This window comes from Aeromonas sp. DNRA1, assembly GCF_963888745.1.
GTDB lineage: Bacteria > Pseudomonadota > Gammaproteobacteria > Enterobacterales > Aeromonadaceae > Aeromonas > Aeromonas hydrophila.
Window position 1 is genome coordinate 57,672 of the sequence record NZ_CAWPKQ010000001.1, and the last position, 57,671, is coordinate 115,342.

Annotated in this window: 46 protein-coding genes and 1 tRNA gene (2 of these 47 cut by a window edge); 31 read left to right on the forward strand and 16 right to left on the reverse strand. The window is 64.0% G+C overall.

What is annotated here, in order from left to right:
• Window positions 1–848, forward strand: partial view of a Na(+)/H(+) antiporter NhaB gene (gene nhaB / locus AACQ43_RS00270; RefSeq protein WP_168965312.1) — the 3' portion only. It extends 733 nt beyond the left edge of the window; 848 of the gene's 1,581 nt are visible here — the last part of the coding sequence; its start codon lies beyond the left edge, outside the window; the stop codon is at window positions 846–848.
• Window positions 849–933: 85 nt separating this feature from the next.
• Window positions 934–1,455, forward strand: a complete 522-nt coding sequence (dsbB, locus tag AACQ43_RS00275; RefSeq protein ID WP_016350563.1) for a disulfide bond formation protein DsbB — start codon at window positions 934–936, stop codon at window positions 1,453–1,455.
• 88 nt (window positions 1,456–1,543) lie between these two features.
• Here dsbB and AACQ43_RS00280 read toward each other — a convergent pair whose 3' ends face one another.
• The 3 genes from AACQ43_RS00280 to uvrB all read right to left on the reverse strand — a co-directional run bounded on the left by AACQ43_RS00280 (window position 1,544) and on the right by uvrB (window position 4,655).
• Window positions 1,544–2,197 (reverse strand): DedA family protein, encoded by a 654-nt coding sequence (locus AACQ43_RS00280; protein WP_011706279.1) that lies wholly within the window; start codon window positions 2,195–2,197, stop codon window positions 1,544–1,546.
• A 179-nt stretch (window positions 2,198–2,376) separates the two neighbouring features.
• Window positions 2,377–2,646: a YkvA family protein gene (locus AACQ43_RS00285; RefSeq protein ID WP_168965314.1), complete on the reverse strand. Its 270-nt coding sequence runs from the start codon at window positions 2,644–2,646 to the stop codon at window positions 2,377–2,379.
• Window positions 2,643–4,655: an excinuclease ABC subunit UvrB gene (uvrB, locus tag AACQ43_RS00290; RefSeq protein WP_029303152.1), complete on the reverse strand. Its 2,013-nt coding sequence runs from the start codon at window positions 4,653–4,655 to the stop codon at window positions 2,643–2,645. Before uvrB ends, AACQ43_RS00285 begins: the two co-directional genes overlap by 4 nt.
• A gap of 135 nt (window positions 4,656–4,790) precedes the next feature.
• Here uvrB and AACQ43_RS00295 point away from each other — a divergent pair.
• From AACQ43_RS00295 to AACQ43_RS00320, 6 genes are all read left to right on the forward strand, one after another.
• Window positions 4,791–4,866: transfer RNA gene (locus tag AACQ43_RS00295), tRNA-Asn, on the forward strand.
• Between the two features lie 775 nt (window positions 4,867–5,641).
• Window positions 5,642–7,327, forward strand: a complete 1,686-nt coding sequence (locus AACQ43_RS00300; RefSeq protein WP_011706282.1) for an aspartate:alanine antiporter — start codon at window positions 5,642–5,644, stop codon at window positions 7,325–7,327.
• 213 nt (window positions 7,328–7,540) lie between these two features.
• Window positions 7,541–9,073, forward strand: coding sequence for a lytic transglycosylase F (locus AACQ43_RS00305; protein WP_168965316.1), 1,533 nt, complete (start codon window positions 7,541–7,543; stop codon window positions 9,071–9,073).
• Window positions 9,074–9,303: 230 nt separating this feature from the next.
• A complete protein-coding gene (locus AACQ43_RS00310; RefSeq protein ID WP_168965318.1) occupies window positions 9,304–10,269 on the forward strand; it encodes a tripartite tricarboxylate transporter substrate binding protein in 966 nt (321 codons plus the stop codon).
• Between the two features lie 42 nt (window positions 10,270–10,311).
• Window positions 10,312–10,773, forward strand: coding sequence for a tripartite tricarboxylate transporter TctB family protein (locus tag AACQ43_RS00315; RefSeq protein WP_168965320.1), 462 nt, complete (start codon window positions 10,312–10,314; stop codon window positions 10,771–10,773).
• 9 nt (window positions 10,774–10,782) lie between these two features.
• The gene (locus AACQ43_RS00320) at window positions 10,783–12,315 is read left to right on the forward strand and encodes a tripartite tricarboxylate transporter permease (protein ID WP_168965322.1); all 1,533 of its coding nucleotides are present in this window, start codon (window positions 10,783–10,785) and stop codon (window positions 12,313–12,315) included.
• A gap of 69 nt (window positions 12,316–12,384) precedes the next feature.
• Here the strand turns inward: AACQ43_RS00320 and AACQ43_RS00325 are convergent, their stop codons facing one another.
• The 4 genes from AACQ43_RS00325 to AACQ43_RS00340 form a co-directional block, all read right to left on the reverse strand.
• Window positions 12,385–13,059, reverse strand: a complete 675-nt coding sequence (locus AACQ43_RS00325) for a response regulator (RefSeq protein WP_168965324.1) — start codon at window positions 13,057–13,059, stop codon at window positions 12,385–12,387.
• Window positions 13,060–14,643 carry an ATP-binding protein gene (locus AACQ43_RS00330; RefSeq protein ID WP_168965326.1) on the reverse strand — a complete coding sequence of 528 codons (1,584 nt, stop codon included), beginning with the start codon at window positions 14,641–14,643 and terminating at the stop codon, window positions 13,060–13,062.
• Window positions 14,640–15,851, reverse strand: coding sequence for an ROK family transcriptional regulator (locus tag AACQ43_RS00335; RefSeq protein WP_024944477.1), 1,212 nt, complete (start codon window positions 15,849–15,851; stop codon window positions 14,640–14,642). The genes AACQ43_RS00330 and AACQ43_RS00335 overlap by 4 nt, the downstream gene beginning before the upstream one ends.
• 131 nt (window positions 15,852–15,982) lie before the next feature.
• The gene (locus AACQ43_RS00340) at window positions 15,983–17,650 is read right to left on the reverse strand and encodes a methyl-accepting chemotaxis protein (RefSeq protein ID WP_168965328.1); all 1,668 of its coding nucleotides are present in this window, start codon (window positions 17,648–17,650) and stop codon (window positions 15,983–15,985) included.
• A gap of 131 nt (window positions 17,651–17,781) precedes the next feature.
• Here AACQ43_RS00340 and AACQ43_RS00345 point away from each other — a divergent pair, with 131 nt between their 5' ends.
• The 13 genes from AACQ43_RS00345 (at window position 17,782) to pbpG (ending at window position 32,809) form a co-directional block, all read left to right on the forward strand.
• A complete protein-coding gene (locus AACQ43_RS00345; protein WP_168965330.1) occupies window positions 17,782–18,237 on the forward strand; it encodes a YchJ family protein in 456 nt (151 codons plus the stop codon).
• A 193-nt stretch (window positions 18,238–18,430) separates the two neighbouring features.
• Window positions 18,431–20,110, forward strand: coding sequence for an anaerobic glycerol-3-phosphate dehydrogenase subunit A (glpA, locus tag AACQ43_RS00350; RefSeq protein WP_168965332.1), 1,680 nt, complete (start codon window positions 18,431–18,433; stop codon window positions 20,108–20,110).
• Window positions 20,100–21,380, forward strand: coding sequence for a glycerol-3-phosphate dehydrogenase subunit GlpB (gene glpB / locus AACQ43_RS00355; RefSeq protein WP_011706292.1), 1,281 nt, complete (start codon window positions 20,100–20,102; stop codon window positions 21,378–21,380). Before glpA ends, glpB begins: the two co-directional genes overlap by 11 nt.
• Before the next feature lie 50 nt (window positions 21,381–21,430).
• Window positions 21,431–22,633, forward strand: coding sequence for an anaerobic glycerol-3-phosphate dehydrogenase subunit GlpC (gene glpC, locus AACQ43_RS00360; protein ID WP_146061780.1), 1,203 nt, complete (start codon window positions 21,431–21,433; stop codon window positions 22,631–22,633).
• Window positions 22,634–23,238: 605 nt separating this feature from the next.
• Entirely contained in the window at window positions 23,239–24,684 is a 1,446-nt protein-coding gene (gene nrfA / locus AACQ43_RS00365) for an ammonia-forming nitrite reductase cytochrome c552 subunit (protein ID WP_168965334.1), read from the forward strand.
• Between the two features lie 51 nt (window positions 24,685–24,735).
• Window positions 24,736–25,356 carry a cytochrome c nitrite reductase pentaheme subunit gene (gene nrfB / locus AACQ43_RS00370; protein WP_168965336.1) on the forward strand — a complete coding sequence of 207 codons (621 nt, stop codon included), beginning with the start codon at window positions 24,736–24,738 and terminating at the stop codon, window positions 25,354–25,356.
• On the forward strand, window positions 25,353–26,045 hold the full coding sequence (locus AACQ43_RS00375; protein ID WP_168965338.1) for a 4Fe-4S dicluster domain-containing protein: 693 nt from the start codon (window positions 25,353–25,355) through the stop codon (window positions 26,043–26,045). The genes nrfB and AACQ43_RS00375 overlap by 4 nt, the downstream gene beginning before the upstream one ends.
• The gene (gene nrfD, locus AACQ43_RS00380) at window positions 26,042–26,998 is read left to right on the forward strand and encodes a cytochrome c nitrite reductase subunit NrfD (protein WP_168965340.1); all 957 of its coding nucleotides are present in this window, start codon (window positions 26,042–26,044) and stop codon (window positions 26,996–26,998) included. The genes AACQ43_RS00375 and nrfD overlap by 4 nt, the downstream gene beginning before the upstream one ends.
• Before the next feature lie 162 nt (window positions 26,999–27,160).
• Window positions 27,161–29,122 (forward strand): heme lyase NrfEFG subunit NrfE, encoded by a 1,962-nt coding sequence (nrfE, locus tag AACQ43_RS00385; protein WP_168966452.1) that lies wholly within the window; start codon window positions 27,161–27,163, stop codon window positions 29,120–29,122.
• Window positions 29,119–29,706, forward strand: a complete 588-nt coding sequence (locus AACQ43_RS00390; RefSeq protein WP_168965342.1) for a DsbE family thiol:disulfide interchange protein — start codon at window positions 29,119–29,121, stop codon at window positions 29,704–29,706. Before nrfE ends, AACQ43_RS00390 begins: the two co-directional genes overlap by 4 nt.
• Entirely contained in the window at window positions 29,703–30,893 is a 1,191-nt protein-coding gene (nrfF, locus tag AACQ43_RS00395) for a heme lyase NrfEFG subunit NrfF (RefSeq protein WP_168965344.1), read from the forward strand. The genes AACQ43_RS00390 and nrfF overlap by 4 nt, the downstream gene beginning before the upstream one ends.
• Window positions 30,894–31,030: 137 nt before the next feature.
• Entirely contained in the window at window positions 31,031–31,486 is a 456-nt protein-coding gene (locus AACQ43_RS00400) for an NUDIX hydrolase (RefSeq protein ID WP_168965346.1), read from the forward strand.
• Window positions 31,487–31,888: 402 nt separating this feature from the next.
• Window positions 31,889–32,809, forward strand: a complete 921-nt coding sequence (gene pbpG, locus AACQ43_RS00405; RefSeq protein ID WP_168965348.1) for a D-alanyl-D-alanine endopeptidase — start codon at window positions 31,889–31,891, stop codon at window positions 32,807–32,809.
• Between the two features lie 108 nt (window positions 32,810–32,917).
• Here pbpG and AACQ43_RS00410 read toward each other — a convergent pair whose 3' ends face one another.
• Window positions 32,918–34,303 carry a tryptophanase gene (locus AACQ43_RS00410; protein WP_168965350.1) on the reverse strand — a complete coding sequence of 462 codons (1,386 nt, stop codon included), beginning with the start codon at window positions 34,301–34,303 and terminating at the stop codon, window positions 32,918–32,920.
• 460 nt (window positions 34,304–34,763) lie between these two features.
• Here AACQ43_RS00410 and AACQ43_RS00415 point away from each other — a divergent pair, with 460 nt between their 5' ends.
• The 3 genes from AACQ43_RS00415 to AACQ43_RS00425 all read left to right on the forward strand — a co-directional run bounded on the left by AACQ43_RS00415 (window position 34,764) and on the right by AACQ43_RS00425 (window position 37,853).
• Window positions 34,764–34,928: a DUF2256 domain-containing protein gene (locus AACQ43_RS00415; RefSeq protein WP_080741246.1), complete on the forward strand. Its 165-nt coding sequence runs from the start codon at window positions 34,764–34,766 to the stop codon at window positions 34,926–34,928.
• Window positions 34,928–36,448 carry a cryptochrome/photolyase family protein gene (locus AACQ43_RS00420; protein ID WP_168965352.1) on the forward strand — a complete coding sequence of 507 codons (1,521 nt, stop codon included), beginning with the start codon at window positions 34,928–34,930 and terminating at the stop codon, window positions 36,446–36,448. The genes AACQ43_RS00415 and AACQ43_RS00420 overlap by 1 nt, the downstream gene beginning before the upstream one ends.
• 151 nt (window positions 36,449–36,599) lie before the next feature.
• Window positions 36,600–37,853 (forward strand): D-amino acid dehydrogenase, encoded by a 1,254-nt coding sequence (locus tag AACQ43_RS00425; protein ID WP_168965354.1) that lies wholly within the window; start codon window positions 36,600–36,602, stop codon window positions 37,851–37,853.
• Between the two features lie 111 nt (window positions 37,854–37,964).
• On the opposite strand, the gene AACQ43_RS00430 is transcribed toward AACQ43_RS00425, so the two are convergent.
• Window positions 37,965–38,657 carry a TetR/AcrR family transcriptional regulator gene (locus AACQ43_RS00430; RefSeq protein ID WP_168965356.1) on the reverse strand — a complete coding sequence of 231 codons (693 nt, stop codon included), beginning with the start codon at window positions 38,655–38,657 and terminating at the stop codon, window positions 37,965–37,967.
• 166 nt (window positions 38,658–38,823) lie between these two features.
• On the opposite strand from AACQ43_RS00430, the gene AACQ43_RS00435 reads away from it, so the two are divergent.
• Window positions 38,824–40,758, forward strand: a complete 1,935-nt coding sequence (locus AACQ43_RS00435; RefSeq protein WP_168965358.1) for an amidohydrolase — start codon at window positions 38,824–38,826, stop codon at window positions 40,756–40,758.
• A gap of 41 nt (window positions 40,759–40,799) precedes the next feature.
• Here the strand turns inward: AACQ43_RS00435 and AACQ43_RS00440 are convergent, their stop codons facing one another.
• Window positions 40,800–41,927, reverse strand: a complete 1,128-nt coding sequence (locus AACQ43_RS00440; RefSeq protein ID WP_168965360.1) for an HPP family protein — start codon at window positions 41,925–41,927, stop codon at window positions 40,800–40,802.
• 285 nt (window positions 41,928–42,212) lie between these two features.
• Here AACQ43_RS00440 and AACQ43_RS00445 point away from each other — a divergent pair, with 285 nt between their 5' ends.
• A complete protein-coding gene (locus tag AACQ43_RS00445) occupies window positions 42,213–43,334 on the forward strand; it encodes a glycosyltransferase family 9 protein (RefSeq protein WP_168965362.1) in 1,122 nt (373 codons plus the stop codon).
• Window positions 43,335–43,420: 86 nt separating this feature from the next.
• Here AACQ43_RS00445 and metE read toward each other — a convergent pair whose 3' ends face one another.
• Entirely contained in the window at window positions 43,421–45,685 is a 2,265-nt protein-coding gene (gene metE / locus AACQ43_RS00450; RefSeq protein WP_168965364.1) for a 5-methyltetrahydropteroyltriglutamate--homocysteine S-methyltransferase, read from the reverse strand.
• Window positions 45,686–45,867: 182 nt separating this feature from the next.
• Here metE and AACQ43_RS00455 point away from each other — a divergent pair, with 182 nt between their 5' ends.
• Window positions 45,868–46,788 carry a LysR substrate-binding domain-containing protein gene (locus tag AACQ43_RS00455; RefSeq protein WP_024945393.1) on the forward strand — a complete coding sequence of 307 codons (921 nt, stop codon included), beginning with the start codon at window positions 45,868–45,870 and terminating at the stop codon, window positions 46,786–46,788.
• 44 nt (window positions 46,789–46,832) lie between these two features.
• Here AACQ43_RS00455 and AACQ43_RS00460 read toward each other — a convergent pair whose 3' ends face one another.
• The 3 genes from AACQ43_RS00460 to AACQ43_RS00470 all read right to left on the reverse strand — a co-directional run bounded on the left by AACQ43_RS00460 (window position 46,833) and on the right by AACQ43_RS00470 (window position 51,054).
• Window positions 46,833–47,639 carry a siderophore ferric iron reductase gene (locus AACQ43_RS00460; protein ID WP_168965366.1) on the reverse strand — a complete coding sequence of 269 codons (807 nt, stop codon included), beginning with the start codon at window positions 47,637–47,639 and terminating at the stop codon, window positions 46,833–46,835.
• A 38-nt stretch (window positions 47,640–47,677) separates the two neighbouring features.
• Window positions 47,678–49,822 (reverse strand): TonB-dependent siderophore receptor, encoded by a 2,145-nt coding sequence (locus tag AACQ43_RS00465; protein ID WP_168965368.1) that lies wholly within the window; start codon window positions 49,820–49,822, stop codon window positions 47,678–47,680.
• Window positions 49,823–50,076: 254 nt separating this feature from the next.
• Window positions 50,077–51,054: an AraC family transcriptional regulator gene (locus tag AACQ43_RS00470; RefSeq protein ID WP_211162433.1), complete on the reverse strand. Its 978-nt coding sequence runs from the start codon at window positions 51,052–51,054 to the stop codon at window positions 50,077–50,079.
• 196 nt (window positions 51,055–51,250) lie between these two features.
• Here AACQ43_RS00470 and AACQ43_RS00475 point away from each other — a divergent pair, with 196 nt between their 5' ends.
• Entirely contained in the window at window positions 51,251–51,991 is a 741-nt protein-coding gene (locus tag AACQ43_RS00475; protein ID WP_016350525.1) for an SDR family oxidoreductase, read from the forward strand.
• A 125-nt stretch (window positions 51,992–52,116) separates the two neighbouring features.
• Here the strand turns inward: AACQ43_RS00475 and AACQ43_RS00480 are convergent, their stop codons facing one another.
• Window positions 52,117–53,022, reverse strand: coding sequence for a LysR family transcriptional regulator (locus AACQ43_RS00480; protein ID WP_005300262.1), 906 nt, complete (start codon window positions 53,020–53,022; stop codon window positions 52,117–52,119).
• Window positions 53,023–53,123: 101 nt separating this feature from the next.
• Here AACQ43_RS00480 and AACQ43_RS00485 point away from each other — a divergent pair, with 101 nt between their 5' ends.
• The 3 genes from AACQ43_RS00485 (at window position 53,124) to AACQ43_RS00495 (ending at window position 56,531) form a co-directional block, all read left to right on the forward strand.
• On the forward strand, window positions 53,124–53,762 hold the full coding sequence (locus tag AACQ43_RS00485; RefSeq protein WP_168965372.1) for an NAD(P)-dependent oxidoreductase: 639 nt from the start codon (window positions 53,124–53,126) through the stop codon (window positions 53,760–53,762).
• A gap of 443 nt (window positions 53,763–54,205) precedes the next feature.
• Window positions 54,206–55,276: an isopenicillin N synthase family dioxygenase gene (locus AACQ43_RS00490; RefSeq protein WP_168965374.1), complete on the forward strand. Its 1,071-nt coding sequence runs from the start codon at window positions 54,206–54,208 to the stop codon at window positions 55,274–55,276.
• Window positions 55,277–55,367: 91 nt separating this feature from the next.
• Window positions 55,368–56,531 carry a trans-sulfuration enzyme family protein gene (locus AACQ43_RS00495; RefSeq protein ID WP_168965376.1) on the forward strand — a complete coding sequence of 388 codons (1,164 nt, stop codon included), beginning with the start codon at window positions 55,368–55,370 and terminating at the stop codon, window positions 56,529–56,531.
• Window positions 56,532–56,625: 94 nt separating this feature from the next.
• Here the strand turns inward: AACQ43_RS00495 and AACQ43_RS00500 are convergent, their stop codons facing one another.
• On the reverse strand, window positions 56,626–57,671 hold the final stretch of the coding sequence (locus AACQ43_RS00500) for a M16 family metallopeptidase (RefSeq protein WP_168965378.1). Its footprint extends 1,732 nt past the window's final position; only the last 1,046 of its 2,778 coding nucleotides appear in the window; its start codon lies off the right edge, out of view — the gene reads right to left on this strand; it ends in the stop codon at window positions 56,626–56,628.

Sequence of the window (57,671 nt, forward strand, 5' to 3'; positions counted from 1 at the left end):
CTCCGGTCACGGTGCCGGTATTTATCTGCGGCCTGCTCACCTGCATTCTGGTCGAGAAGTGCCGCTGGTTCGGCTACGGCGCCAAGCTGCCGGACGCAGTACGCCGCATCATGGAGGATTACAACCGCTATGAAGAGGCCGGACGTACCCCCCAGGACAAGGCCAAGCTCATCGTGCAAGCAGCAATCGCCCTCTGGCTGATCCTGGGGCTGGCCATGCACCTGGCCGCGGTGGGCCTCATCGGCCTGTCGGTCATCGTGCTGGCCACCTCGCTCACCGGCATCACCGAAGAGCACTCCCTCGGCAAGGCATTCCAGGAGGCGCTGCCCTTTACCGCCCTGCTGGCCGTCTTCTTCAGCGTGGTCGCTGTCATCATCGACCAGCAGCTGTTCAAGCCGGTGATCCAGTGGGTGCTGGCCGCCGAGCCGGACGCCCAGCTTGCGCTCTTCTATCTGGCCAACGGCCTGCTCTCCATGGTCAGTGACAACGTCTTCGTCGGTACCGTCTACATCAACGAGGTGAAGACGGCGCTGCTCAACAACGCCATCAGCCGCGAACAGTTTGAGCTGCTGGCCGTGGCCATCAACACCGGGACCAACCTGCCGTCGGTGGCTACTCCCAACGGCCAGGCCGCCTTCCTGTTCATGTTGACCTCGGCGCTGGCACCGCTGCTGCGCCTCTCCTACGGGCGCATGGTGTGGATGGCGCTGCCCTATACCCTGGTGCTGGGGCTGGTGGGTTTCTTCTCGGTGGAGATGCTGCTCGGGCCGCTCACCGACTGGTTCTATCAGGCTGGCTGGCTGGTACTCGACAACGCCGCGCCGGCGGTGCTGCCCGCCCTGCATTGATTCCATAAGGGCCCATGCGGGCCCTTTCCTTTTGGCCCCTGCTCTGCTCTAATTCAGCCACTGTTTTTTCTGTGAGATCAACCAGATGATCGAGTTTCTGCGCCGTATTGCCGCCCATCGCCTGGCCTGGAGTCTGCTTGCAGCCTCTGCCCTGTTCCTCGAGTTGAGCGCCCTCTTCTTCCAGCATGTGCTGGGCCTGCACCCCTGCGTCATGTGCGTCTATGAGCGGATCGCCACGCTGGGAGTCCTCACCGCAGGGCTGCTCGGCATGGTGGCGCCGCAGAAATGGTACGTGCGCTGGAGCGCTCTGCTGCTGTGGGGCTCCAGTGCCTTCTGGGGCCTGAAACTGGCGCTCAAGCATGTGGATTATCAGGTCAATCCCTCCCCCTTCAACGTCTGCGAAGGCTTTGTCGACTTCCCGAGCTGGGCGCCGCTGGATCAGTGGATCCCCTGGATGTTCTATCCGGATGGCGATTGCAGCGAGGTCACCTGGCAGTTCCTGAGCTTCTCCATGCCTCAGTGGCTGGTGGCCATCTTCGCCGCCTACCTGCTGGTGTTCGTCGTGGTGGCCATCGGCAATCTGGTCAAGGGACGCTGCTGCAGCTAAGCCCGATAGCAGTACATAAAAAGGAAGGGAGCCACTGGCTCCCTTCCTTTTTATGTCATTCGGCTTCATCAGCCAGGCGGCAGGGTGCTCAGGAAGCCGCCTTGCTGGCATTCATTCTGGCCTTCACCATGCCGATCACCATGGGCAGCAGCGAAATGCCGATGATGCCGAAGATGAGCAGGGTAAAATTCTGACGCACCACCGGCAGATTGCCGAAGAAGTGGCCCGCATAGACGAATGAAAGGACCCACAATAGACCGCCCACCAGATTGAACGCCAGGAAGCGCGGATAGGTCATGGCACCCATGCCCGCCACGAAGGGTGCGAAGGTGCGCACGATGGGCAGGAAGCGGGTGATGATGATGGTTTTGCCGCCATGCTTGGCGTAGAAGGCATGAGTCTTGTCCAGGTAATCCCGCCGGAAGATTTTGGAGTCAGGATTGCGGAACAGCTGCTCGCCGAAGAAGTGACCTATGGTGTAGTTCACCACGTTGCCGAGTACCGCGGCGATGATCAGCACGGCGGCCAGGGTATGCACATCCAGCACGCTACCCACGGTGAGCGCACCGGCGGCAAACAGCAGGGAGTCACCCGGCAGGAAGGGGGTCACCACCAGTCCGGTCTCGCAGAAGATGATCAGAAACAGGATGGCGTAAACCCAGATGCCGTAGTTTTCAAACAGCTCTTTCAAGTGCACGTCAACGTGCAGAATAAAGTCGATTGCAAAGAGGATCAGATCCATTTTTCCATACTCGTAAAGTGAACGGCGTGGAGTCTACGCCAATGCCAGTCGGCCCACAATCGCTGGGCCGGCCTCTTTTTAAGCCCGCAACCCCCTCAGCCAAATGAAACCGTTTTTCCTGCTGCATCGCCCGCCCAGGCTTATTCATCAAGCGGGAAAATGGTGCCAGAGACAGTAACTTACTGCTTTACCTCCAGCTCGTGGCGCACCTGCGGCGGCAGGCAACGCTCCCAACCCCACAGCAGAATAAGTAGCAGGGTCGCATCGTCGAGCCAGCCAACGAATGGCACCACATCGGGGATGAGATCCAGCGGGCTGATGCCGTAGAGCAGGACCAGGATCACCAGCCCCCTGGCCCACCAGGGGGTATCGGGGTGACGCAAACCCCGATAGAGGCGGCGCAGACGCCGCCAGATCAGCCAGCGTCGGGCACCCGGCAAGGCACTCAACTCTCGATCAACTCGTTGCGCAGCCGCTGGATCTGGTCTCGCAGCGCAGCCGCCTGCTCGAACTCCAGATCCCGTGCATGCTGGAACATCTGCTCTTCCATCCGCTTGATCTCCTTGCTGATCTCGCTGGCGGAACGAGCATGGTACTCCCCTTGTGGCTCGGCGGCCTTGCGGCTGCCCCGCCCGCTCTTGCCTGCACTGCGACTGCCTCCCATGTCCATCACATCTCCCACCGACTTGTTGAGCCCCGTCGGGGTGATGCCATGTTCCTGGTTGTGGGCGTGCTGCAGGGCGCGGCGCCGCTCAGTCTCTTCGATCGCCACCTGCATGGAGTTGGTGATGGTATCCCCGTAGAGAATGACCTTGCCGTTGAGGTTGCGCGCCGCCCGGCCAATGGTCTGGATAAGGGAGCGGGTGGAGCGCAGGAAACCCTCTTTATCTGCATCCAGGATCGCCACCAACGAGACCTCCGGCATATCGAGCCCCTCCCGCAACAGGTTGATCCCCACCAGCACGTCGAACTTGCCAAGGCGCAGATCGCGAATGATCTCCACCCGCTCGACGGTGTCGATGTCGGAGTGCAGATAACGCACCCGCACCTCGTGATCCGCCAGGTATTCGGTCAGATCCTCCGCCATCCGCTTGGTGAGGGTGGTGACCAGCACCCGCTCCTCCACCGCCACCCGCTTGCGGATCTCGGAGAGCAGGTCGTCCACCTGGGTGGTGACCGGACGCACCTCGATCTCGGGGTCGAGCAGACCGGTGGGGCGCACCACCTGCTGCACCACATCGCCGCCGGACTTCTCCAGCTCGTAGGGGCCAGGGGTGGCAGAGACAAACACCGTCTGCGGCATCAGCGCCTCGAACTCGTCGAACTTGAGCGGCCGGTTGTCGAGCGCCGAGGGGAGCCGGAAGCCGTACTCCACCAGGGTCTCCTTGCGGGATCTGTCCCCTTTGAACATGGCGCCGATCTGCGGCACCGTGACGTGGGATTCGTCGATGATGAGCAGGCCATCCCCAGGCAGATAGTCAAACAGGGTGGGCGGCGGCTCGCCGGGCGCACGGCCGGAGAGGTAGCGGCTGTAGTTTTCGATGCCGGAGCAGTAGCCCAGCTCCTGCATCATCTCGATGTCGAACTGGGTACGCTGGCTGATGCGCTGCTCCTCCACCAGCTTGCCCAGCGACAACAGCTGCTCACGGCGGCTCTTGAGCTCCTCCTTGATGTGCTCGATGGCCCCCAGAATGGTCTCGCGCGGGGTGGCATAGTGGGTCTTGGGATAGATGGTGTAGCGCACCACCGTCTGCTCGATGGCGCCGGTCAGCGGATCGAACAGGGAGAGGCGCTCCACCTCCTCGTCAAACAGCTCCACCCGCAGGGCCAGCTTGTCCGATTCAGCGGGGTAGATGTCGATCACCTCCCCCCGCACCCGGAAGGTGCCGCGCTGGAAGGCCATGTCGTTGCGGGTGTACTGCAGCTCCGCGAGGCGGCGCAGGATATCCCGCTGATTGATCAGGTCCCCGACTTTCAGGTGCAGCATCATGCTGAGGTAGGCTTGCGGGTCTCCCAGACCGTAGATGGCCGACACCGAGGCGACGATCACCACGTCGCGGCGCTCCAGCAGTGCCTTGGTGGCCGACAGCCGCATCTGCTCGATGTGATCGTTGATGGAGGCATCCTTCTCGATGAAGGTGTCGGTGGTCGGCACATAGGCTTCCGGCTGGTAGTAGTCGTAGTAGGAGACGAAATACTCCACCGAGTTGTCGGGGAAGAACTCCTTCATCTCGCCATAGAGCTGGGCCGCCAGGGTCTTGTTGGGAGCCAGGATCATGGTAGGGCGATTGAGGGTGGCGATGACGTTGGCCATGGTGAAGGTCTTGCCCGAGCCGGTCACCCCGAGCAGGGTCTGATGGGCAAGGCCGGATTCGATGCCATCGAGCAGCTGGGCGATGGCCCTTGGCTGATCCCCGGCGGGTTGAAACTGGCTGGCCAGCTGGAATAACTTGCTCATGACGACTCCCGGCAAAAAAACGCAAGAGCAGAAGTGTACTCCGAGATGGGGTGGGCTGGGTATCCACTCTGCCGGAAGAAGCGGCTATTGACCTCGAAATACGACCTCTGTATGATGCTCCTCCTTGCCTGATGTTCCCCCGTAGTTCAGTCGGTAGAACGGCGGACTGTTAATCCGTATGTCACTGGTTCAAGTCCAGTCGGGGGAGCCAATCTCCTCACCATCTCGGTGCAAGTTATCCACTTTAGTGCTTTCCTCTGCCAATTTTAATGCACAAGCCGCATCCCGCGGTGACGCCTCCCTTTTGATTCCGCATCCGCCCCGGCAGCGTTTTGTTCTGCTGCGCCTAACTATTTGATTTTTATAGAAACAATTTATCTCAGGTATTTTTTGAACAGTCCTTGCAACCCAGTATTGGCGCGGGATACAGCCTGATCACCAAGTTTCATGAACAGGGTTATCCACAGATTCTGTGGGTAAGTAGAGCAAAGCCAATGACGGCCTAGGCTGGCAGGCCATTGCCAGCGACGGGCGATGTTTTTCCCTGACGACCTGATTTTCTGCTGTTTTTGGTCACCCCCTTGAATGGGTTGCCATCGCCACCGACAGATGCCTTTTGCAGATATCTTTTCGCCATCCCGCACAACATGGGTCACTCCCTCTCGACACCCACCGATCAGCTCCCGGACTCATGCCACCCCCTTCAGTCAGATGTGCTGAAAAACCAGGAAACAGCCCTGCCAAACAGCAGAGAATAAATTTTCAAGCAGAGCGGAAAGACGAGGATCACAGATAGCAGGAATCACTAATTGACAGCGGGGCTGGCAGAGGGAAATAGAGGTCATCACCAGACCCGCCCCGCAGTTTCCCTCACACAGGCGGGCAGCGTGGCGGGTTAGTGCCGATTAATCCTCCTTTGACGCTTCTTTATTGGTGAGGGATCCGGCACAATATCGGCCCCACTTTTTTCCTCGGTTTTTCCGGGCATGACCATAGATTTTGTGACACTGCTACATCAAAGCGACTCCCTGCTGCTGTTCGTGGTACTGGCCTTTGGCCTGCTGCTCGGTAAAGTCAGGTTCGGCAACTTCCAGATCGGCAACACCATCGGCGTGCTGTTTACCGCCCTGCTGTTCGGCCAGATGGGTTTTGAATTCACCGCCACCACGGAGAATGTCGGCTTCATGCTGTTCATCTTCTGCGTGGGGATAGAAGCGGGGCCGCACTTCTTCAGCGTCTTCCTGCGTGACGGCATCCACTACATCACTCTCACCCTGGTGATCCTGCTGACCGCCCTCTTCCTCACCGTGGGGCTGGCCAAGTTCTTCAACCTGGGGCCGGGCATGGCGGCCGGCATCCTGGCCGGCTCGCTCACCTCGACCCCGGCGCTGGTGGGCGCGCAGGATGCCCTGCGCAGCGGCCTGCTCAACCTGCCCCATCAGACCGACATGCAGTCGGTGCTCGACAACATGGGTATCGGCTATGCGTTGACCTATCTGGTGGGGCTGGTCGGCCTGATGCTGGTGGTGCGCTACCTGCCTTCGCTGGCACGGCTCGACCTCAACACCGAGGCGCAGAAGATCGCCCGCGAGCGCGGCCTCTCCGACAACGAGAGCCGCAAGACCTACCTGCCCATCATCCGTGCCTACCGGGTCGGCCCAGAGCTGGCGGCCTGGATCGGCGGCCGCACCCTGCGCGAGACCGGCATCTACCCCCACACCGGCTGCTACGTGGAGCGGATCCGCCGCAACGGCATTCTGGCGAGCCCGGATGGCGACGCCGTCATTCAGGAAGGGGACGAGATCGCCCTGGTGGGTTACCCCGAGAGCCACGAGAAGCTCGATGTCAACTACCGCAACGGCAAGGAGGTGTTCGACCGCAACCTGCTTGACCTGCAGATCGTCACCGAAGAGATAGTGGTGAAAAACGATGCGGTGGTGGGTCGCCATCTGGTGGAACTCAACCTCACCGAGAAGGGCTGCTTCCTCAACCGGGTGGTGCGCTCCCAGATAGAGATGCCGTTCGATCGCAACATCATGCTGCAAAAGGGCGACGTACTGCAGATCAGCGGCGAGAAGCAGCGAGTCAAGCTGCTGGCCAACAAGATCGGCTTCATCAGCATCCACAGCCAGACCACGGATCTGGTGGCCTTCACCACCTTCTTCGTGCTGGGGCTGCTGATAGGCTCCGTCTCCCTGGTGTTCGGCCAGCTGGAGTTCGGGCTGGGCAACGCCGTCGGCCTGCTGCTAGCGGGGATCCTGATGGGCTACCTGCGCGCCAACCACCCCACGGTCGGCTACGTGCCGCCGGGCGCCCTGCGCCTGGCCAAGGATCTCGGCCTGGCGGTGTTCATGGTGAGCACCGGCCTCAAAGCCGGCGGCGGCATTCTGGATCACCTGAGCCAGGTCGGTGCCGTGGTGCTCTTCTCCGGCATGCTGGTGACCACCCTGCCGGTGCTGGTGGGTTACCTGTTCGGGGTCTGGGTGTTAAAGATGAACCCGGCCCTGCTGCTCGGCGCCATCACGGGGGCCCGCACCTGCGCCCCAGCCATGGACGTGGTGAACGAGGCGGCCAACAGCTCCATCCCGGCGCTCGGCTATGCCGGCACCTATGCGGTGGCCAACGTCATGCTGACCCTAGCGGGCTCCTTCATCATCGGCTTCTGGTTCTAGCGCCGACGGTCTAGCACCAAGTACACCAACTCAAGGGGAGCCGTTATGGCTCCCCTTTTCGTTCATGCCTCTCTCCTTTTCGCCTAAGCCCCATCGCCTCGCCCCCGCCGGATAGGGCCTATCGTGCTGTGTGCCCCTCACCGACCAAACCCAATGAGCTAAAGCGCCCGCCCCATACCGCTTACACTCAATGAAACACACGAGGGCATCGTCATGATACAGTTATGGATCCTTCTGGGCTGGCTGCTGTGCGGCCCACTGCAGGCCGCCACTGCAGCGCAAACCTCCCCCGCAGAGGCGGCTGACTCCGAGCCGGCCGCCCTGGCCTTCAGCAGCGACCAGCTGGCCCAGCCCCTGCTTGGCGATCTCGATGCCATGCTGGCACGGCGCACCATCCGGGTGCTCACCACCTACAACAAGACCGGCTATTTCATCTACAAGGGGGTGCAGCGGGGCGTCACCTACGACGCCTTCATCGAGGTGGAGAAGCGGCTCAACGAGCAGTTGCGCAAGCAAAAGAGCCTCAAGCGCCATCTCAAGCTGCACATGGTCTTCATTCCGGTAGCGCGCGAGGCCCTGCTGGAAGCCCTCATCGCGGGCAAGGGCGACATCGCCGCCGCCAACCTCACCATCACCGAGCGGCGCAAATTGCAGGGGGTGCTCTTTACCGACCCTCTGCTGGAGAACGTGCGGGAGTTGCTCATCTCGGGGCCGGCCTCCCCCAAGGTGGAGAGCGCCACCGATCTGGCCGGCCAACGGGTCTATGTGCGCCCCTCCTCCAGCTACTTCGAGAGCCTCACGGCCTACAACCAGGCCCGCAAGGCGGCGGGAGAGCCGCTTGTCGACATCCAGCCGGCCCCGGAGGCGCTGGAGGATGAAGATCTGGTGGAGATGGTCAATGCCGGCCTGCTGCCCTTCATCGTCATAGACGAACACAAGGCCCGGTTCTGGCAGAAGATCTTCCCCGCCATCCGCATCCATGAGCAGCCAGTGTTCCGGCAAGGGGGGGTCATCGCCTGGGCGGTGCGCAAGGAGAGCCCACAGCTGCTGGCCATGCTCAATGAACAGATAGCCGCCCTGCGCGGCAAACACAGCAGCGACGCCATCCTGGCCCGCTATCTCAAGCAGAACAAGTTCGTCAAGAGCGCCGCCGCCGATGCCGAGCGCCAGAAGTTTCTGCAGGTGGTGGATCTGTTTCGCGAATATGGCGAGAAATACGAGGTGGACTGGCTGCTGATGGCGGCCCAGGGCTATCAGGAGTCGGCCCTCAATCACAAGGCGCGCAGCCACGTCGGCGCCATCGGCATCATGCAGATCATGCCCGCCACCGGCAAGGGGCTCAAAGTGGGCGACATCCGCCAGCTCGAGCCCAACATCCACGGCGGCGTCAAATACATGCGCTGGATGATCGACCACTACTATGCAGACGAGCCCATGACAGCCCTCGACAAGGCACTCTTCTCGTTTGCTTCCTACAACGCCGGCCCCGCCCGGGTGGCACGACTGCGCACCGAGGCCAAGAAACGGGGGCTGGATCCCAACGTCTGGTTTCACAACGTCGAGTACGTGGCGGCGGAGAAGATTGGGCCCGAAACCGTCACCTACGTCGGCAACATCTACAAGTACTACATCGCCTACAAGCTGGTGATGGAGCAGTTGCAGCGCAGGCAGCAGGCGACCGAGGCCATCAAGCAGCAGGGCCCCGGTGGCGACCAGGTCTCCGCCGCGTCCGCATCACAGGGATAAGCCAACCCGTCATCCGCGAGGCTCCCCGTCTGACGGGGAGCCTCGCGCCTTTTCAGCCGCTGCCACGATGCGAACCAGGCCCCCTTCAGCCCCACCATGGCCCAACCTCGCCCTGCCGTGACCAGAATGAACACAATGGCCACAACAGCCTTAATAGCCATTACGGTCAGATTGTTTGCTGACCAAACACGATTAATTAACCTTCCTGCAACAATCACAAGGAGTACACCATGTTGCAAGGAACCCTCAAACGTACGTTGCTCTGCTGCCTGCTGGGTGCCAGCCTCGGCGCCCAGGCCAAGATCGACGAAATCCACTTCCTCATTCCGGGCGGCGCCGGCGGCGGCTGGGACAGCACCGCCCGCGGCACCGGCGAGGCATTGACCAAATCCGGCCTCATCACCACCGCCTCCTACCAGAACATCTCGGCCGGTGGCGGTGCCAAGGCCATCGCTCACCTGATCGAGACCTCGGCCCAGTCCGACAAGACCCTGATGGTCAACTCCACCCCCATCATCGTCAAATCCCTCTCCAAGGAGCTGCCGCAATCGTTCCGGGATCTCACCCCGGTGGCCGCCATCATCGCCGACTACCAGGCGCTGGCAGTGCCGCTGGACTCCCCCTATCAGAGCTGGCCCCAACTGCTGGCCGCCTATCAGAAGAACCCCGCCAAGGTGAAGATTGCCGGCGGTTCCGCCCGTGGCAGTCTGGATCATCTGGTGGCGGCCATGACCTTCAAGAATGCCGGGGCCGATGCCGGCAAGCTACGCTACGTGGCCTATGACGCCGGTGGCAGCGCCATGGCGGCGGTGCTGGCAGGAGAAACCCAGGTGCTCTCCACCGGCTTTGGCGAGGCGATGGAGGCGGTCAAGTCGGGCCAGATGCGGATCCTCGGCATGACGGCCCCGACCCGGATGCCGGATGCGAGCGAGGTGCCCACCTTCAGCGAGCAGGGCAACCCCACTGTCTTTGCCAACTGGCGCGGCTATTTCGCCTCCCCCGCCGTCAGCGCCGACAAGTCGGCCGAATTCGCCGCCCTGCTCAAGCAGATGTATGACAAGCCGGAGTGGGAGACGGTCCGCGCCCGCAACAACTGGACCAATCTCTATCAGGCCGGCCCCGAGTTCACCGCCTTTCTGATCCAGCAGGAGCAGCAGATCGGCGGCCTGATGCGCGAACTCGGCTTCATCAAGTAATCCCATTGTCGGCGGGCCTGACCCGCCCATCGGAGTCATCCCATGCATTTGACCAAGGAGCGACTCGGGGGGCTGCTGTTTTTGCTGCTCTCCCTCGCCTACGGCTATCACGCCACCCAGATCCCCGGCTACCCCGGGGACGAATATGAACCCTTTACCGCCAGCACCCTGCCCTATGCCCTGGCTGGCGCCGGCGCCCTGCTCTCCCTGCTGCTGATCTGCTTTCCGGGCGGCGAGCGGCTGCAACGGGAGAGCGGCAACTGGCGGCTGGTGTTCGCCCTGCTGCTGCTGATGCTGGCCTACGGCCTGGCCCTTGGCTGGCTCGGCTTTCTGGTCGCTACCACCCTGTTTCTCATCAGCGGGATCCGGCTGATGGGCGAGCAGAGCCGCGCCTTCGCCTGCAAGGTGAGCCTGCCGTTCACCCTCATCTTCTGGGCCCTGCTCACCAAGGGGCTCAACGTCTACCTCGAGCCGGGCCGGCTGTTCACCCAGTTGCTGGGATAAGGAGAACTCATGTTAGACGGCATTCTGCAAGGACTGGGCACCGCCATGATGCCCATCAACATCTTCATGGTGATCGTCGGCTGTTTCGTCGGCACCTTCATCGGCATGCTGCCGGGCCTTGGGCCCGTCACCGCCATCGCCCTGATGATCCCCATCACCTACGGGCTGGATCCCGCCTCCGGCATCATTTTGATGGCCGGGGTCTATTACGGCTCCATGTTCGGCGGCTCCACCTCCTCCATCCTGATCAACACCCCGGGCTGCTCCGCCAGCATGATCACCGCCATCGACGGCTATCCGCTGGCCTGCAAGGGGCAGGCGGGCAAGGCGCTGGCCATCGCAGCCTACGCCTCCTTCACCGGCGGCACCCTGTCTGCCATCTTCCTGATGGTGGCGGCGCCGCTGCTGGCCAATGTCTCCCTCTCGTTCCAGTCGGCGGACTACTTCGCCCTCATGGTGCTGGGGCTCTCGGCGGTGGCGGCCTTTGCCGGCAAGGGCCAGGTGCTCAAGGCGCTGATCATGGCGCTGTTCGGCATCATGCTCTCCACCGTCGGCATCGACCGCAGCGTCGGGGTGGACAGATTCACCTTCGGCCTCCCGGACTTGCGCGACGGCTTCTCCTTCCTGCTGCTGGCCATGGCCACCTTCGCCCTGGCGGAGATCCTGATGACGGTGCTGCGCCCGGGCAAGGACACCAGCAAGGAGGAAGCACGCAAGATCCAGCAGCTCGGCTCCCTCAAGCTGAGCAGGGACGAGGTCAAAGAGATAGCGCCCCCCATCGCCCGCTCCTCGGTGATGGGTTTCCTCATCGGCGTGCTGCCGGGGGCCGGTGCCACCATCGCCTCCTTCATGGCCTATGGCGCCGAGCGCAACTTCGCCAGCAAGCGCAGGCAGGAGGAGTTCGGCAAGGGCAGCCTGACCGGCATCGCCGCCCCGGAGGCGGCCAACAACGCCGCCTCCAGCGGGGCTTTCGTGCCGCTGCTGACCCTGGGGATCCCGGGCTCCGGCACCACGGCGCTGATGCTGGGGGCCCTCATCGCCTACGGCATCCAGCCGGGCCCGCGCCTGTTCATGGAGCACCCGGACGTGTTCTGGTCGGTGATCATCTCCATGTATCTGGGCAACGTGGTGCTCTTGATCCTCAACCTGCCGCTCATCCCTTATCTTGCCAAGATCCTGCAGGTGCCACGCCCCGTGCTCATCCCCATGGTGCTGCTGTTTTCGCTGATCGGGGTCTATCTGGTCTCTTTCAACACCATGGACATCTATGTGATGGCGCTGGTGGCGCTGATCGCCATCGGCCTGCGCCTGCTGGACTTCCCCATGGCGCCCATGCTGCTCGGCTTCATTCTGGGGGGCATGCTGGAGGACAACCTGCGCCGGGCCCTGGTGATCAACGACGGATCCCTGAGCTTCCTGTGGGAGCGCCCCATCACCCTCGCCTTTACGCTGATCACCCTGGTGATGCTGCTGTTGCCGGTGTGGCAGTGGTGGCAGGCGCGCCGCGCACCGGCCGCCACACTGCAATCCGAGCCGAGCTGAGTTGGCAGATCCCACACAGCAAAAGAGCGCCGGCAGGCGCTCTTTTTATTGGCAAGACGAGATGGGTGGCTATCCCGCTCGGGGCTGGCGATAACGTCGCTCCGGCCGGCCCACGGTGCCGTACTCCAGCTCCGGGCTCGCCAGCTGCTGGCCCACCAGAAACTCCAGATAGCGGCGCGCCGTGGTACGGCTCACTCCGACCCGGCCGCCGATCTCCTCGGCGCTGGCTCCCTGCGATCCCAGCGCCGCCAGCACCCGCTGCAGGGTGAGCCCGTCGATCCCCTTGGGCAGGCCACTCGCCGCCACCTGCTGCAACGGTGTCCCCAGCAGGGCGTCCACCACCTGCTGATCGATGTCGGCCAGCGCCGCCAGGGCGGCGCGGCTCTGGCAATATTTGTCGAGGGTGTCGCGCAGCCGCTCGAACACCACGGGCTTGAGGATGAAATCCACCACCCCGAGCCGCATCGCCTCCTGCAGGGCACCGGCCTCCCGCGCCGCGGTGAGCAGTATCACGTCGAGGGAAGCCCCCGCCTGGCGCAGCTCCCGCAGCAGGGCAAAGCCCTCACCATCGGGCAGCCAGACGTCCAGCAGCACCAGATCGGGCTTGAGGATCTCTATCTGCTCTCTGGCATCGAACAGGGTGAGCGCCACCCCCAGCACCTCGAACCCCGCCAGCCGCTGCACGAAGCGGCGGTGGATCTCGGCAATGGCCGGGTCATCCTCGACGATCAGGATCTTGATCACTCACACCTCCTTGGGAATGTAACAGACGACGCAACTCCCCTGCGTCGTGGCTTCGATGGTGATCTGCCCCTGCAGGGCATCCAGGGTCTTGCGCACCAGCGCGAGGCCGATGCCGTGATCCGGCTCCACCTTGCTGCTGACGCCCCGCTCGAACAGGCGATCCGCCAGCGCGGGATCGATCCCCCCCGCCCCGTCTTCCACCTCCAGGATCAGATCCTGGCCAAGATCGCTCAACGCCACCCGCACCGGCTGGTAGGGGGCACCGTGGCGACGGGTCGCTTCGAAGGCATTGTCGATGAGATTGCCCAGCACCGTCACCAGCTGGGAGCCGCTGACGCGAAGGGGAATGTCGTGCAGGCGGGAATCCGGGTCCACCTCCAGCACCAGCCCCAGCTCGTGAGCCCTGTGGTATTTGCCGAGCAGCAGGCCGGCCACCTTGGGCTTGGCGATGGCGCTCATCAGGAAGCTCAGCAGGCTCTGCTCGGTGGCCGCCTCCCGCCCGATGAAGGCAAGCGCCTCGCGGGTGGCCCCGAGCTCGATGAGCCCGGCGATGGTGCCGAGCTGATTGTGGTGTTCGTGGGTCTGCACCCGCAGCAGATCGCTGTAGGCCTGCACCTGAGAGAGCTGGGCACTCAGTTCGGCTAGCTCGTCCTTGCGCCGAAAGCTCGACACCGCGCCGATCAGCTTGCCATCGCGCACCAGCGGCAACCGGTTGACGATGAGGGACTGGCCGTTGAGCACTATCTCCTCGTCAAACTGGGGGCGCGGATCCTGAATGAGGGAGAGCATGCGACTCTCCGGCAGCAGCCGGGTGACGGGCTGGCCGATGGCGGCCCGGGCCGTCTGCTCGTCAAGGCGCAGCAGGCGGATGCCATTGGGATTGAGGGAGGTGAGCCGGCCCTGCTCGTCGATGGTGAGGATCCCCTCGCGCACGCTGCGCAGGGTGCAGTCGAGTTCGGCATAGAGGCGGCCGATCTGCTCGGGCTCAAAGCCAAGGATGGCACGTTTGTAACGGCGGGCCAGCCAGGCGGCGGCCAGGCTGTTGAGCAGCACGATGAGCAGGGTCATGGCGAGGCCGAAGCGCAGAAAACCCTGCAGATCCGCCTCGATATCCCGCACCAGATAACCGACCGAGACCACCCCGATGATCTGGCCGAGCTCATCGCGGATGGGGCTCTTGCCGCGCACCGAGACCCCAAGGGACCCTTGCGCGCGGGAGATGTAGGCCTCCCCCTGCAGCGCCCGCTTCGGATCATCCCCCATCATGGGTTGGCCGATGCGATCCGCATTGGGGTGCACTAGCCGGCGCGCGTCTTTATCGCCGATGACGATGTAGCTGGCACCGACCTCGGCGCGGATCCGCTCCACCAGCACATTGAGACGAGCAGTGTCGGCCCGCTTCACCCCGGCCAGCACGCCCGGCTCACGGGCCACCAGCCGCGCCACGTCGAGGGCTTGATCCCCCACCTCGCGGTAGCGCTGCTCGGACACATAGTAGTAACTGGCCCCGCTCAGCAGCACCAGCTGCAGCAGACTGACCAGACAGAGCATGAGGAGGATGCGTCCTTGCAACCCCAGCTTCATGCCTCCTTGTCGCCTCGCAACAAGTCGAGCAGCAGGCTGCCGTCGCGCAGGGCCTTGTGCACCTGCACCGAGGTGGGCTTGGTGGGATCTTCGTAGAAGTGGGTGGATTCAATCTGCAGCCGCACCAGGTATTCGGCCGGCAATTGGCTTGCCAGGGACTGGTGCAGCATGGGGAACAGCAGCCGATCAGCGCGGGTGATTTCACCCCCCAGCAGCAGCTTGCCCGGATTGAGCAGGCAGATGAGGTTGGAGAGTACCCGGGAGAGCCGCCCCGCCGCCTGATGGAGGATGTCCTGGCAGAGGCTGTTGCCCGCCAGCGCCAGCTCGCACAGCTCGCGAATGGTGACGCTCTCGGGCAGATCGTACTCCTGCATCCGCTCGCGCAGATCCCGATACTGGGCTTCGAGCGCCTGATTGGTCACCAGCGTGCAGGCACAGCCAAAGCCGCCGCAATAACAGCGCTGACCGTAAGGTTCGAGCTGCAAATGGCTGAGATCGCCGAGCAGGGCTGACTCGCTCTCGATGAGCTGGCCGTTGACCACCATGCCGACCCCGATGTCGTTGTGCACAAACACCAGCACCGCATCGGCGCAGTTCTTGGCGGCCCCCCACTCGCGCTCGGCCTGGATCCAGGTGCGCACGTCGCCGCTGACCAGCACGGGGACCGCGAAGGCCTCCTGCAGGGTGGGACCGAGCGGCCAGTTGCGCAGATCGTAGAAGGGAAAGTGCTTGACCATGCCGGAGTGGCGCTCAACCTGCCCCGGCAGGCAGAGGGCGATGCAGGCGAGGCGCAGCGCCTTCTTGGGCAAGAAGCCCTCGATGGCCCGCACCAGGCTGGCCAGCAGGTCGGCGCGCTCCCCTTCGCTGAAGACATGGCGATGACGGGCAAGCGAGCGGCCGGCCAGATCGAACAGCGCCATGTCCACATAGCCGCGGCCAAGGCGCATGGAGAGAAACTGGAAGCGGCGCTCGTTGATGCGCAGCAGGGTCTGGCGGCGACCGCGCCCCACCGAGCTCTCGCCACAGGTGACCACCAGACCGCCGTCGAGCAATTCGCGGGTGATCTTGGTGATGCTGGCAGGCGAGAGGCCGGTCAAGCGGGAGAGATCGGTACGGGACAGCTCCTTGTGCTCCTCCAGGCTGGCGTAGACCAGGCCATAGTTGAGCTGACGGATCAAATCGATACTGCCTTTCACGATCTCATTCATAGGGTACGGGGCAAGTGCTGACACAGAGGGGGGCAATTTTCACATATTATTGGTCAATCCCCAAATAAAGTGCGGCCTGAACCGGGGTTCAGGCCGCATCTTGTGAGGGACATCCCCCTCTTGTCATCCCATCAGTAGCGGAACTGGGAGACCAGCTTGCGCAGTTTGTCGCCGGTGCTGGCGAGATCGCGAGTGGTGCTGTTGGACTCGACCGCCGCGTCGGTCAGCTCGCTGACGATCTGCTGAATGGCCACCAAGTTCTTGTTGATCTCCTCTGAGACTGCGTGCTGCTCCTCGGCGGCAGTGGCTATCTGGATGTTCATGTCGTTGATGGTGCTGACCGCCATCACCATGCTGTCGAGGGAAGTGGCGATGTGGCTCGCCTCCTGCACCGTCTCCTTGCTGCGCTCTTCGCTCGCCTGCATCACGTCCACCGCCTGCTTCACCCCACCCTGCAGGCGCTGCAGCATCTCGTTGATCTCCTTGGTGCTCTGCTGGGTGCGACCAGCCAGCGAACGAACTTCGTCCGCCACCACCGCAAAGCCGCGCCCCTGCTCGCCGGCCCGGGCCGCCTCGATGGCGGCGTTGAGCGCCAGCAGGTTGGTCTGCTCGGCAATGCCGCGAATAACCTCCACCACGGACCCTATCTTGGCGGTCTCCTGCGCCAGCTGCTCGATGACCCCGGAAGCGGTGTGCACCTCGCCCACCAGCCGGTTGATGCTGTTGATGGCGGTGCCCACCACGCCGCGAGCGGCATCGGATTCGCGCGCCGCATCGCTGGTGGCGGTGGCCGCGTTGGAGGCACTGGCCGCCACTTCCTGGGCGGTGGAGCTCATCTCGGTCACCGCGGTGACCACCTGATCGGTCTCCCGGCTGTGACCGTGCATCTGATGGTCATAGTGCTCGCTCAGGTGGTGCAGCTTCTCCACCGCGCTGAACAGATGATTGCTGGTCTCCCCCACCTGGCTCACTACCGACTGGATCCGCGTCACGAAGCGATTGAAGGCAGTGGCCAGCTGACCAATCTCATCATGGCTCTGCACCTTGAGGCGCTGGGTCAGATCCCCCTCCCCGTCGGCGATGTCGTTGAGGGCCGAGACCGCATCCGCCAGCGGCCGGGTGACCCGGTTGCCGATCACCACGGTGGCGGCCAGGGTCACCCCCAGGATCACCAGGATCAGCAGCACGCTGCTCTGCAGCGAGTCACGCATGTTGCTCTCACGCTCGGTGCGCAGCACCGCCAGCTCATTGTCGATGTCGTCGATATAGAAGCCGGTGCCGATGACCCACTGATATTTGTCGAGCACCAGGTTGAAGGAGAGCTTGGGTGCATCCCGGCCGATGGAGGGCTTGGCGGTCCAGTATTCGGAGAAGCCGTCCCCCTGGCGCGCCGCCTTGACGATCTCCTGGATCAGCAGCTTGCCCTTGGCATCCTTGTCCTGCCAGCGGTTCTTGCCTTCCATCTCGGGGCGGGTCGGCAGCAGTATGGTGTTGCCCTGAAAGTCGTAGACGAAGAAGTAGCCGTCACTGCTGTAGCGCAGCGGCCGCAGCAGTTCGGTCACCTGCTTGCGCACCGCCGGGCTGTCCGGCTGGTTGTAGACGGCATCGATGGCGGTCTTGGCCAGCATCAGGTAGCTGCTGAGCAACGCCTTGCGATCCTTGATGGCATTTTCTCGCGCCACCACCAGATCGGCTTCCAGGTCACTCTTTGAAATCATGTAGTTGCTGAGATTGACCACCAGGGCCATCAGGAGCACGGGGACGGCTCCCAACAACAGAATTTTCTGCTTTAGCGTCATCTTTCACATCCTTGCAGCTATTTTTATGGGCGTTCCGTTCCTACCAGACCAGTATAGGATGCTGGTCGACGGGGACCCGCTTTCGCTACAATCCCCGCCCTCTATATCTATCGACTCTGATGACCAGACACATGAAAAAATGTCCTTGCGGTTCAACTCTTTCTCTCGAATTGTGCTGTGGATCACTGCACCGGGGAGCCGCCGCCCAGACCCCGGAGCAGCTGATGCGCTCGCGCTACAGCGCCTTCGTGCTGGGATTGGGGGAGTACCTGGTGCACAGCTGGCACCCTGACTATCTGGGGGATCTGACTGCAGAGCAGCTCTCCCAGACCGACACCCAATGGGACGGGCTCGAGATCATCGCCAGCCAGGGCGGCCCCGATGACCCCCTTGGCATGGTGGAGTTCAAGGCCTGGTTCATGGAGGGTGAGGAGCGCCACTGCCTGCATGAGCGCTCCCGCTTCGTGCGTCATCAGGGGCGCTGGGTCTACACCGACGGCGAGCAGGATCCGGCGCCGCTGCGGGTGGGGCGCAATGACCCCTGCCCCTGTGGCAGCGGCAAGAAGTTCAAGAAGTGCTGCGGCTGAGCGCCGTGACTCGTGTCGACAGAGGGGGCCCAGCGGCCCCCTCTGCTGTTGCTGGAGTGTGACAACAATCACGATTTGCTCATTAACACCCCTTAACTTGAGCGTTTGCGAACATTAACTTGGCCCATATCAAACATTTTCGCCCAGAGACAGGCCACACTGGCACCATCTGGAAGAGATGAGACGGGCAAGAATGAAAAGAATAACCACACAAGTCGTCATCATAGGGGGTGGCGCCACCGGAGCCGGCATCATGCGCGATTGCGCACTGCGCGGCATCGACTGCATCCTGCTTGAGCGGGACGACATCGCCGCCGGCACCACGGGCCGCAACCACGGCCTGCTCCACTCCGGCGCCCGCTACGCGGTGACGGATCAGGAGTCCGCCCGCGAGTGCATTCAGGAGAACCGCATCCTCAAGCGGATCGCCAGCCACTGCGTCGAGGACACCGGCGGCCTCTTCATTACCCTGCCGGAAGATGACATCAATTTTCAAAATACCTTCATGGACGCCTGCGCCCTGGCGGGCATCGACGCCCGCCAGCTGGATCCCGCCGATGCGCTGCGCCTCGAACCCAATGTCAACCCGGCGCTGATCGGCGCCATCCAGGTGCCGGACGGCACGGTCGATCCGTTCCGTCTGGCTGCCGCCAACGTGCTGGACGCGAAAGAACACGGCGCCCGCATCTTCACCCACAGCAAGGTGCTGGGGCTTTTGCGCACCCAGGATCGGGTGCACGGGGTCAAGGCCATCAACACCCGCACCGGTGAAACGTTCGAGGTGGAGTGCCAAGAGGTGATCAACGCCGCCGGCATCTGGGGCCAGCAGATCTGCGAATACGCCGATCTCGGCATCCGCATGTTCCCGGCCAAGGGCTCCCTGCTCATCATGGATTACCGCATCAACCAGCTGGTGCTCAACCGCGCCCGCAAACCGGCAGACGCGGACATCCTGGTGCCGGGCGATACCATCTCCCTCATCGGCACCACCTCGAGTCGCATCGATTACCACAAGATTGACCAGCTCACCGTCGAGCCTGAAGAGGTGGAGGTGCTGCTGCGCGAGGGGATCAAGCTCGCCCCCATCATGGCTCGCACCCGTCTGCTGCGCGCCTACGCTGGCGTTCGCCCGCTGGTGGCGGTGGATGGCGACGAGTCGGGCCGCAACATCAGCCGCGGCATAGTGCTGCTGGATCACGCCGAGCGCGATGGCCTCAAGGGGTTCAACACCATCACCGGCGGCAAGCTGATGACCTACCGGCTGATGGCTGAATGGGCTACCGATCTGCTGGCCAAGAAGCTGGGCAACAGCAAGCCCTGCCGCACCGCCGAGCTCAATCTGCCCGGCTCGCGGGATCCGGAGAAGGTCTCCGCCCCCGGCCTCTCGGTGCCTGCCGAAGGCTCGGCCCAGTACCGCCACGGCGAGCGGGTCATCGCCTTCTTCCGCGACAACCCCAAGGCCAACGCCCTCATCTGCGAGTGCGAGATGGTCACTGCCGGCGAGATTGAATACGCCCTACGCGAGCTGGATGTGGACAACCTGGTGGATCTGCGCCGCCGCACCCGCCTCGGCATGGGCCCCTGTCAGGGGGAGCTGTGCGCCTATCGCGCCGCCGGTCTGATACAGGAGTACGGCAAGGCCGACGGCCGTCAGGCCTGCGTCATGCTGCGCCAGTTCCTGGAAGAGCGCTACAAGGGCACCCGGCCGGTGCTGTGGGGCGATGCCCTGCGCGAAGCCGAATTTACCTACTGGATCTACGAGGGGCTGTTCGGCCTTGGCGAGTGGACGGCCCCCCACCTGGTGGCCGAGCCCCCCTTCCCGCTCGACGCCAGCACCGCAAATCCCACCAAGGAGCGCAGCCATGAAATTTGACAGCATCGTTATCGGCGGCGGCATGGCGGGCCTCTCGGCGGCCCTGCGCCTGGCCGAGGCCGGCCAGAAGACCCTGCTGATGGCCTCTGGCCAGAGCGCCCTGCACTTCTCCTCCGGCTCGGTCGATCTGCTGGAGAGCGAGGGGGATCCCCGCGCCGCCCTGCCCGCCTTCATGGCCGCCAACCCCGAGCATCCCTACAACAAGGTGGGGCTGACCCATATCGCGGCGAGCCTCGATGATCTGCAGCGCCACTGCGCCGCGCAGGGATTGCCGCTGTTTCGCCAGGAGCGCAATCACCAGCGGCTGACCCCCATCGGCACCCTCAAAGCTACCTGGCTCTCCCCCGACACCTGCGCCTGCGTGACCGATGCGCCGGCCCCCGACGCCATCCTGCTGGCCACCCTGGAGGGATTTCGCGACTTTCACCCCGAGCTCGCGGCCGCCAACCTGGCGACCCACACGCGCTTCGCCCACTGCCGCATCCTGACCGGGGAGCTCCGCCTGCCCCAGCTGGCCGAGTTCAGCCGTAATCCCCACGAGTTCCGCTCCGCCGACATCGCCCGCCTGTTCGACAAGCAGGGCAATGGCCAGCGTGACCTGCTGACGGATCTGGCTCGCGAGATCAGCCGCCTGGTGCAAGAGAGCGGTGAGCCGCGCTGCCACCACCTGGTGCTGCCCGCCTGCCTGTCGCTGGGGCTGGTCGGCCCGCGCCTGGCCGAGCTGGAGCAGCGCACCGGCTGCATCATCAAGGAGGTGGCCACCATGCCGCCGTCACTGATCGGCATGCGGATGCAGGAGGCGCTCAAGCGCCGCTTCATGGCCCTTGGCGGCACCTTCCTCACCAGCGAGCGGGTGCTGGGCGCCCGTTACGAGGGCGATCGGGTGATTGGCGTGCACAGCCAGAATGGCGACGATCAGCTGTTCGAGGCAGACCACTTCGTGCTCGCCTCCGGCAGCTTCTTCAGCCGCGGGCTGGAGTCGCGTCTGCGCGGCATTCGCGAGCCCATCTTCAACGCCGATGTGCTGAGTCTGCCCGAGCGCGATGCCTGGGCCGGCCGCCGCCTGTTCGACCACCACCCCTTCATGGGCTTCGGGGTCAAGACCGACGACAAGCTCAGAGTGCTGCGTGGCGGCAAGCCGCTCACCAACCTCTACGGCGCGGGCAGCGTGCTGGCTCACTACGATCCCATCAAAGAGGGGTCAGGCTCAGGTGTTGCCGTCGCCACCGGCTGGCAGGCTGCCGGTCACATTTTGAGTTCAGCCCAATGATGATTTGTCCCATATCCCGTGCCTTCACACCCAACGGGAGGAGAACTGACATGCTACTGGATCATGCCAACCAAACCTTCGATCAGTGCATCAAATGCACCGTCTGTACCGCTTACTGCCCGGTGGCCAAGGCCAACCCGGCCTACCCCGGCCCCAAGCAGGCGGGCCCGGATGGGGAGCGGCTGCGCATCAAGAGCCCCGAGCTCTTTGACAGCGCCCTCAAATACTGCACCAACTGCAAGCGCTGCGAAGTGGCCTGCCCGAGCGGGGTGCGCATCGGCGACATAATCGCCAAGGCCAAGCACCAGTACAGCGGCTTCAAACCGGGGATCCGCGAGTTCGTGCTCTCCCACACCGATCTGATGGGCAGCATGTCCACCCTGATGGCCCCGGTGGTCAACTTCACCACCGGCCTCAAGCCGATGAAGCTGGTGCTGGACAAGGCGCTGGGGGTCTCCTCCCACCGCGATCTGCCCAAATACTCCCAGGGCACCTTCCGCGGCTGGTACAAGAAGCAGAAAGCGAGTCAGGCCCGCTTTGAGCGCCAAATCGCCTACTTCCACGGCTGCTACGTCAACTACAACCACCCGCAGCTCGGCAAAGAGCTGGTGCAGGTGCTCAACGCCATGAACATCGGCGTCCAGCTGCTGGAGCGGGAGAAGTGCTGCGGCGTGCCGCTGATTGCCAACGGCTTCATGGACAAGGCCAAGCAGCAGGCGGCCTTCAACATCAAGCAGCTGGAGAACACCCTGCTTGGCAACGAGATGCCGCTGCTGGCCACCTCTTCCACCTGCGGCTTCACCCTGCGCGACGAATATCCCCACCTGCTGGAGCAGGACAACCACAAGGTGCGCGATCGCATCTCGCTGGTGACCCGCTTCCTGTGGAACGAGTTCTACAAGGGCAACAAGCCGGCGATGAAGCCGCTCAATCTGCACATCGCCTACCACACCCCCTGCCACATGGAGAAGATGGGGGGCGTCATCTATACCCTCGAGCTGCTGCGCGCCATCCCAGGGGTCAAGGTGACCGTGCTGGACTCCCAGTGCTGCGGCATCGCCGGCACCTACGGCTTCAAGTCGGAGAACTACCAGACCAGCCAGGCCATCGGCGAAGGGCTGTTTGATCAGATAAACCGCCTCAAGCCCGATCTGGTCATCACCGACTGCGAGACCTGCAAGTGGCAGATCGAGATGAGCACGCCGTTCCGCTGTGAACACCCCATTCACCTGCTGGCCCAAGCCTTGGCCTGAGATGAGCACGTCCATATCCGGTTGCGAGCCCCCCATCCACCTGAGGGCCCGCTCGGCAAATACCAGATAGAAAAGGAGCCGGTAATTGCCGGCTCTTTTTATTGGGGCATCGCTCGAATGAGCCATGGTCCCCATGAGCAGCTCACTGATTGAATCCGGCAACCAACAGGATCCATCCCTCCCCCTTTAGTGCCGCCACAACAGCATATTTATTCACATTGTTTTTATTATCTCCAAATGGATAGAAGGCAAGCAATTTTAGTTGCCTCCCCTTGTGGGACGCGGGCTGGCGGGCCATGGCCGCCACGGTGCATGGTGCACCGCATTAACAATGATGCAATAAGTTGAGTTTCCTCATAATTTAACCGGGATCTCATTTCCGCTCGTTGCCTGCTCCGACAATTGATCTAGCGCAATCCCACTCCCGATAAATCATCATTCGTTTTACCCATTTGGTAATATCCAGCTCGAGCAATCGCATAAATACATGGGTTTTATTCACTAATAACAATTAATCGGCCTGCCTGCTCCTGCCTAGTGCGGGGGCTGATGCCCACATCCAGGATGGAGCGGTCAGGCTTGGCAATGAGATCGATTTGGGAGTGATGATCGTGAGTTCACACAACAGACAGACCAGGCTGGGCCTCGCCGCCCTGCTGCTGACCACCTGCCTTGGCACCAGCGGCTGGGCACAGGCGGCCGATGAGGCACAAAGTAAGGGCAAGATCGAGGCGCGCAGCGAGCTGTTCGCCAAGGATCACGCCGATCAGTTCACCAGCTGGAAAGGCACCAGCGAGAGCCGCGAGCGCACCGATGCCCTGGCGGAAGATCCGCAGATGGTGGTGCTTTGGGCCGGCTACCCCTTCTCCAAGGATTACAACAAGCCGCGCGGCCACTTCTATGCGCTGACCGACGTGCGGGAAACCCTGCGCACCGGCGCCCCCAAGACTGCCGAAGACGGTCCGCTGCCCATGGCCTGCTGGAGCTGCAAAGGCCCGGACGTGGCCCGCGTCATCGACGAGAAGGGTGAGGATGGCTACTTCAAGGGGATGTGGGCAAAAGGCGGACCGGAAATCGTCAACACCATCGGCTGCGCCGACTGCCACGACACCGCCTCGAAAGAGTTCAAGGAGGGCAAGCCCGCCCTGCACCTCTCCCGTCCCTATGCCGACCGGGCCATGACCGCCATCGGCAAGCCGTTCAAGGAGCAGGGGCGCTTCGATCAGCAGTCTCAGGTGTGCGGCCAGTGCCACGTGGAGTACTACTTCAGCGGCCCCACCAAGGCGGTGAAATTCCCCTGGGACAAGGGCACCACAGTGGAGCAGATGGAGCAGTATTACGATGAAATCGGCTTTGCCGACTGGACCCATGCCCTCTCCAAAACCCCCATGCTCAAAGCCCAGCATCCCGAGTACGAGACCTGGCGCGCCGGCATTCACGGCCAGAACAACGTCGCCTGCGTCGACTGCCACATGCCCAAGGTGCAAAACGAACAGGGCAAGGTCTACACCGATCACAAGGTAGGCAACCCCTTCGATCGCTTCGATCAGACCTGCCGCAACTGCCACACCCAGAGCAAAGAGATGCTGCAAGGGGTGGTCAAGCAGCGCAAGGATGCCATTCACGATCTCAAGCTCAGAGTCGAGAAGCAGCTGGTGCACGCCCACTTTGAAGCCAAGGCCGCCTGGGATGCCGGCGCCACCGAGGCCGAGATGAAGGACATTCTGCAGGACATCCGTCACGCCCAATGGCGCTGGGATTTCTCCATCGCCTCCCACGGGGTGCAGATGCACGCCCCGGAAGTGGCGCTGCGCATGCTGGGAACCGCCCTGGACAAGGCCGCCGACGCCCGCACCAAGCTGGCACGCCTGCTGGCCGCCAAGGGGATCAGACACGAGATCGCCATTCCTGACATCTCCAGCAAGGAGAAGGCCCAGGCCGCTCTTGGCATGGACATGAAGCAGATGAACAGCGACAAGGCCCAGTTCCTCAAGACCACTGTCCCCGCCTGGGATGCCGAGGCCAAAGCGGCCGGACGGCTCGCACAATGACGAGGCATGCGGGCCCGCAGTGTCGGGCCCGCAGCCGGATGGAGGCTTCCTATGGGTGATTTAACAATGGATTTCTTACGACTGATGCTGATGGCAGCCATGCTGCTGACCAGCCTGCAGGGCCAGGCCGCCGATGCGGCCGGCGCGCCTGCGGCCCTCCCTGCCACACATGAGGTGGAGTTTTTGCGCAATCCCGATGCCGCCTGTACCGACTGCCACAAGGAGCAGGCATACGGCATGCACGGCAAGCACGGTCAGGCGACCAACCCCAACAACCTGGCGCCGGTCACCTGCACCAACTGCCATGGTCAGCCCTCCCCCAAACACCGGGAAGGGGTCAAGGATGTGATGCGCTTTAGCGACAGCTTCAATGACAAGCAAAGCGGCTTGGCAGAGAAGCAGAGTACCGAGAGCTACCCCATCGCCGAGCAGAACGGGGTCTGCATGAGCTGTCACGAGCCCAAACCGCTGCGCGAGGCGCTCTGGGCCCACGACGTGCACGCCACCAAGCTCACCTGCACCAGCTGCCACCAGCTGCACCCGGCCAAGGAGCCCATGGTGGCGATTCCGGAGAAGTCCCGCATCAAGCTCTGCGTCGACTGCCACAGCAAGCAGCATGAGGCCGTCAAGGCGGCCAAGGCGAACACCACCTCGGGCAAGGAGGCACAATGAGCTGCTCTCGCCGTCACTTCATGGCGGGGATGAGCGCGGGGGCCCTCATCATGATGACGGGGGCTGCTCGTGCCAACACCCGCTCCCTTGCCACCACCCTCGCCCACAGCCAGACCATCGACGGGGTACGCTTTGGCATGCTCCACGACGAGACCGCCTGCATCGGCTGCACCGCCTGCATGGATGCCTGCCGGGAGGTGAATCAGGTGCCAGAGGGGGTCTCGCGCCTCGAGATCATCCGCTCCGGCCCCATCGGCACCTTCCCCGATGCCGAGTACCACTTCTTTCGCAAGTCCTGCCAGCACTGCGACAACGCTCCCTGCGTGCACGTCTGCCCGACCGGTGCCTCCCATATCCGCAAGGAGGATGGCATCGTCGACGTCAACCCGGATCTCTGCGTCGGCTGCATGTACTGTCTGGCCGCCTGCCCCTATCAGGTGCGCTTCATCAACCCTGTGACCAAGATTGCCGACAAGTGCGACTTTTGCCGCAAGACCAACCTGGCGGCAGGCAAGGAGCCGGCCTGCGTGGAGTCCTGCCCCACCAAGGCGCTGGTGTTCGGCAATCTGGATGACCCGGACAGCCCCATCGCCAAACGGCTGGTGAAGGAGACCACCTATCGCTACAAGCAGGCACTCGGCACCTCGCCCAAGATGTACCGCGTGCCCAAAGGGGAGATAAAGTCATGACGATGCAAGAGGCATTTCACTTCCCTTCACTTGTCTGGGACTGGCCCATCGCCATCTATCTCTTTCTGCTCGGCATCTCCGCCGGGGCCACCACCCTCTCGGTGCTGCTGCGCCGCAAGGGAGCCGGCAGCGGGAGCGGCATCATCAAGGCGACCGCCATTCTGGCGCCGGTGAGCGTGGTGCTGGGGTTACTGATCCTTATCTTCCACCTGGCCCGCCCCTGGACCTTCTGGAAGCTGATGTTCCACTACCAGTTCGACTCCGTGATGTCGATGGGGGTCATGCTGTTTCAGGTCTACATGGCGGTGCTGTTCGCCTGGCTGGCAGTGGTGTTTCGGACCGAGATCGAGACCTTGCGCAGTCACCTGCTGCAAGAGAAGTTCGCCTTTGTGGATGATCTCATCGCTTGGCTTGCCCGCATCGAGCGGCTGCTGGCGCCGCTCTTGCTGCTGCTTGCCGTGCTCTTGGGGGCCTACACCGGCTTTCTGCTCTCCGCGCTCAAGACCTATCCGCTGTTGAACAACCCGGTGCTGCCGGTGCTGTTCCTCATCTCCGGCGTCAGCTCCGGCATCGCCTCCACCATCTTGCTGGCGGTCACCCTGTTCAAGGAGAACCATCACAGCCAGGGAGTGAGCTTTGTCCACCGCTTCGAGCGGCCGGTGCTGGCGGTGGAGGTGTTGCTGCTGGTCTGCTTCTTTACCGGCCTCTACTTCGGTGGCGGCCAGAAGGAGGCTGCCATGTGGGCCGCCATTGGCAGCGGCTTCTGGGCTCAGGTGTTCTGGCTCGGGGTGGTGGGCATCGGCATGCTGCTGCCCCAGTTGCTGGCTCTGCTGGCCCCCGCGCCGCTGCGGGCCAAAAACGGCTATCTGGTGCTGGTCTGCAGCCTGACCCTGGTGGGGATCCTGCTGCTGCGCTACTTCGTGCTCTATGCCGGCCAGATGACGGTAGTTTAAAGGTATGATCACCAGCGCCAGCCACCCTCGGGTGACTGGCGCTTATTTGTTGCGATGAGTTGTTGCGATTGATTGTTGCCAGAAATGTGGATGTTATTCCCCAGCGCCGGTACGGTGCAGACGCTGCGGCATAACATAGACGAATGATTGACTGGAGGTTGTGTGCTGGCGGAGCTCGGCTATCTCTCACTGTTGCTGGCGACCGGGCTCGCCCTGCTGCAAGGCACCCTGCCCTGGCTGGGATTGCGGCTCGCCTCACGCCTGCTGCTGGGCTGCGCAACACCGCTGGCCCTCCTGGTCGCGCTCCTGCTCGGGGCCGCTCTGCTGCTGCTCGCCAGCTGTTTTGGCCAGGATGACTTCACCCTGGTCTATGTGGCCCAGCACGCCAACAGCGCTCTACCCCTTGGCTTCAAGCTGGCGGCCGTGTGGAGCGGCCACGAGGGCTCCATGCTGTTCTTCGTCTTTGCGCTGGGGCTGTGGGGCGCGCTGGTGGCCCTTTGCTCCAGGCGGGTCGATCCGCTGATCACAACCCGGGTATTGGCCATCATGGGGCTGATCGTCGGGCTGTTCGGCCTCTATACCCTGATCTTCTCCAGCCCGTTTGACCGCCAGTTCCCAGGACCGCTGGAGGGGCGCGATCTCAACCCCATGCTGCAGGATATCGGCCTCATCATCCACCCGCCCCTGCTATATCTCGGTTACGTCGGCTTTGCGGTCAACTTCGCCTTCGCCATGGCGGCGCTGCACTCGGGTCGGCTCGATGGCGCCGTGGCCCACTGGAGCCGCCCCTGGGCGCTCGGCTCCTGGGTGTTTCTCACCGCCGGCATCGTGCTGGGCTCCTGGTGGGCCTATTACGAGCTCGGTTGGGGTGGCTGGTGGTTCTGGGATCCGGTGGAAAATGCCTCTCTCTTGCCCTGGCTGCTCGGCACCGCCCTGCTGCATGCCCTGGTGGTGTGCGAGAAGCGTGGCGCTTATGGCCACCCCGTGCTGCTGCTCTCCATCTTTACTTTCTCGCTGAGCCTGCTCGGCACCTTCGTGGTGCGCTCCGGGGTGCTCACCTCGGTACACGCCTTTGCGGTGGACCCCAGCCGCGGCCTCACCCTCTTGTTGCTGCTCGGCTTGCTATTGACCTGCGCCCTCACCCTGTTTGCCCTGCGGGCGGACATTCGCGCCCCCTATGCCCGCTTTGGCTTGCTGTCAAAAGAGGGGCTGCTCGGCGCCGCCATCCTGCTGCTTTGCGTGGCCTGCGCCAGCGTGCTGCTCGGCACCTTCTACCCCATGGTGTTCCAGTCGCTCCATCTGGGCTCGCTCTCGGTGGGCGCCCCCTATTTCAATACAATCTTCGTGCCGCTGGCCCTCAGCCTGATGGCGCTGATGACCCAGTTGCCGCGCCTGCGCTGGCAGCATCTGGCAGCCCGGCGCCGTATCAAGGTGCTGCTCCCATGCCTGTTCGGCCTGCTGGGGGGCACTTTGCTGAGCCTCGCCTATCCCGAGCCGCTGCGAGGCGGCTGGCTGGGGCTCACGGCCAACGTGCTGAGCCTCTGGCTGATGGCCAGCCTGCTGCTCCCGCTCTTGCAACCACTCGCCCTGCGTGAGCTCACCCTCAATCGGTTCGGCAGCCTGCTGGCCCACCTCGGGGTGGCGGTGTGCGCCCTCGGCATCGCGCAGGTGAGCCACCACAGCCAGGAGGCGGGCGCGGTACTCGCCGCAGGCCAGCCCTATCGGCTCGGCGCCTTCGAGTTTCGCTATGAGGGGAGCGAGCCCATCATCGGCCCCAACTACACCGCCGAGCGCATCACGCTTAGCGCGCATAAGGACAGTAAAGAGGTGGCGCGGCTGACGCCGGAGCGGCGCCACTACAGCGTGCGCACCATGAACATGAACGAACCCGGCATCGCGTGGGGAATGCTCGGCGATCTCTACGTGGTGCTTGGCGAAAAGATGGGGCCAGGTGCCTATGCCATGCGACTGCACTACAAGCCGCTGGTGCGCTGGATCTGGCTCGGCGGCCTGTTGATGATGGCGGGTGGCGCCCTGCGCCTGCTCGCCCGCCGGCCGCTGCTGGCTAGCCATCCTGCGCCAGCTACCGCCCCCTACCCTCGGCTCGAACAGGAGTCCTTATGAACGCCCGTCTGCGCCTGTTCGTGCCACTCGTGCTCACCCTGGGGCTCGGTGCCCTGCTCTGGCTCGGCCTTGGCAACAACCCCTATAGCCAGGATGAAGCCGTCGCAGGACGTACCCTGCCCGCGTGGCAGAGTGACAATCTGTTTGGCGACGCCCCCATTCACACCACGGCGCTCAAAGGGGAGCCCTTCGTCCTCAACGTCTGGGCCAGCTGGTGCCCCAACTGCCGCGCCGAGCATCCGCTGCTGGGTGAGCTGGCCGGTGCCGTGCCCCTCTATGGCCTCAACTACCGGGACAAGGGGGACGCCGCCCGCGCCTGGCTCACCGAGGCGGGTAACCCCTATCGCGCCGTGCTGGCCGACCCCGACGGCCGACTCGCCCTGGAGCTCGGCGTCTACGGTACGCCGGAGACCTATCTCTTCGCCGGCGACGGCACCCTGCTGACCCGTCATACCGGGCTGCTCACCCGGGAAGTCTGGCAACGCCAGTTTGCCCCCCTGCTTGCAAAGGCCCGCAGCAACATTGCTAGCCAGCCCGAAGTGGAAAGAGAAGTAGAGAGAGAAGTACAGGAGAGCAAGCCATGAGCCGTCTCGGCCACGCCCTGATCGCGCCGCTCTTGCTGGCCTTGAGCCTCGGGGCCCTTGCCAGCGGGGTCGACACCTATGAGTTTCGCCACCCCGAGCGGCAGACCCGCGCTCAGGAATTGGCCCGCGCCCTGCGCTGCCCCCAGTGCCAGAACCAGAACCTGGTGGAATCCAACTCCCCCATCGCCCGGGATCTGCGGCTCGAGGTCTACCACTGGGTGGACGAGGGGCAGTCTGATGAGCAGGTGATCGCCCGCATGACGGAGCGCTTCGGTGACTTCGTGCGCTATGATCCCCCCTTCAAGCGCAGCACGGCGCTGCTGTGGGGCGGCCCCGCCCTCTTGCTGTTGCTGGCCCTCAATCGCCTGCGCAGGAGCCTGCATCGCCGGCAACCGGCGCGGGTGCCGCTTATCGGCGACAGAGCCGAGGGGATGCTCGCCCACGACCCCAGAGCCGAGCTGAACAGGCTGATCATGGCCGAGCAGCAGGCGGGACTTGCCCCCCACAGCCGCCTCTACCGGGAGCTGGAGCTGGCCCGCCTCGCCAACGCCACCCCAACCGCCGAGCAGGCCCTGCGCGAGCGGCTGGTCAAGAACCGCACCGCCCGTCCGCTGCCCTGGCTGCGCTCATGGATACTGCTTGGGGCCCTGCTGCTGGCGCTGATGGCCGGCATTTATGCCGGCACCGGCCGCTATCAGGCGTGGCAGGCTTATCAGTCGCGCCCCGATCCGCTGGCGGGATTGAGCCCGCGGGATCTGCAGGACAAGGAGCTGGGCGCCCTGCACCGGCGCCTGCAAGCCAACCCTGCCGATCTCGACGGCTGGGCGGCGCTCGGCCAGCTCTATCTGTATCGGGACGAGTACGACAATGCCCTGCTCGCCTACCAGCGCCTCGCCCTGCAAGAAGGGGGCGCCAGCGCGGCGACCCAGGCCGCCCAGGCTACCGTGCTCTACTACCAGGCAGGCCAGCAGCTCACCCCGGAGGCGCTGCGCCTGCTCGATAGCGCGCTCAAGCAGGACAAGGGTGAGGTGAGCGCCCTGATGCTGCTCGCCTCCGATCACTTCCTGCACGGCCGCTACTCCCAGGCCATCGCCCTCTGGCAGCAGTTGCTGGACGAGGAGCGCCCCCGCATCAACCGGGCCGCGCTGATCGAGGCGATCCAGACTGCCCGCATGATGGGAGGCTGACCGCACGCGTGACAGGGGCTGAATGCCCCTGTCACGTTGGGCCCGCACAAACGCCGCCGGCAGGGAAATCACTTGCCAACCTCCCGTCGGCGGCCGAACAATAGGCGTCCATTGAACCTGTTTCTGGAGCCTATCCCATGATCCCCATTCGCTGTCACACCGTCTCCGGTGTCGCGCTCTCCACCGTCCAGGGCGAGACCCGGTTGCTGATGATGAAACGGGTCAAGGGCTGCTTCTGGTGCCATGTGGCGGGCACGGTCGAGGCGGGGGAAACCGGTTGGCAGACCATAGTGCGCGAATTTCGCGAGGAGACCGGCATCGTCGTGCACGAACTCTACAACGGCCAGTATCTGGAGCAGTTTTACGAGGACGCTACGAACACCGTCTGTCTGGTGCCGGTGTTCGTGGTCTACTGCCCGCCAACGCAGGCGGTGACCCTCAATCACGAGCACACCGAGTACCGCTGGTGCAGCCTGGCCGAGGCCAAGGCACTGGCGGGCTTCCCCGGCCAGCAGGCACTCTATGATCACCTCTGGCACTACTTTGTCGAAAACAGCCCCTCGGCGCTGATGCGGGTGGCCATGACACCATAGCGGATGCATGCCAAGAGCCCTGCTGTTATCCCCTTGATCCTGTGATGATCCACATCCAGCCATGGCGACCATCAGCACATGTTGCCGACCCTGATCAGACCGTTTTCAGCAAAGATGATCACCCAGAATAAGCGAGAGGAAGGAAACAAACAGCAGAGAGAGGTAAAAGAGTGACTATCTGGCGACTGGGGGGCGCCGCCAGCCGCACGCCGCGACCAGGTTCCCCACTCCTGCCCACCCTGTAATTATTCGAATGAAGCCACCCATAGCCGCCATTACCGTTATTTCAAGGTGCGCCATCCCATAAAATTGAAATATCGGGCCATTAGACGTTGTGAAGCGTCAATTACCGTCATATAACTTAGCCAAATATCCCTGTCAGCCGTACGGTAGCGTCAAATCATGATTACTCGCCCTTTTCTTACCCTGTTGCTCGGTGCCTTCCTTGTTCCCGTCAGCATGGAGAGCGCCCAGGCCAATCCGTTTTCAGCCCAGTCCCACTCCCCCAACAGCTTTCTGGAGCAGCGCAACGATCTGGCGCTGAGCTCCGCCGCCTTCGTGGTGGCCAACCCGCGCACCGGTGAAGTGCTGTCGGAGCGCAACGCCAACCGAGTGATGCCGATAGCCTCCATCACCAAGCTGATGACGGCGCTGGTAGTGCTTGATGCCAATCAGCGGCTCTCCGAGATGCTGACCGTTACCATGGCCGACGTGGATCGCCTCAAGGGTACCGGGTCGCGGCTGGCGGTGGGCTCACGCCTGAGCCGGGCCGACATGCTGCACATCGCCCTGATGTCGTCGGAAAACCGCGCCGCCTCGGCGCTGGCCAGAAACTACCCGGGTGGCCAGCGCGCCTTCATCGAGGCGATGAACGCCAAGGCCCGCATGCTCGGCATGTGGAGCACCCAGTTCTCAGACAGTACCGGCCTCACCCCCCGCAACGTCTCCAGCGCCCACGATCTCGCCAAGCTGGTGGCGGCGGCATCCACCTATCCGCTCATTCGCCAGTACTCCTCCACCGAGGAGCGCATGGTGCGCAACGGCAAGCGTCAGTTGCACTACCTCAACTCCAACCGGCTGGTGCGCGAAGGGAGCTGGCCCATCTCCCTCTCCAAGACCGGCTACATCCGCGAGGCGGGTCGCTGCCTGGTGATGGCCACCCAGATCAACCGCGAGCCGGTGATCATGGTGCTGCTCAATGCCGATACCCCCAACGCCCGGGTGGCCGATGCCAAGCGGATCAAATCCTGGCTGGAGACTTCCGGTCGTATGAGCCTGACCGCCCAGTCCACTCCCCAGACCAAGCTGTTCAGCAACCAGTAACGCGCCCGGCAATCATCGTCAAAAAAGCCCCCACATTCAGGTGCGGGGGCTTTTGTTGTTGAGCCTTGTGGCCAAAGCCTGCTGGCTAGGGCGCCGACGTGCTGGCGGTCAGACCGGCTTGAGCCGTGCGGTGAAATGGCGCAGCAGTGGCGGCTCGTAGTCAAAGGTGAGCCCGCGAATGTCGCTGGCCCGCGCTTTCACCGCAATCAGGCAGTCGGCCACATAGTCCATGTGATCCCGGGTGTAGACCCGGCGCGGAATGGTGAGACGCAACAGTTCAAAGTCCGCTGCCTCCTGCTTGCCGGTGGCGGGATCGCGCCCGAGCAGCAGGGAGCCGATCTCCACCCCGCGCACGCCCCCTTCCAGATAGAGCTCGCAGGCGAGCGCATGGGCCGGAAACTGCTCGGCCGGAATATGGGGCAGCAGCTTTTTGGCATCGACAAACACCGCATGGCCGCCAGTGGGGGTTTGGATGGGGATGCCCGCCTCGGCCAGCCGCTCGCCGAGATAAGCCACCTGACTGATGCGATAAGTGAGATACTCCTCATCCATCCCCTCGCGCAGGCCGATGGCGAGCGCCGCCATGTCCCGCCCGGCAAGGCCGCCATAAGTGACAAACCCCTCCATCGCCACACAGCGCACCTGCACGGCGCGGAACAGATCGAGATCCTCTTTAAAGCAGCAGAGCCCGCCGATATTGACCAGCCCGTCCTTCTTGGCCGACATGGTGAAGATGTCCCCCAGCGCAAACATCTGGCGCACTATCTCCTTGATGCTGCACTTCGCATAAGCCGGATCCCGCGCCTTGATAAACCAGGCGTTCTCGGCAAAGCGGGCGGCGTCGATCACCACCGGAATCTGGTGGCGACGGGCCAGCTCGGAGACCGCCTCCATATTGGCCATGGAGACCGGCTGGCCACCAGCACTGTTGCAGGTCACCGTGATGATGATGCCGGCCACGTTGTCGGCCCCCAGGGTCTCGATGGTGTCGGTCAGGCGAGGAAGATCAAAATCCCCCTTCCAGGCGTAAGGGGCCGTGGTATCGAGGGCTTTCGGGGTGAGCAGGTTGATGGCCCGTGCGCCAGCCAACTCCACGTGGGCCTTGGTGGTGTCGAAGTGGTAGTTGGAGATAAACACCGGTGCCTTGCCCTTGCAGCGCTTGACCAGCTCGGGGAAGAGGATCTGCTCGGCCCCGCGCCCCTGGTGGGTGGGCATCACATGCTGGTAACCAAAAATGTCGCGCACCGTGCGCTCCAACTCGACGAAGTTGCGGCTGCCCGCATAGGCCTCATCCCCCATCATGATGCCGGCCCACTGGCGGTCGGACATGGCGCCGGTGCCGCTGTCGGTCAGCAGATCGATATAGACATCCTCGGCCAGCAGCAGGAAGGGGTTCCAGCCAGCGGCCTCGAGGGCAGCGCGACGCTCGGCGCAAGTGGTCTGTTTGATGGGCTCGACCATCTTGATACGAAACGGCTCGGGTATACGACGCATATAAGACTCCTCACCGGCGCAAGGCCAGTGTGTTTGAAATCGGGCTTGGCAAAGAGGCCGGGGCGATCAGGGTCGTCCGGCTGACAAATTCAAACGGCGGGTGCCGCCAATCAGCGGTGAGGAAAGTCGAAGGTGAGAATGGGATCCCGGGTATACCAGTGGGCGAGCAGACAGGCTGCCCGGGGCGTAGCTGTCATGATTGGCATCACTCCCCTCCATATCGGTTGTAGACAGTCGGTGGCCAACAAGATCCATTGATGGATGCTGCCAACAGGCAGCCTCGCCACGTTAGCGACTGGTTAATTTGCAAACAAGGGGTGCACCGACGGGCTGTGCGCCCGCTCACAAAGTGCGCATTTGCGCGGCAAACCGGCAGTGAGGTTGATCCGCCCGCTCTCCCGGTTCGTTATTCTCCCTACCCACACGCCACATCCCCCATCAGCCAGGGCCGGAAGCCATCATGCATCGCAAACCCCATCTGCCCGAGAAGATCTGCCCCGTCTGCCAGCGCCCCTTCAGTTGGCGGCGCAAGTGGGCGCGCAGTTGGGAGGAGGTTCGCTACTGCAGCGAGCGCTGTCGCCACGCTCGTCACCGCAGCCAACAACCTGAGGGGGAGCGAGTCTGATGGAGCTGCGCCTGATTCTCGGCGATCAGCTGAACGCCGGTCACAGCTGGTTTCGCACCCCGGATCCGGCAATCTGTTATTTGATGGCGGAGCTGCGCCAGGAGACCGACTACTGTCGCCACCATCGCCAGAAGGTGCTGGCCTTCTTTGCCGCCATGCGCGCCTTCGCAGCGGCCCTCACCCAAGCGGGCCACCGCGTCTGTTACCTGACCCTCGATGAGAGCGCCCGCTGGCCCGACTTGCACAGCCTGCTGGCAGCCCAAATCGCGGCGCATCAGGCCGACAGCTTTGCCTGGCAGAGCCCGGACGAGTGGCGCCTCGCCAACCAGTTGAAAAGCTGGGCGGCTGGCCTTGCCATCCCTGCCACCGAGGTTGATAGCGAACATTTTCTCACCCCCCGCGATGGCTGGCAGCGCTACCCCCACAGCCGGATGGAGTTCTTCTACCGCGCCCTGCGCAAGCAATATCAAGTGCTGCTCGATGAGCGCGGCCAACCTCTTGGCGGGCGCTGGAATTTTGATGACGAGAACCGCGCCAAACTGCCGGCGAGCCAGCCGCTCCCGGCGCCCCTCACCTTTGCCAACGAGGTGAGCGAGATTGACGCCATGCTGACCCGCCACGGGGTCTGCACCATCGGCAAGGCGGATGCCAGCAAACTGCCGTGGCCTATCACAAGGCGCCAGAGCCGCGAGCTGCTTGCCCATTTTCTCACCCACTGCCTGCCTCACTTTGGCCGCTATCAGGATGCCCTGAGCGAGCGGGGCTGGAGCCTGTTTCACAGCCGCCTGTCGTTTTCCCTCAACAGCAAGATGCTCCACCCGCTTGAGGTGATCCGCGCCGCCGAAGCCCACTGGCAGGCCAATCAGGCCACCATCACCCTGGCGCAGGTGGAGGGTTTTATCCGCCAGATCCTCGGCTGGCGCGAGTTCGTGCGCGCCCTCTACTGGGACAAGATGCCCGACTATCAGCGCACCAATTTTCTCGGGGCCAAGCGGCCGCTGCCCGGTTTTTTCTGGAGCGGCGAAACCAGGATGGCCTGTGTGCGCCACGCCATTGACCAGTCTCTGGAGCACGCCTACGCCCACCATATCCAGCGGCTGATGGTGACCGGCAACTTTGCCCTGCTGGCGGGGATCGATCCTGACGAGGTGGATGCCTGGTATGTCGGCATCTATGTGGATGCCATCGAGTGGGTGGAGCTGCCCAACACCCGCGGCATGAGCCAGTTTGCCGATGGCGGCCTGATGGGCAGCAAGCCCTACGCCAGTAGCGGCGCCTATCTCGAGCGAATGGGCCACTACTGCAAGGGGTGCCACTATCAGGTCAAAGCCCGCAGCGGCGACGGGAGTTGCCCCTTCAACAGCCTCTACTGGCACTTTCTTTGGCGCAACCGGGACAAACTGGGCGGCAATCCCCGCCTCGCCCTGCCCTATGCCAACTGGGATGGCCAAGCCGCCGAACAGCAGCAGGCCATCCTAGGGACGGCGGAGCAGTACCTGATCCAGCTGGAGCAGCTCTGACTGCCACAGCTAATACCAACAAGTCCACACTTTTCAACATTGAAAACCAGTTAAATAAATGTAAATAGATATATATCCCAATTATATCTACACCAGTTGAATATCCTGTGGCGGCTGATTAAGGTGAGGGCCCCAGTCAAGGAGAGACAAGATGGACATAGTGGTACTCGGTGGTGGCGTGGTCGGCGTGACCAGCGCCTGGTATCTGGCCAAGGCAGGTCACAAGGTGACCCTGCTGGAGCGGCGTGACGGGGTGGCCCTTGAAACCAGCCACGCCAATGCCGGCCAGATCTCCCCCGGTTACGCGGCCCCCTGGGCGGCCCCCGGCATTCCCCTCAAGGCCGCCAAGTGGCTGCTGCAAAAGCATGCCCCCTTCACGGTGCGACCGACCTCGGATCCCTTCCAGCTGCGCTGGATGCTGAAGATGTTTGCCAACTGCACCCCGGCGGCCTATACGGTCAACAAGGGGCGCATGGTGCGGCTGGCCGAATACAGCCGCGATTGCATGAAGCTGCTGCGCGACGAGCTGAGCATCGATTATGAAGGGCGCCAGCTCGGCACCCTGCAGCTGTTTCGCAGTCAGGCCCAGCTCGATGCCAGCAAGCGCGACATCGAGGTGCTGGAAGAGTATGGCGTGCCCTACCAGTCCCTCGATGCCGCTGGCTGTGAAGGGGCAGAACCGGCGCTGGCCCGGGTACGCGGCAAGATAGTGGGCGGCCTGCGCCTGCCGGGTGATGAGACCGGCGACTGCTTCCGCTTCACCAATGCCATGGCAGCGGAAGCGCAGCGACTGGGGGTCAAGTTCGTGTTCAACTGCGCCATCGACGAGATCGAACTGGCGCAGGGACGCGCCGTGGCGGTGCGGGCCGGCGAGCAGCGCTTCAAGGCCGACGCCATCGTCTGTGCCCTCGGCAGCTATGCCACCGGTTTCCTGCGCCCGCTCGGGCTCGATCTGCCCGTCTACCCGGTCAAGGGTTACTCCCTCACCCTGCCGATGATCAACGCCGAGGCCGCGCCGCGCAGTACCGTGCTGGACGAAACCTACAAGGTGGCCATCACCCGCTTCGATGAGCGGATCAGGGTGGGCGGCATGGCGGAGCTGTCGGGCTACAACCTGGCTCTCAACCCGAAACGGCACGACACCCTGGCCATGGTGGTCGGCGATCTCTTCCCCGAGGGGGGCGATATCAGCCGCGCCGACTTCTGGACCGGGCTGCGCCCCATGACGCCGGACGGCACCCCGCTGGTGGGCCCAAGCCCCGTCCCCGGGCTCTGGCTCAACACCGGCCACGGCACCCTGGGCTGGACCATGGCGGCGGGCTCGGGTCAGCTGCTGTGCGATCTCATCAGCGGCAGCGACACCGCCATCAGCGACGAAGGGCTCACCCTGGCCCGCTACGGCTGAGCCTTGTCCTCCGTCTCTTCCCGTTACATCCCAAAGAGGGAGTGCCCGGCACTCCCTCTTGTTTTGACCCCAGTTTGTTTTGACCGCAGTTTGTTTTGACCCCAATGCGGTTTATTCAGCCTCTGCCGCCGCGTAGCCCGGCATCAGGGCGGGCTGCGCCTGCCACACTCTGGCGGGATCCGGCTCGGCGATGGCGCTCGCCACCAGTTGCTGCAGCCAGTGGCGATGCAGCAGCCAGATGGGATCACCCAGGCGTCCCTGCTCCTTGGCGCACTGCTTGACCACATCCGCCGTCCGGTAGAAGTAGCGGATCAGGGTGGTGAGCTCGGGTTCGGGCCAGCGGCAGCCAAAATGGCGCAGCCGCTCGTGCCAGAACGCCAGCTGACCGCGCTCGTGCTCCTGCTCGAGCCCGTGCAGGGCCGGGATGAGATCCATCGCCTGCCACAGGGCCCCGTAGCCGACGAAGCGCTCATCCAGCGCGTCCAGCGCCTGATCCAGCATGGCCAGGGTCTGCGGCCAGTTGTCGGCCTGCTGGCGGATCTCTGCCTGCGCCTCGCACACCGCCGCCAGCCAGTCCATCGCCAGCCGGCAGATGATCGCCTCCTTGTTGGGATAGAGGTGATAGAGCGACTTGATGCCCACCCCGGCGCGGGCGGCGATGGCATTGGTGTTGAGCGCCGCGAACCCCTGCTCCCGCAGCAGCGCCAGGGTGGCCTGCTCGATGCGGGTCGCCACTTCCTGACTGCGCTGCTGCCGCGGCTGACGCCGCATGCAGAGCCCCTCTGGCAATGCGTGTTCCGCCATTGCGTTTCTCCCTCCATGGTCACCGAGTCTCATCACTACATGATGAGACAGACTCAACACAAGTCAAAAAAAGTGCAGCAATCACTGGCATTTTCCGGCGCAGCTGCAATAAACAACTGTGCTCATATTTGCAGTAATCACTGCAATCATACAAGGAGAGCACGCAATGGATGGCAAACAACACAACCACCGCCGGGGGCTTGTCGCCCTGCTGATGACAGTCCTGCTCGGCGGCTGCCAGCAGGACAACCGCTCGCAGGAACCGACCAGTACCCTCTACTTCAACGGCAAGATTTACACCCAGGACGGCCAGCGCAGCCTGGCCGAGGCCATGGTGGTCGAGGATGGCAAGTTCCGCTACGTCGGCTCGCGCCAAGGGGCCGAATCCTTCATGACCAACGCGACCCGCCAGGTGGATCTGCAGGGGCGCATGGTGCTGCCGGGGCTGCATGACAACCACATCCACCTGCTCGGCACCGTGGCCCTGCCCATGTGCGATCTGGATGGTCAGGCCGTCGATCTCGATCAGCTGGCCGCCAAGGTCAAGGCGTGCCTGCCCCGCTACGCCGGGCAGCCGGGCGAGTGGCTGGTGGTCAATCAGTGGTCCCCTTATGATGGCAATACCCCGACCGCCAGCCATGCCACCCTGCTGGCCGCCCTGGATGCCGTGGCACCGGACAACCCGGTGGTGCTGCTTGGGGCGGACGGTCACGCCAGTGCCTACAACTCGCAGGCGCTGGCCAGCGCCGAAGATCAGGATGGCAATCAGGTAGGCTTCAATCCCAGCACATTGGCACCGGGCGGGGTATTCGAGCGGTTTATCCCCTATGTGGACTTGAGCAGCGGCGTCATCCGTGAGGGGGCCCGCAGCGCCATCCCGGTGCCGGACAGCGGGGTGCTGAGCGCCAGCGACGAACGGGCCGCCGCCCAGTATGAGCAGATCCTGCCGGCCATTGCCACCCTGATGGCCTCACGCGGCATCACCGGCGTGCAGGACGCCTGCTCCACCGACTTCATCCGCCAGCGCCTGCTCAGCATGCAGGCACGGGGGCTGCTGCAGATGCGCATCACCGCCGCCACCTGTTTTCACGAAGATGACTACAGCGGCAAGCTGGACATTGAGGGGCACCTGGCCAAGGCCACACAGGTCAGAAGCGCCTTTGCCGGCAACCCGCTGATCAAGGCCGATGCGGTCAAGATCTTCCTCGACGGGGTGCTGGAGGGGGATCCCTTCACCGCACCGCCATTCCTGCCCAACGCCGGCATGCTGGAGAACTACCAGAATCCCCATCTGGCGCTGGATCCGGACAGCGGCCGGGTCACCATCACCGCCGACAGCGAAGACGCCGGCAGCAACGGCATCGTCAACTACCGGGAGGCGGATCTGAAACGCTACGTCACCGCGCTGGACGGAGCGGGTTTTGGCATCCACATGCACAGCATCGGTGATCGCAGCACCCGGGTCGGGCTCGATGCGCTGGCCGCCGCCCGCGCCAGCAACGGCGACCGGGGCATCCCCCACACCCTGGCCCATCTGCAGGTGGTGCACCCGGACGATCAGCGCCGCCTCGGCGAGCTCGGGCTCTACCTCACCTTCACCTACGCCTGGACCACGCCCCAGCTTGCCTACGACATGCTGGTCACCCCCTTCATCCAGCCAACCAGGGCTGGCCAGTCCCTGAGCGAGGCGCTCTACGATCCGCTGGGCTATCTGCACCAGGCCCTCTATCCGGTCGAGAGCAGCCGCAAGGCGGGCGCCATCCTGGTAGCGGGCAGCGACGCGCCGGTCGACAGCCGGGATCCCCGCCCGTTTGAGAACATGGCCGCCGGCATTGTGCGAGCGGCCGGCAGCGACGATGCATTTCGCGCCAGCCAGCGCATCTCGCTCTCCGAAATGCTGGCCGCCTACACCATCAACGGCGCCAGAGCGGTGCGCCAGGGGGAGATCACCGGCTCCATCGAGGCGGGCAAATCCGCCGACTTCATCGTGCTCGACCGGGATCTGTTCGCCCTGGTCGAGGCCGGCACGCCGGAGCAGATAGCCGACACCCGGGTCGAGCAGACCGTGTTTCAGGGCAACACCATCTACCCGGCCCCCTGAGCCAAACCGCTGACAACAAAAAGGCCCCGCGAGGGGCTTTTTTATGGACTGACCGGCGCGCCGGTTTCGCCCTGCGCCGGATGCAGCGCCAGGTTGAACAGCGCAGCCACCATGTCCGACTGGGTCAGGATCCCCACCAGCTGCTCGCCATCCACCACCGGCATGTGGTGCAGGCCGCCATCGGAGAAGGCGCCCACCAGATCGTAGAGCGGCTGGTAGCGGCAGGCGGTCGACACGTTGCGGGTCATCAGATCCGCGACCCGCAGCTCGGCCAGGTCCGCGGCGCCTCGCGGCTGTTGCAGCGCCCGGTCGATCATCAGGTCGTGCAGGGTGATGATGCCGGTCAGCCGGCCGGCCTCGTCCACCACCGGCAGCGCCTTGACCTGATGGTGGGAGAGCAGTTGCCAGGCCGCCATGGCCGGCTGCTGCGCCGCTATCAGGATCAGATCCCGCGACATCACCTCCTGCACCCGCACCGTGCCCACCCTGGCCCGCAGCGCGTGCAGCTGGGCCTCCTGCAGCAGCGCCTGCAGATCCTGGCGGCTGATGTCGAGCAGCTCGCCGTGTTTTTCCAGCGCAAAGTCGATGTCCGCCGCCTGGGTCGCCACCCGCTCGCTCGGCTGGGGATCGGCGGTCTGGTGGCGGTTGGGCTTGGCCTGACCGCTGTTGGGGTAGCGCCGTCCCAGCAGCCGGTTGTAGCAGAGCGCCAGTAGCAGCAACAAGAGCGAATTGAGCAGCACCGGCAGCAGCACATAGCCGACTCCGAGCTGGCGGATCCCCTCTCCGCCGATGACCGCGGTCAAGGCCACGGCGCCGCCGGGCGGATGCAGGCTGCGGGTGAGAAACATGGCGGCGATGGCCAACATCACGGCAAGGGCCGCAGCCAGCGCCGGATCCGCCACCAGGCTGGCACTCAGCACCCCCATCAGCGCCGAGACCCCGTTGCCCACCACGATGGACCAGGGCTGGGCCAGCGGGCTGGCAGGTGCGGCAAACAGCAGCACGGCGGAGGCCCCCATGGGGGCGATCAGCCAATGGACCTCAAGCCCCATCCCCCAGCGACACAAGAGGGCGGTACCCAGCAGCCCGACGAAGGCACCCAGGGCGCCGTAACAACTCTCTTTGACACTGGTATTGGTGGATACCGGAAAAAAATCCCTGAACTGCATGGGGCTCCTGCGCGGATAACATTTATTTCAAATGCGTAATTTTAACGGCATCCCCTCGCCCAATACCACCGTCAGATGCAGCCAGGCCCCTCTTATTTGGTGACACGCGACCTCATGGGAGTCACACCGCCATCCCTCTGCTCCCCGCGCTCGCCACCAAACTGTGATGCAGCAACAAATTCTTACAAAAAAGCCTCTGACTCCCCCCTTTCCCGCTTCTCTTAACACGCCCTTAAGAATCGCAGTGTCATCTTGAGCTCATCTTCATGCACGGAGCCACTACTTATGAGCACCATCAGAGATGCCCTTCGCCGCTTCGACGGCCAGCGCCGCTGCTGGACCGCCGGGCTGGAGCGGGCCGCCCTCGCCTGGCTCGCGCGTCAAGGCCGCCTGCCGGCAAGCAGCCAGCCTCCCCGGCGGATCCTGGTCATTCGCAGTACCTGCCGTATCGGCAACAACCTGTTTCTGCTGCCTTTTTTGCAGAAGGTGCGCAGCGCCCACCCCCACGCCGAGATAGAGCTGGTGTGCAGCGGCGGCCAGCTGCTGCCCTTTCTGGCCGATCTGCAGTTGCAACGCATTCATCCGGTCAAGCTGCAGGGCAAGCGGCTGCTCGCCTCCCTGTCAGTGCTGTGGCGGCTGCGCCGTCAGCACTACGATCGGGTCTACGTGCCCTTTGCCTCCAGCACCGATCACCTGATCGCCGGCTGGGTGAAGGCCCGCGAGAAGCTGGGCTTTGACGATGCCAAGGGCGACGCCCTGTTCCCCCAGCCCCTCACTCCCAACCAGCACTGCCATTACGCCCACCAGCCGCTGCAATTGCTCGGCATGCACGGCCATCTCGCCGATCAGATTGAGCTCGGCAGCTTGCTGCACAGCGCCAGCCCACGGCTGGTGGCACTCAGGCATGACTACCCGGCGCGGCCGCTCATCGGCTTTTTCACCGGCGCCCGCAAAGGCAAAGGGCTCTCTCTGCCCCAGTGGCAACGACTGCTCGGGGATCTGCGCCGCCACTACCCCAGCGCCCTGCTGATCCAGCTCGAGGATCCCGCCGACCCCCAGCCCCGGCTCGGGGACGTGCAAGTCTCCCTCTCCAGCCTAAGCGAGCTGGCCCGCTTTGCCGGTGGCCTCTCCCTCTTCATCAGCGGCGACACCGGGCCGCTGCACCTGGCTGCCGCCAGCGGCGTGCCCTGCCTCGGTCTCTTTACCCAGACCGATCCCGCCCGCTACGGCTGCCTCGGCGCCCAGCACCTCAATCTGGTGATCGGTGATCGCAATGCCATCCCCCTCGATCACCACTGGCTGGCCGAGGCACTGGCGCGGGAGCCCCAGCCACAGCAGCTGCCGAGCGCCCCCTCGCCCGTCCCGAGCCCAGGGCTTGCCAGCGGCGCCTTTGTCGTCACCCTCTGAGGGCCTTCAACCAACAAAAAAGAGGGAAGGCTTGCGCCTTCCCTCGTTCGTTATGCCCGAACTCTCTTGTTGTTTGCTGGTGTTCTTCAGGCCAGCTCGGCGCGCAGCGCCTTGGTGGCATCGACCATCACCTTGAGGGCGGCCTCGGTCTCTTCCCAGCCGCGGGTCTTGAGGCCGCAATCCGGGTTGACCCACAGCCGCTCGGCCGGGATCTGCTTGGCCGCCTTGCGCAGCAGGCCTTCAATCCAGCTCTGGCTCGGCACGTTTGGCGAGTGGATGTCGTAGACGCCAGGCCCGATTTCGTTGGGGTAGTTGAAGCGCTCGAACGCTTCGAGCAGCTGCATCTGGCTGCGGCTGGTCTCGATGGTGATCACGTCCGCATCCAGCGCCGCCACCGCCTCGATGATGAGGTTGAAGTCGCTGTAACACATGTGGGTGTGGATCTGGGTGCTGTCCGCCACCGGGCTTGCGCTCAGACGGAAGGCCCGCACCGCCCAGTCCAGATACGCCTGGTGATCCTGCTTGCGCAGGGGCAGACCTTCACGGATCGCCGGCTCGTCGATCTGGATGATCTTGATGCCGGCAGCTTCCAGATCTGCCACCTCGTCGCGAATAGCCAGGCCGATCTGCAGGGCGGACTGCTCGCGGCTCACGTCTTCGCGCGGGAAGGACCAGCAGAGGATGGTCACCGGGCCGGTCAACATGCCCTTGACCGGCTTGTCGGTCAGGCTCTGGGCAAACTTCGTCCACTCAAGGGTCATGGGGGTGGGTCGGTCGATGTCACGGGTGATCACCGGCGGCTTGACGCAGCGCGAGCCATAGCTCTGTACCCAGCCGAAGCGGGTGATGGCAAAGCCGTCCAGCAGCTCACCGAAATACTCCACCATGTCGTTGCGCTCGGCCTCGCCGTGCACCAGCACGTCCAGCCCGATGGCCTCCTGGCGCTCGATAGCATCCTTGATCTGGGCCTGAATGCCCGCCTCGTAGGCACTGTCGTCGATGCGACCGGCCCGCCAATCCTGGCGCAGCACTCGAATTTCCGAGGTCTGCGGGAAGGAGCCGATGGTGGTGGTCGGCAACAGCGGCAGCTTGAGATCCGAGCGCTGTGCCTCGGCCCGCACCGGGTAGGCGCTGTGGCGATCGAAATCGCTGTTGGTCAGGCTGGCGAGCCGTGACTGCACCGCCTTCTTGTGGACCCGACTGTCGGACTCCCGATCCACGATGGGCTGGCTGTAGGCATTGATCTTGTCCAGCTCCCCGCCATTGAGATGGTCAGCCAGCAGCCCCAGTTCGTAGCATTTTTGCAGGGCGAAGGCGAACCAGCTGCGGGTCTGGGCATCCAGTTCCAATTCGAGGGTCAAGTCCACCGGGCTGTGCAGTAAGGAGCAGGAGGAGGCCACCCAGAGCCGCTCGCCGAGCTTGGCTTTCAGTGCTTTCAGGGTCGGTACCAGCTTGGCCAGGTTGGCACGCCAGACGTTGCGACCGTTGATGACCCCGGCCGAGATGACCCACTGGGCCGGCAGGTGCGGGACTAGCGTCTCCAGCTGCTCGGGCGCCGCCACCAGATCCAGGTGCAGGCCATCCACCTTCAGGCTGGTGATGATGTCGCGCTGATGGGCAACAGTGCCGAAATAGGTGGTGAGCAGCAGCTTGCAGGGGCCGGCCAGACGCTCGTAAGCGTTGAGATAGGCGAGACGCCACTCGTCCGGCAAGTCCAGCGCCAGCGCCGGCTCGTCGATCTGCACCCACTCCACCCCCTGGGCAGCCAGTTTCGCCAGGATCTCCTGATAGACGATGAGCAGACGGTCGAGCAGTTCGAGCCGGGAGAAGCCGCTCTCTTTCTCCTTGCCAAGCCACAGGTAGGAGACAGGGCCCAGCAGCACCGCCTTGACCGGCAGCCCCAGCGCCTTGGCCTCTTCCACTTCGTCAAACAGCTGGCTCCAGCCCAGTTTGAAGCGCTGGTCACGGCTGAACTCGGGCACCAGGTAGTGATAGTTGGTGTTGAACCACTTGGTCATCTCGGCGGCGGCCGCGGCCGGGCCGGTCGGCGCACGACCACGGGCGACCCGGAACAGGGTATCGAGATCGGTATCGCCATGACGGTGGCGGGCGGGGATGGCATCCACCAGCAGGCTGGTGCCGAGCACCTGATCGTACCAGGCGAAGTCACCCACCGGCAGCAGGGTCACACCAGCCTGTTGCTGGGCCTGCCAGTGACGCTCACGCAGGCTCTTGCCGGTGGCGATGAGTTCGGCCTGGCTGGTCTCGCCGCGCCAGTAGGATTCGAGGGCAAATTTCAGCTCGCGCTTGGCGCCGATACGGGGAAAGCCCAGGGTGTGTGCGCAGGTCATAGGTTCCATTCCTTATGCTCATTCATCTGATGGTGAACTGGATGATTTGGCCATCCAGATGTTTACACATCCAAAATGACAAGATAAGGTGGCGTTGGCTATTGAATCCTTTTCAACTGGCTCTCAAGAAATTCTCAAGGCGGGCGCCAAGCCGCCGCCCAGGCACAACAAGGAGGGATACCATGGCGGTGTCAAGCAACCCGGGGATCGACATCAAGCACCTGAAAACGGTGAGCGCGCTGGCCGAGCAGGGCTCGCTGGCCGGTGCGGCGCTGACCCTCAACCTCACTCAGTCCGCCCTCTCCCACCAGCTCAAGGAGCTGGAGACCCGCCTCAATCTGGAGCTCTATCTGCGCAAGAGCCGCCCCCTGGTGCTGACTGCGGCCGGCAACCAGCTGCTGGGGCTGGCCCGCCAGGTGCTGCCGGCGCTGGCACAGACCGAAAAACAGCTGCAGGCCCTGCACAGCGGCGACGCCGGTCGCCTCCACCTGGCGCTCGATTGCCACAGCTGCATCCAGTGGCTGCTGCCGCTGTTGCCCGATTTTCGCCGCCAGTGGCCGGGGGTGGATCTGGAGGTGGAGTCGGTACCGGGCTTTGATGCCATCAGCGCCCTGCTCGGCGGCCAGCTCGACTTGCTGCTCACTTCGGATGTGCAGGCGCGCGGCGATCTCCACTTCGAGCCGCTGTTCGCCTTCGAGCTGGTGCTGGTGATGGCGCCGGACCACCCCCTCTGTGGGCAGCAGACCATCAAGCCTGAGGATCTGCGCCCCGAGGTGCTGCTGGTCTACCCGGTGGAGCGGGCGCGGATGGACGTGTTCAGCCGCTTCCTGCAGCCAGCCGGTATTGAGCCCGCCCGTTGCAAGCCGGTGGACAACACCTCCGTGATGCTGCAGATGGCCGCCGCCGGCCTTGGCGTCGCCGCCCTGCCGCGCTGGGCTTGCGAGGAGTTCGTGCGGCAGGGGCTGCTCGAGGCGCGCCCGCTCGCCGAGGGGGTGCGCCGCCACATGTATGGTGCCGTGCGCGCCGCCGACCGGGATCAAGCCTGTTTGCAGAGCCTGTTCGAGCGCATTCGCAGCAAGATGGGCGACCTAAAAGCTCAGTAAAAAGCCGTCTTAAGGCGGCTTGTCATCACGCAGGGCTTCGCTATTCAAGCACCCTCTTCACAGCTCGCCGCCCCCCGCCGCCGCGGGCAGTTGGCGCAGAGCTCACCATCGCGGCGCTTGTAGTGCAGGCAGCAGCGCTGGCGCACATAACCGACCAAGCCGGCCGCTGGCGGCCAGGGCGCCAGCTGCCAGCCCGTCAGGTGCTCGGCCGGCAGGCCGCAGGCGGCAAGCCAGTGCGGTGCATGGGCCGCCACCTCGGCGGGGCTTATCTCGTCAAAGAACGCCGGTACCCGCACCAGCGCCGCCAGCAGATCGTCCGCCAAGAGCGGACGCACGAAGCCCGGCCGCAGCCGCTGCACCTGCCCGAGCGCTGCGAACAGCGCCTGCCAATGGGCCTGCAGTCGCTCGCCCGCCGTCTTGATCAAGAGTTCCAGCTCCCCCTTGATCATGGGCTCGGCCGGCAGGGTAAAGCCCGATACCAGCCCATCCTGATAGCCCTGGCCCAGCCTCTCCAGCGCCGGCACGGCCCGCAGCCGATAGACGGCCACCATGGCCAGATAGATGGATTGCCAGCAGAGCATGCCCCAGCTGCGGGTGAGCCAGTAGGCGGGACCCGCCTCCGGATGGGCCAGCCGCCAATACTCGTGCAGCGCGGCCGCCACCTCGGCCGACGTGGCCTGCTTGGTCGCCGTCAACAGCGCCGCAGCCTCGCCGGCAGCCACCAGCCGCCCCTTGAGGGAAGGGATAAGCCCGGCGGCGGCCGCGAACAGGGCGCCGTGATCCGCCAGCGCCTGCAGATCCGGCTCGCGCCGCGCCCCCGGGCTGCGGGCACGACGGCCGGCGCCGCTCATGGGGTGTGAGAGTCCCGGGCGCGGCCCGGGACGCAGGGTCAGAATACGTATTTGAGTCGCGCCTCCACGCTGCGCTCTGCCCCGAACCAGCAGTTGTTCTGGTCGTAGCAGGAGTAGTAGGTCTTGTTGAACAGATTGCTGGCACTGAGTGACACCGCCACCCCTTGCAGGCGCTGGCTGAGTTGGGCCAGATCGTAGGAGGCAGCCATGTCCATCAGCAGGTAATCCGGCACCGTATCGGTGTTGGCGGCATCAAGCTGGGCCTCCCCCACATAGCGCAGACCGGCCCCCAGGCGCACTCCTTCCAGCGGGCCGGCCGGCAGGTAGTTGCTCCACAGCGAAGCCATTTGCTTGGGCACCCAGACCGGAGTCTTGCCCTGCAGGCTGGTAGTGTCGCGGGTGATCTCCATCTCCTGACGGGTATAGCTCAGCGCCAGATCCCAGCGGCTGGTGAGATCGAGTCGCCCCTCCAGCTCGACCCCCTTGGAGACCATCTCGCCGGTCTGCAACTTGGGCCCGTAGACGTTGTCCGGATCCGTCACCAGGGCATTTTGCTTGGTGATGTGGAACGCCGAGAGTGTGGCGGTTTTGCTCATGTCCTCGGAGAGGAACTTGAGCCCCCCCTCCCACTGCCGGCCGGTGGCCGGTTTGAACGCCTGGCCCTGCTTGTCCGCTCCCGCCACCGGTTCGAAACTTTCGGCATAGCTCACATAGGGCGAGAGGCCGTGATCCAGCTCGTAGAGGGCACCGAGGCGCAGCGAGAGGTTGTCCTGATCAATCTGGGCCAGGGTGTTGCTCGCCGCCCCCTGATAGAGGGTCCGGCTGTCGGTGTCCATCCGGTAGCGGTCGTAGCGGGCGCCGCCGATGGCCACCAGCCGATCGAGGCGCATCTGATCCTGCAGGTAGAGGCCGCTCTGGTACTGGCGGATGGTTCGGTTGTCCTGATAGTTGAAGACCAGGTCTGCCGGCACTATCTGCTGGTGATTCGGGTTGAAGATGTCGATGGCGGGGGCGGCATAGTCGAGGGTATCCCGGTAGAGAATGCGCGCATCCAGATACTGGTAATCCACCCCCAGCAGCAGGTTGTGCTGGGCTTTGCCGGTCTGCACCTTGCCCGCCAGCTGGTTGTCGATGACAAAGCCGCGGGACTCTTCATCGGTCAGGTAGGCGTTGCGGGCCAGGGTGCGGTGGTCGGCCGCCAGCGCCGCGTTGTAGGTGTTCTGCTGATTGGCCGAGGCATCCATGTAGCGGGCGTTTTGCAGCAGCTGCCAGTTGGCGTTGAAGTCGTGGCTCAGCTTGTAGCCGAGCAGGGTCACCTCCCGGCTGTAGTGGTTCCAGTTTTCATCGCCAAGGAAGGTATCGCTGCCCAGCTGGCCCAGCGGGTTGGACTTGACCGAGCCGCTGGCCGGCACCGTGGTGTAGATGCCGGCCAGCGGGTCTTTCTGGTAATAGAGGTTGAGGTTCAGCAGAGTGCGGTCACTCAACTGCCAGTCGAGAGAGGGCGCCAGCACGTAGCGCTCCTCCTCTGAGGTCACCGCCTGGCCCTCTTTCTGGCGGGCCAGCCCCACCAGCCGATAGGCAAACTGATCGTTGAGGGCACCGGTGCTGTCGAGGGTCAGCTCCTTGAGGGTGCCCGTCCCGCTCGCCACGCTGACGCTGTGCCTGCTCTCCCGCTGGGGGCGCTTGGCGATGAGGTTGACCATGCCGCCGGGGGGCATGCTGCCGTAGAGCACGGAGGTGGGCCCCTTGAATACTTCCAGCTGCTCGATGGCCACCGGATCGATCTGGGGCTGCAGGTTCCAGTCGTTGTACTGCAGCAGCAGGCCGTCGTAGAAGTTCTGGTAGTTGTCAAAGCCGCGGATGTTGAACAGATCCAGCCGGTTGACCGCCCCGCCCCGCAGCTCGGTGTTGACGCCGGGCACGTAGCGCAGCGCCTCGCTCACCGAGCTGACGCCGCGCTGTTCCAGGGTGTCACCCTCCACCACCGAAATGGCCTGGGGCGTCTCCAGGGGGTCGAGCCGGGTCTTGGTCGCGGTGTTGCGATAGGTCTCGCCGAGCACGGTCAGGGTCTCGTCGACCCGGGTCTGTGTCGGGCGCTCGGCAGCAGCTGCCTGCACAGGGCCAGCCAACAGGGCGGAGATAGTCGCGGCGACCAGGGTCAAAGGGGGGTGAGTGGCGTACATCTGATCCTCGAATGCAATGAGTGAATAGTAACAAATCTCATTTGCATTTTATTGGGTCATTTTGCCCTTGAATTAACAATTTGGGGCATGTTGGCGCTGAAGAGGGAGAAAATGCGGCCAGTTTGGCCCCATCCGGCAACCTCAACTGACGGCAGCAACGCAGGCGATGTCGAATGGATAGCAAAGCCTGGCGCAGCAAAAAGGGAAAGAGGGATAGCAGCGCCCGGCATCCGCCAGGCAAGGGAATAACCCTGTCAGAGAGGGGCGACGGGCAACCAATACTCCATGCGGGCATCCGGCTGGTTGCCGTCAAAATCGGGGGCGTAACGCTCCAGCTCGAAGCCGTCCAGCCCGCGATAACCGGAGCTCGGCAGCCAGTGCAGGATAAACCAGTTGAGGGTCTGCCCCAGCTGGCTGACCGGGCCCACGTGACTTAGCACCGCGTAGGTCTGGGCCGGCACCGGGAGATGCGCCAGACCGGCAGGCAAGCTGGTCCCCTCCTCCATCACGCAGCCCGCCCAGTAGGGGAGCGACTCGCCGGCGCCAGAAACATCCACCACCCCCACCCGCTCCTGCCCGGGTGGCAAACCGCCCGCCGTGCGCAGGGCGCGCCAGATGGCGGGCACCGTCTGTTGAAAGTCGGGAGCGGCGGCAAACAGCCCGCGGATCTGCCCCTTCACCCCTTGCAGGATAAAACCCGGCTGGCTCTCAATTCGCACCTGTACCAGCCTGGCAGGCGTGGGCTGCGGCAGGGTAGCCCGCACCAGGGGGGTACGCAGCCCCAGCCGCAGGCCGCGCTTGCGATAGGCCAGCGGCGAGCAGCCGAACTGCTGCTTGAAGGCGCGGCTGAAGCTCACCTCTGAGCCAAAACCGTAACAGAGCGCCAGATCCAGCACCCGCTGGCGGCCAGAGAGCAGCGCCTCTGCCGCCTGGCTCAGCTTGAGCTCGCGCACATAGTGGGCCACCGTCAGCCCCGTCTCATGGAGGAACACCCGCTGCAGCTGCCAGCGCGACCAGCAGCTCTGCTCCGCCAGCTCGGCCAGCACCAGCGGCTGATCCAGATTGGCGTGGATGTAGTCGAGCACCCGCTCGATGCGGGTCAGCTGGCTATGCGGCTGGGGCACGGCGCCCGGAATGGTGGACAAGATGGTCATGACGAGATCGGATCTGGGCTGTCGGCAAGGCGCTACGCGCAAGGGCCCCATTAAACATGGCCGCGACCTTGGCGGCAAGCGCTGGCCGCTGCGCTCACCCCGGTCCCCTTGCCTAGGGCCTTGCCAGCCCCTTAGGCCAGCGCGTCAAGCCAGCTTGGCAGACTGTCACAAAAGTGACGCGTTTGCCTGTCAGATTGTTTGAAAACAAATATATCAATTACCTCAAAAAGCCCATAAAGTCCTCGTTCGAATCTTTTATGCAGGGAGAGCCAAGATGAAGAAAGTTGCCTTGATCACCGGAGCCCGTGGCGGCATCGGATCCGCCATCACCACCGCCTTGCTGGCCCAGGGGTATCGCATCATCGCCACCCACTCCAGCGCCAACGGGGCGGCGGCGCACGACTGGTACGGGGAGCAGGGTTTTCGGCCGGATCAGGTACGGCTGCTGGCGCTGGACGTCGCCGACACCGCCATGTGCCGCGACACTCTGGGCCGATTGCTGCAGGATGAAGGGCGGGTGGATGTGCTGGTCAACAATGCCGGCATCACCCGGGACGGGGCCTTCAAGCGGATGACTCCGGAGCAGTGGTTCGAGGTGATCCACACCAACCTGTGCAGCCTCTACAACGTGACCCAGCCGCTGTTTGACGCCATGTGCGAACAGCGCGATGCCCGCATCATCAACATCTCCTCGGTCAATGGCCAGAAGGGGCAGTTCGGCCAGGTCAACTACTCGGCGGCCAAGGCTGGCATGCTGGGCTTCACCAAGGCGCTGGCGGCGGAAGGAGCCCGCTTCGGGGTGACGGTCAACGCCATCGCCCCCGGCTACACCGCCACCCCCATGGTGGAGGCGATCCGCACCGACATCCTCGACAGCATCAAGGCCGACATCCCCATGCGCCGGCTGGCCAAGCCCGAAGAGATCGCCGCCGCCGTGGTGTTTCTTGCCAGCGAGGCGGGTGCCTATATCACCGGTGAGACCCTGGCCATCAACGGCGGCCTCTACATGAAGTGAGGCCGGGCCTGGTCTCACCGGCATTGCATCGACAGAGGGCAGCCCGCGGGCTGCCCTCTTTGTTTGATCCTTGTTTGCTCTTTGTTTGCTCCGGCCAACCGGAACGGCCTTCTTCCTTGCCCGGGCTACGGACGTGTCGCCGCGGCCCCCACCGGTTCGGCGAAGTGGCTGCGCAGGGCGGCGATCACCCGGCGCACCTTCTCCGGGATCTCCCGCTGCGGGGTAATGGCGTGGATCTCCATGGGTGGCACCCGAAAGCCCGGCAGCAGTTCCAGCAGGCGGCCCGAGGCGAGATCTTCGGCGATCTCCCCCTCCGGCTGCAGCGACACCCCCTGCCCCGCCAGGGTGAACTGGCGCAGCGGCAGCACGTTGTTGCAGACCACCCGCGGCTTGGGCTTGACCCTGTGCCCCTGCCCCTTCTCGTCGAAGAAGGTCAGCCCGCCGCTCAGCATATCGGCGGCCAGCCAGTCGTGATCCAGCAGCGCCTCCGGGCTGCGCGGGGTGCCCTTGCGCGCCAGGTAGGCGGGCGAGGCGCACAGCAACATCCGGGTCTGGCCCAGCTTGCGCGCCACCAGAGTGGAGTCCGAGAGCGTGCCGACCCGCAGCGCCACGTCGATGCGCTCGGCGATGAGATCCCGCTTCTCGTCGTCGGCGATGATCTGGATGCACAGGCCGGGATGGGCCTGCAGCAGCGGCGAGAGCGCCCGCGCCAGCGGCTGGCCGGCCATCCCCACCGGCGCGGTGATCCGCACCTCCCCCAGCAGGCTGTCACGCACTTCCGAGAGGCGCAGCTCGGTCTGGTTGAGGGTCTGCTGCAAAGACTGGCACCCCTGCCACACCACCTCCCCCGCCTCGGTCAGGTTGAGGCGGCGGGTGGAGCGGTGCAGCAGGGTGAGGCCGAGCAGGCTCTCCAGCTGGCTGATATGCTGACTGACGGCGGAAGGTGTCATGCCGAGAGCCTTGGCGGCGCCGGTCATGCTGCCCGCCTCGACCACGGCGGCGAAGATGGCGTAACGCTTGAGCTGTTCCATTATTAAATCCAGCTTATAAGTGAATGCAATTTACAACGGATTATTAAATCACATTCGGGGGCGTAGGATAGCCCCATTCCAACAGTGAAGGAGAATCTCCCATGAAAATTGCCCTGATCGGTGCCAGCGGTTTTGTCGGTACAGCCATCCTCAATGAAGCCGTCAGCCGCGGCCATCACGTCACCGCCATCGTGCGTGACGTGAGCAAGGTCGCCGCTCACCCGCAGGTCACCGCCGTGGCGGTGGATGCCCAGGACAGCCAGGCGCTGGCCAAGGTGCTCAAGGGGCACAATCGGGTGATCAGCGCCTACAACCCGGGCTGGACTGCCCCGGACATCTACGACCAGTACCTCAAGGGGGCCAGCGCCATCGTGGCCGCCGCCGTCGCGGCCAACAGCTGGCTGCTGGTGGTCGGTGGTGCCGGCAGTCTGGAAATTGCCCCGGGCGTGCAACTGGTGGATACCCCGGAATTCCCGGCCGAGTGGAAACAGGGGGCCCTGGCCGCCCGCGACGGCCTCACCGCCCTGCGCCGTGAAACCACCCTCGACTGGCGTTTCGTCTCCCCGCCCGTGTTCCTGGAACCCGGCGAGAAGCGCGGCGGCTACCGGCTCGGTGCCGATCAGGTGCTGTTCAGCGGTGAACAACCGGCCGGGATCACGGTTGGCGATCTGGCCGACGGCGTGCTCAACGAAGCGGAAAAACCAGCCCACCTGCGCCAGCGCTTTACCCTGGGTTACTGAGCCTGAGCCAGGCACCACACCGGGCAGCAACACCCGTCACACAAAGGGAGGCATCAGCCTCCCTTTTTGCATCTCTGTATTTGGGCATCTCTGTGCTGGCAGCGATGCTCGCCTCTTTTTTGGCTCAAGTCGCGCTCACATTGCGCTCAAGCCGGTACATGCCGGGTCAGGCCAACATGGGTGCCAAGTGCGCCGGTATATTGCCATTATCACCGCTCAATCGGCAGCCACCCGGATGGGTGGCGAATTCTATTTCGATTTTTGTATATAACTAAGAATAATTTGTTGTTTCCGTCTTATAACTCCGAACAGTAGCATCTCCCTCAATCCAAATGGCGCCATCCCTTGCAACAGGGCGTTGGCCGGTTAATCGGTCAGGGCGTCGTCGTTTTCATGTCAGGTGTGCGGGTAACATCCCGCCCCTGGCCAGTGAGGAGGTGCACATGGAACATTCACCACTGCCGATCATCGATCTCGCCGCGCTCGACGGCGCCCCCGAGACTCGTCGCCAGATGTTGGCCACCCTTGGCCGGGCGGCCCGCGAGGTGGGCTTTTTCTATCTGATCGGCCATGGTCTGAGCGAGCAAGAACAGCAGGAAACCCTGGCGCTGGCGGCCCGCTTCTTCGCACTGCCACAGCAGGAGAAGCTGGCGGTACAGATGGTGCATTCCCCCCACTTTCGTGGTTACAACCAGGTGGGGGCCGAGCTCACCCGGGCGCGGCCGGATCTGCGCGAGCAGTTCGACATCATGAATGAAGAGGCCGCCCTCGATGCCGCCAGCCTTCAGCATCCCTGGCAGCGGCTCATCGGCCCCAACCAGTGGCCCACCGCCCTGCCCGGTATGCAGGCGCAGCTGCTGGCGTGGCAAGATAGGTTGAGCACCATCACCCTCACCCTGCTGGCCGCCTTCGCCGAGGTGCTGGAGCAGCCGGCCGGGGTGTTTGACGACAGTATTCGCGGGGCGCCCCATCAGCACATGAAGCTGATCCACTACCCGGGGCAAGCCGAAGGGGGCAGCGGTCAGGGGGTAGGTGCCCACAAGGATCCCGGCTACCTGACCCTGGTGATGCAGGACCATCACTCCGGGCTTGAGGTGGAGACGGCCGACGGCTGGATCTCTGCGCCGCCCCTGCCGGGCGCCCTGGTGGTCAACATCGGCGAGCTGCTGGAGCTCGCCTCCAACGGCTACCTCAAGGCCACCCTGCACCGGGTGCAGAGCCCGCCGCCCGGGGTATCGCGCCTCTCCTGCGCCTTCTTCATGGCGGCGCGGCTGGATGCGACCGTGCCGCTGCTCAGCCTCTCCCCCGCGCTGGCGGCGCAGGCACAGGGGCCCGAGAGCGACCCGACCAACCCGCTCTTTAATCAGGTGGGGGAGAACGTACTCAAAGGGAGGCTGCGCTCCCACCCGGATGTGGCGGCCCGCCACTATGGCGTCGACCTTGCGTCCGCCAATGCGCAGACAAGCAGCGAACAGATGGCAAAGCGCGATCGGCGCGAACCACAACCCGCCTGAGGCTGCCATACCTAATAGACGAGGGGCGCCACGGCGCCCTTCAGATGACACAAGCAGTTGGGCCACAGCCTGGCAATGACGGAGCAATACAATGAAATTCAAAACCATGAGCGTGCACAGCGGCCAGCGGATCGATCCCCAGACCGGCGCCCTCACCACCCCGCTCTATCAGAGCAGCACCTTCAGCTACTTCAACGCCCAGGCGGGCAAGGATCGCTTCGCCGGTCAGGCTCCCGGCTTCATCTACAGCCGCTTTGGCAATCCCACCACCGCCGAACTGGAGCAGAAGCTGGCGGCACTGGAAGGGGCCGACGAAGCGCTGGTAGTGGCGAGCGGCATGGCGGCGGTGAGCGCCATCATGTATGCCCTGGCCGACAGCGGCGATGAAGTGGCCTATATCGGCCCGCTCTACGGCGGCACCGATGCGTTTCTCAAGCAGACCTTCAGCCGCGCCGGCATCAAGGTCAGCGCGTATGAGAGCGATCAGGATCTGCTGGCCAACATCCGCCCCGCCACCAAGGTGGTACTGTTCGAAACCCTGACCAACCCCACCCTCAAGGTGGTGGATCCGCGGGTGGTAGTGGAAGCGGCACGCAAGGTGGGCGCCATTACGGTGTGTGACAACACCTTCCTCACCCCCTACCTGCTGCGCCCGCTGGAGCTTGGCATCGACATCGTCATGCACAGCGGCACCAAGTACCTGGGCGGCCACGGCGACATCATCGCCGGGGTGGTAGCGGGCTCTCACGCGCTGATGAAGTCGATTCGCACCGTGGCCCTCAAGCACATCGGTTCCCCCATCGGTCCGCAGGAGGCCTACCTGCTGCAGCGCGGGGTCAAGACCCTGCCCCTGCGCATGGATGCCCACCTGCACAATGCGCAAAAAGTGGCCGAGTTCCTGGCTGATCACCCGGCGGTGAAAAAGGTGATCTACCCGGGCCTTGCCAACCATCCGGGCCACGATGCCCTCGGCGCCTTCGCCAGCGGCTTTGGCGGCATGGTGAGCATCGAGCTGGAAGGCGGGTTTGAGCGCTGTGCCACCCTGCTCGACAACCTGCAGCTGTTTGTGCAGGCGGTGAGTCTGGGCGATCTCGAGAGTCTCGCCTGCCATCCGGCCAGCACCACTCACGCCGCCATGGACGAGGCGAGCCGCCTCGCCGCCGGGGTCAATGATGATCTCATCCGGTTCAGCATCGGGGTGGAAGACGCCGACGATCTGATTGCCGATCTGGCCGCCGCCCTGGCTCTGATCTGACCGTTCACCTTTTTAAGCGCAAAAAAACAGCCCGCCCCCTGCCAGGGGGCGGGCTGTTTTGCTTGCGGCCGTTGCCCAATAGGGGCAAACCCCCTTAAGGCGTGGCAGAAAGGCGCTGCACCGGCCAGCCCAACGCGGCCAGCTCGGGAGCCAGCGTCTTGGCATCTCCCACCACCAGGATCACCATGTCGTCGGGATCGAGCCAGCGGCGGGCCAGCTCACGCAGGGTAAAGGGAGAGAGCCGGCTCACCTGCTGCACCCGCTGCTCCACATAATCCTCTGGCCACCCCTTGAGCAAGATGGGCAGCATGTACTCCATCTCATTTGGCAGCGTTTCGTAATCGAGCGCCTGACCATTAAGCACCCGATCCCGCAGGGTGCGCACCTCCAGCCTGGTCGGCCCCAGCCGCTGATACTTGTCGAGTTCCTGCAGGATCTGCCGCAGGGCCGCCCCGGTCACGCTGCTGCGCACGCTGCTTTGCAGCATGAAGTGGCCAGCATCGGCGTTGCCGTCGAAGGCGGCGTCGATAAAGTAGGTGTAACCCAACTCCTCGCGCAGCCGGATGTGCAGCCGCTCGGCGAGGGACACATTCATCAGCCGGGTCAGGTAGTGCTCGCCGAAGGCATCTTCCGCCATGGCGCGCCGCCCCACCCGGATCTGGCTGAGCGCCGCCCCGGGATTGTCCAGCAGATAGATGGCCCGTTTGGCCTGCTGACCGCGCCAATCCAGAGAGTGCAGGGCCGCTGGCTGACCTGCTGGCTCGACCAGAAACCCGAGGGCCTTCATCACCCGCTCCTGAGCCAGATCTCCGCTCACCACCACTTGGGCTTTCCCGCTGCGATAGACCGACTGATAAAAATTGCGCACATCGTCCAGGGTCAGCGCGCGCACACTGGCCAGCAGATCCGGCCGCTTGTTCCCCTCAAGCAGGGCGCCGAACTGCCAGTCCGCCTGCCACTCGGGATCGCGAGCAAGCTGCTGCAGCCACTGGCTGTAATCAAATCGGCTGCGCTCAAAATCGGCCAGGCGCATGGCGGGCTGCTGCACCAATTCCCGCACAAGTGCCAGCGTCTCGTCAAAATGGGAGGTGAGCCCCTGGATCTCGATGTAGCTGCGCCCCTCCCCATGATTGAAGCGAA

Excerpts from the sequence above, each read along its gene's own strand:
- dsbB (WP_016350563.1), top strand. The coding sequence starts at position 934 with ATGATCGAGTTTCTGCGCCGTATTGCCGCCCATCGCCTGGCCTGGAGT.
- AACQ43_RS00280 (WP_011706279.1), bottom strand. The coding sequence starts at position 2,197 with ATGGATCTGATCCTCTTTGCAATCGACTTTATTCTGCACGTTGACGTG.
- uvrB (WP_029303152.1), bottom strand. The coding sequence starts at position 4,655 with ATGAGCAAGTTATTCCAGCTGGCCAGCCAGTTTCAACCCGCCGGGGAT.
- AACQ43_RS00300 (WP_011706282.1), top strand. The coding sequence starts at position 5,642 with ATGACCATAGATTTTGTGACACTGCTACATCAAAGCGACTCCCTGCTG.
- AACQ43_RS00305 (WP_168965316.1), top strand. The coding sequence starts at position 7,541 with ATGATACAGTTATGGATCCTTCTGGGCTGGCTGCTGTGCGGCCCACTG.
- AACQ43_RS00310 (WP_168965318.1), top strand. The coding sequence starts at position 9,304 with ATGTTGCAAGGAACCCTCAAACGTACGTTGCTCTGCTGCCTGCTGGGT.
- AACQ43_RS00315 (WP_168965320.1), top strand. The coding sequence starts at position 10,312 with ATGCATTTGACCAAGGAGCGACTCGGGGGGCTGCTGTTTTTGCTGCTC.
- AACQ43_RS00320 (WP_168965322.1), top strand. The coding sequence starts at position 10,783 with ATGTTAGACGGCATTCTGCAAGGACTGGGCACCGCCATGATGCCCATC.
- AACQ43_RS00330 (WP_168965326.1), bottom strand. The coding sequence starts at position 14,643 with ATGAAGCTGGGGTTGCAAGGACGCATCCTCCTCATGCTCTGTCTGGTC.
- AACQ43_RS00335 (WP_024944477.1), bottom strand. The coding sequence starts at position 15,851 with ATGAATGAGATCGTGAAAGGCAGTATCGATTTGATCCGTCAGCTCAAC.
- AACQ43_RS00340 (WP_168965328.1), bottom strand. The coding sequence starts at position 17,650 with ATGACGCTAAAGCAGAAAATTCTGTTGTTGGGAGCCGTCCCCGTGCTC.
- AACQ43_RS00345 (WP_168965330.1), top strand. The coding sequence starts at position 17,782 with ATGAAAAAATGTCCTTGCGGTTCAACTCTTTCTCTCGAATTGTGCTGT.
- glpA (WP_168965332.1), top strand. The coding sequence starts at position 18,431 with ATGAAAAGAATAACCACACAAGTCGTCATCATAGGGGGTGGCGCCACC.
- glpB (WP_011706292.1), top strand. The coding sequence starts at position 20,100 with ATGAAATTTGACAGCATCGTTATCGGCGGCGGCATGGCGGGCCTCTCG.
- glpC (WP_146061780.1), top strand. The coding sequence starts at position 21,431 with ATGCTACTGGATCATGCCAACCAAACCTTCGATCAGTGCATCAAATGC.
- nrfA (WP_168965334.1), top strand. The coding sequence starts at position 23,239 with ATGATCGTGAGTTCACACAACAGACAGACCAGGCTGGGCCTCGCCGCC.
- nrfB (WP_168965336.1), top strand. The coding sequence starts at position 24,736 with ATGGGTGATTTAACAATGGATTTCTTACGACTGATGCTGATGGCAGCC.
- AACQ43_RS00375 (WP_168965338.1), top strand. The coding sequence starts at position 25,353 with ATGAGCTGCTCTCGCCGTCACTTCATGGCGGGGATGAGCGCGGGGGCC.
- nrfD (WP_168965340.1), top strand. The coding sequence starts at position 26,042 with ATGACGATGCAAGAGGCATTTCACTTCCCTTCACTTGTCTGGGACTGG.
- AACQ43_RS00390 (WP_168965342.1), top strand. The coding sequence starts at position 29,119 with ATGAACGCCCGTCTGCGCCTGTTCGTGCCACTCGTGCTCACCCTGGGG.
- nrfF (WP_168965344.1), top strand. The coding sequence starts at position 29,703 with ATGAGCCGTCTCGGCCACGCCCTGATCGCGCCGCTCTTGCTGGCCTTG.
- AACQ43_RS00400 (WP_168965346.1), top strand. The coding sequence starts at position 31,031 with ATGATCCCCATTCGCTGTCACACCGTCTCCGGTGTCGCGCTCTCCACC.
- pbpG (WP_168965348.1), top strand. The coding sequence starts at position 31,889 with ATGATTACTCGCCCTTTTCTTACCCTGTTGCTCGGTGCCTTCCTTGTT.
- AACQ43_RS00410 (WP_168965350.1), bottom strand. The coding sequence starts at position 34,303 with ATGCGTCGTATACCCGAGCCGTTTCGTATCAAGATGGTCGAGCCCATC.
- AACQ43_RS00415 (WP_080741246.1), top strand. The coding sequence starts at position 34,764 with ATGCATCGCAAACCCCATCTGCCCGAGAAGATCTGCCCCGTCTGCCAG.
- AACQ43_RS00420 (WP_168965352.1), top strand. The coding sequence starts at position 34,928 with ATGGAGCTGCGCCTGATTCTCGGCGATCAGCTGAACGCCGGTCACAGC.
- AACQ43_RS00425 (WP_168965354.1), top strand. The coding sequence starts at position 36,600 with ATGGACATAGTGGTACTCGGTGGTGGCGTGGTCGGCGTGACCAGCGCC.
- AACQ43_RS00430 (WP_168965356.1), bottom strand. The coding sequence starts at position 38,657 with ATGGCGGAACACGCATTGCCAGAGGGGCTCTGCATGCGGCGTCAGCCG.
- AACQ43_RS00435 (WP_168965358.1), top strand. The coding sequence starts at position 38,824 with ATGGATGGCAAACAACACAACCACCGCCGGGGGCTTGTCGCCCTGCTG.
- AACQ43_RS00440 (WP_168965360.1), bottom strand. The coding sequence starts at position 41,927 with ATGCAGTTCAGGGATTTTTTTCCGGTATCCACCAATACCAGTGTCAAA.
- AACQ43_RS00445 (WP_168965362.1), top strand. The coding sequence starts at position 42,213 with ATGAGCACCATCAGAGATGCCCTTCGCCGCTTCGACGGCCAGCGCCGC.
- metE (WP_168965364.1), bottom strand. The coding sequence starts at position 45,685 with ATGACCTGCGCACACACCCTGGGCTTTCCCCGTATCGGCGCCAAGCGC.
- AACQ43_RS00455 (WP_024945393.1), top strand. The coding sequence starts at position 45,868 with ATGGCGGTGTCAAGCAACCCGGGGATCGACATCAAGCACCTGAAAACG.
- AACQ43_RS00460 (WP_168965366.1), bottom strand. The coding sequence starts at position 47,639 with ATGAGCGGCGCCGGCCGTCGTGCCCGCAGCCCGGGGGCGCGGCGCGAG.
- AACQ43_RS00465 (WP_168965368.1), bottom strand. The coding sequence starts at position 49,822 with ATGTACGCCACTCACCCCCCTTTGACCCTGGTCGCCGCGACTATCTCC.
- AACQ43_RS00475 (WP_016350525.1), top strand. The coding sequence starts at position 51,251 with ATGAAGAAAGTTGCCTTGATCACCGGAGCCCGTGGCGGCATCGGATCC.
- AACQ43_RS00480 (WP_005300262.1), bottom strand. The coding sequence starts at position 53,022 with ATGGAACAGCTCAAGCGTTACGCCATCTTCGCCGCCGTGGTCGAGGCG.
- AACQ43_RS00485 (WP_168965372.1), top strand. The coding sequence starts at position 53,124 with ATGAAAATTGCCCTGATCGGTGCCAGCGGTTTTGTCGGTACAGCCATC.
- AACQ43_RS00490 (WP_168965374.1), top strand. The coding sequence starts at position 54,206 with ATGGAACATTCACCACTGCCGATCATCGATCTCGCCGCGCTCGACGGC.
- AACQ43_RS00495 (WP_168965376.1), top strand. The coding sequence starts at position 55,368 with ATGAAATTCAAAACCATGAGCGTGCACAGCGGCCAGCGGATCGATCCC.